At 64.5% G+C, this 57,671-nt stretch carries 53 protein-coding genes and 1 pseudogene (1 of these 54 running past the window's edge); 6 read left to right on the top strand and 48 right to left on the bottom strand.

The features are described from left to right. The 6 genes in view from dxs to accB are tightly spaced (at most 24 nt apart) and all read right to left on the bottom strand, a layout consistent with a single transcriptional unit that may run on beyond the window. A protein-coding gene (gene dxs, locus B5F40_RS11755; protein ID WP_087194471.1) for a 1-deoxy-D-xylulose-5-phosphate synthase crosses the window boundary here: on the bottom strand, positions 1-342 show its beginning. 1,539 nt of this gene lie to the left of the window's left edge; only the first 342 of its 1,881 coding nucleotides appear in the window; its start codon is at positions 340-342; its stop codon lies off the left edge, out of view. Positions 343-359: 17 nt separating this feature from the next. After that, positions 360-650: an exodeoxyribonuclease VII small subunit gene (gene xseB / locus B5F40_RS11750; protein ID WP_087194470.1), complete on the bottom strand. Its 291-nt coding sequence runs from the start codon at positions 648-650 to the stop codon at positions 360-362. After that, positions 640-1,242 carry a transcription antitermination factor NusB gene (gene nusB, locus B5F40_RS11745; RefSeq protein ID WP_239443034.1) on the bottom strand — a complete coding sequence of 201 codons (603 nt, stop codon included), beginning with the start codon at positions 1,240-1,242 and terminating at the stop codon, positions 640-642. The genes xseB and nusB overlap by 11 nt, the downstream gene beginning before the upstream one ends. A gap of 24 nt (positions 1,243-1,266) precedes the next feature. Next, complete coding sequence (locus B5F40_RS11740; protein WP_087194469.1) at positions 1,267-1,614, bottom strand: Asp23/Gls24 family envelope stress response protein; 348 nt, start codon at positions 1,612-1,614, stop codon at positions 1,267-1,269. Continuing rightward, complete coding sequence (accC, locus tag B5F40_RS11735) at positions 1,611-2,963, bottom strand: acetyl-CoA carboxylase biotin carboxylase subunit (RefSeq protein ID WP_087194468.1); 1,353 nt, start codon at positions 2,961-2,963, stop codon at positions 1,611-1,613. Before accC ends, B5F40_RS11740 begins: the two co-directional genes overlap by 4 nt. Then, the gene (accB, locus tag B5F40_RS11730; protein WP_087194467.1) at positions 2,956-4,854 is read right to left on the bottom strand and encodes an acetyl-CoA carboxylase biotin carboxyl carrier protein; all 1,899 of its coding nucleotides are present in this window, start codon (positions 4,852-4,854) and stop codon (positions 2,956-2,958) included. Before accB ends, accC begins: the two co-directional genes overlap by 8 nt. Before the next feature lie 868 nt (positions 4,855-5,722). Between accB and B5F40_RS11725 the strand changes: the two genes are divergently transcribed. Further along, positions 5,723-6,031: a helix-turn-helix domain-containing protein gene (locus B5F40_RS11725; RefSeq protein ID WP_162610968.1), complete on the top strand. Its 309-nt coding sequence runs from the start codon at positions 5,723-5,725 to the stop codon at positions 6,029-6,031. A 312-nt stretch (positions 6,032-6,343) separates the two neighbouring features. On the opposite strand, the gene efp is transcribed toward B5F40_RS11725, so the two are convergent. The 32 genes and pseudogenes from efp to B5F40_RS11560 form a co-directional block, all read right to left on the bottom strand. After that, positions 6,344-6,904 (bottom strand): elongation factor P, encoded by a 561-nt coding sequence (gene efp / locus B5F40_RS11720; RefSeq protein WP_087194465.1) that lies wholly within the window; start codon positions 6,902-6,904, stop codon positions 6,344-6,346. A gap of 695 nt (positions 6,905-7,599) precedes the next feature. Next, positions 7,600-8,892 (bottom strand): M24 family metallopeptidase, encoded by a 1,293-nt coding sequence (locus B5F40_RS11710; protein ID WP_087194463.1) that lies wholly within the window; start codon positions 8,890-8,892, stop codon positions 7,600-7,602. After that, on the bottom strand, positions 8,873-9,301 hold the full coding sequence (gene aroQ / locus B5F40_RS11705) for a type II 3-dehydroquinate dehydratase (RefSeq protein ID WP_087194462.1): 429 nt from the start codon (positions 9,299-9,301) through the stop codon (positions 8,873-8,875). The genes B5F40_RS11710 and aroQ overlap by 20 nt, the downstream gene beginning before the upstream one ends. 9 nt (positions 9,302-9,310) lie before the next feature. After that, positions 9,311-10,423 carry a 3-dehydroquinate synthase gene (gene aroB / locus B5F40_RS11700; protein WP_087194461.1) on the bottom strand — a complete coding sequence of 371 codons (1,113 nt, stop codon included), beginning with the start codon at positions 10,421-10,423 and terminating at the stop codon, positions 9,311-9,313. Further along, entirely contained in the window at positions 10,405-11,067 is a 663-nt protein-coding gene (locus B5F40_RS11695; protein ID WP_239443033.1) for a shikimate kinase, read from the bottom strand. Before B5F40_RS11695 ends, aroB begins: the two co-directional genes overlap by 19 nt. A gap of 63 nt (positions 11,068-11,130) precedes the next feature. Next, positions 11,131-12,303 carry a chorismate synthase gene (aroC, locus tag B5F40_RS11690; RefSeq protein WP_087194460.1) on the bottom strand — a complete coding sequence of 391 codons (1,173 nt, stop codon included), beginning with the start codon at positions 12,301-12,303 and terminating at the stop codon, positions 11,131-11,133. A gap of 123 nt (positions 12,304-12,426) precedes the next feature. Further along, positions 12,427-13,353 (bottom strand): shikimate dehydrogenase family protein, encoded by a 927-nt coding sequence (locus tag B5F40_RS11685; RefSeq protein ID WP_087194459.1) that lies wholly within the window; start codon positions 13,351-13,353, stop codon positions 12,427-12,429. A 23-nt stretch (positions 13,354-13,376) separates the two neighbouring features. After that, on the bottom strand, positions 13,377-13,949 hold the full coding sequence (locus B5F40_RS11680; RefSeq protein ID WP_087194458.1) for a YqeG family HAD IIIA-type phosphatase: 573 nt from the start codon (positions 13,947-13,949) through the stop codon (positions 13,377-13,379). Positions 13,950-13,964: 15 nt separating this feature from the next. Further along, the gene (gene mltG, locus B5F40_RS11675; protein ID WP_087194457.1) at positions 13,965-15,116 is read right to left on the bottom strand and encodes an endolytic transglycosylase MltG; all 1,152 of its coding nucleotides are present in this window, start codon (positions 15,114-15,116) and stop codon (positions 13,965-13,967) included. A gap of 9 nt (positions 15,117-15,125) precedes the next feature. After that, entirely contained in the window at positions 15,126-15,548 is a 423-nt protein-coding gene (ruvX, locus tag B5F40_RS11670) for a Holliday junction resolvase RuvX (protein WP_087194456.1), read from the bottom strand. Positions 15,549-15,796: 248 nt separating this feature from the next. After that, complete coding sequence (gene alaS / locus B5F40_RS11665) at positions 15,797-18,433, bottom strand: alanine--tRNA ligase (RefSeq protein ID WP_087194455.1); 2,637 nt, start codon at positions 18,431-18,433, stop codon at positions 15,797-15,799. Positions 18,434-18,536: 103 nt separating this feature from the next. Then, entirely contained in the window at positions 18,537-19,826 is a 1,290-nt protein-coding gene (locus B5F40_RS11660; protein ID WP_087194454.1) for an AI-2E family transporter, read from the bottom strand. 12 nt (positions 19,827-19,838) lie between these two features. Then, a complete protein-coding gene (locus B5F40_RS11655; RefSeq protein WP_239443032.1) occupies positions 19,839-20,510 on the bottom strand; it encodes a DUF948 domain-containing protein in 672 nt (223 codons plus the stop codon). 470 nt (positions 20,511-20,980) lie between these two features. Further along, a pseudogene (locus tag B5F40_RS11650) lies at positions 20,981-22,294 on the bottom strand (replication-associated recombination protein A); the annotation flags it as partial. A gap of 201 nt (positions 22,295-22,495) precedes the next feature. Continuing rightward, a complete protein-coding gene (locus B5F40_RS11645; protein WP_129589883.1) occupies positions 22,496-22,696 on the bottom strand; it encodes a hypothetical protein in 201 nt (66 codons plus the stop codon). 1,270 nt (positions 22,697-23,966) lie between these two features. After that, positions 23,967-25,355, bottom strand: a complete 1,389-nt coding sequence (locus tag B5F40_RS11640) for a sensor histidine kinase (RefSeq protein ID WP_087194452.1) — start codon at positions 25,353-25,355, stop codon at positions 23,967-23,969. Between the two features lie 14 nt (positions 25,356-25,369). Beyond that, the gene (locus tag B5F40_RS11635; protein WP_087194451.1) at positions 25,370-26,059 is read right to left on the bottom strand and encodes a response regulator transcription factor; all 690 of its coding nucleotides are present in this window, start codon (positions 26,057-26,059) and stop codon (positions 25,370-25,372) included. A 141-nt stretch (positions 26,060-26,200) separates the two neighbouring features. After that, positions 26,201-26,911 carry a response regulator transcription factor gene (locus B5F40_RS11630; RefSeq protein ID WP_239443031.1) on the bottom strand — a complete coding sequence of 237 codons (711 nt, stop codon included), beginning with the start codon at positions 26,909-26,911 and terminating at the stop codon, positions 26,201-26,203. Continuing rightward, on the bottom strand, positions 26,911-27,609 hold the full coding sequence (locus B5F40_RS11625; protein ID WP_087194450.1) for a phosphate signaling complex PhoU family protein: 699 nt from the start codon (positions 27,607-27,609) through the stop codon (positions 26,911-26,913). Before B5F40_RS11625 ends, B5F40_RS11630 begins: the two co-directional genes overlap by 1 nt. Then, positions 27,609-28,349, bottom strand: a complete 741-nt coding sequence (pstB, locus tag B5F40_RS11620) for a phosphate ABC transporter ATP-binding protein PstB (protein WP_087194449.1) — start codon at positions 28,347-28,349, stop codon at positions 27,609-27,611. Before pstB ends, B5F40_RS11625 begins: the two co-directional genes overlap by 1 nt. Then, positions 28,349-29,101 (bottom strand): phosphate ABC transporter ATP-binding protein, encoded by a 753-nt coding sequence (locus B5F40_RS11615; RefSeq protein WP_087194448.1) that lies wholly within the window; start codon positions 29,099-29,101, stop codon positions 28,349-28,351. The genes pstB and B5F40_RS11615 overlap by 1 nt, the downstream gene beginning before the upstream one ends. Further along, positions 29,098-30,066: a phosphate ABC transporter permease PstA gene (gene pstA, locus B5F40_RS11610; RefSeq protein ID WP_087194447.1), complete on the bottom strand. Its 969-nt coding sequence runs from the start codon at positions 30,064-30,066 to the stop codon at positions 29,098-29,100. The genes B5F40_RS11615 and pstA overlap by 4 nt, the downstream gene beginning before the upstream one ends. Beyond that, entirely contained in the window at positions 30,059-30,979 is a 921-nt protein-coding gene (gene pstC, locus B5F40_RS11605; RefSeq protein WP_087194446.1) for a phosphate ABC transporter permease subunit PstC, read from the bottom strand. Before pstC ends, pstA begins: the two co-directional genes overlap by 8 nt. 22 nt (positions 30,980-31,001) lie before the next feature. After that, positions 31,002-31,946, bottom strand: coding sequence for a phosphate ABC transporter substrate-binding protein PstS family protein (locus tag B5F40_RS11600; RefSeq protein ID WP_087194485.1), 945 nt, complete (start codon positions 31,944-31,946; stop codon positions 31,002-31,004). 702 nt (positions 31,947-32,648) lie between these two features. Beyond that, on the bottom strand, positions 32,649-33,713 hold the full coding sequence (locus B5F40_RS11595; protein ID WP_204217396.1) for a DUF2804 domain-containing protein: 1,065 nt from the start codon (positions 33,711-33,713) through the stop codon (positions 32,649-32,651). Then, on the bottom strand, positions 33,710-34,681 hold the full coding sequence (locus tag B5F40_RS11590; RefSeq protein WP_087194444.1) for a mechanosensitive ion channel family protein: 972 nt from the start codon (positions 34,679-34,681) through the stop codon (positions 33,710-33,712). The genes B5F40_RS11595 and B5F40_RS11590 overlap by 4 nt, the downstream gene beginning before the upstream one ends. 52 nt (positions 34,682-34,733) lie before the next feature. Then, positions 34,734-35,279, bottom strand: a complete 546-nt coding sequence (nrdG, locus tag B5F40_RS11585) for an anaerobic ribonucleoside-triphosphate reductase activating protein (protein ID WP_087194443.1) — start codon at positions 35,277-35,279, stop codon at positions 34,734-34,736. Beyond that, a complete protein-coding gene (locus B5F40_RS11580; protein WP_087194442.1) occupies positions 35,276-36,091 on the bottom strand; it encodes an endonuclease in 816 nt (271 codons plus the stop codon). Before B5F40_RS11580 ends, nrdG begins: the two co-directional genes overlap by 4 nt. Before the next feature lie 5 nt (positions 36,092-36,096). Further along, complete coding sequence (locus B5F40_RS11575; RefSeq protein WP_204217395.1) at positions 36,097-37,389, bottom strand: DNA cytosine methyltransferase; 1,293 nt, start codon at positions 37,387-37,389, stop codon at positions 36,097-36,099. Between the two features lie 169 nt (positions 37,390-37,558). Continuing rightward, a complete protein-coding gene (locus B5F40_RS11570) occupies positions 37,559-39,886 on the bottom strand; it encodes an anaerobic ribonucleoside triphosphate reductase (RefSeq protein WP_087194441.1) in 2,328 nt (775 codons plus the stop codon). Between the two features lie 955 nt (positions 39,887-40,841). Then, a complete protein-coding gene (locus B5F40_RS11565) occupies positions 40,842-41,120 on the bottom strand; it encodes a hypothetical protein (RefSeq protein WP_446718597.1) in 279 nt (92 codons plus the stop codon). Next, positions 41,117-42,019, bottom strand: coding sequence for a homocysteine S-methyltransferase family protein (locus B5F40_RS11560; RefSeq protein WP_087194439.1), 903 nt, complete (start codon positions 42,017-42,019; stop codon positions 41,117-41,119). The genes B5F40_RS11565 and B5F40_RS11560 overlap by 4 nt, the downstream gene beginning before the upstream one ends. Positions 42,020-42,984: 965 nt before the next feature. Between B5F40_RS11560 and B5F40_RS16975 the strand changes: the two genes are divergently transcribed. Together B5F40_RS16975 and B5F40_RS11555 are read left to right on the top strand one after the other, a co-directional pair. Beyond that, entirely contained in the window at positions 42,985-43,137 is a 153-nt protein-coding gene (locus B5F40_RS16975; protein WP_140396496.1) for an FAD-binding protein, read from the top strand. Between the two features lie 104 nt (positions 43,138-43,241). Beyond that, positions 43,242-43,445 carry a hypothetical protein gene (locus tag B5F40_RS11555; protein ID WP_087194438.1) on the top strand — a complete coding sequence of 68 codons (204 nt, stop codon included), beginning with the start codon at positions 43,242-43,244 and terminating at the stop codon, positions 43,443-43,445. A 461-nt stretch (positions 43,446-43,906) separates the two neighbouring features. Here the strand turns inward: B5F40_RS11555 and B5F40_RS11550 are convergent, their stop codons facing one another. The 10 genes from B5F40_RS11550 to B5F40_RS11505 form a co-directional block, all read right to left on the bottom strand. Beyond that, complete coding sequence (locus B5F40_RS11550; RefSeq protein ID WP_087194437.1) at positions 43,907-44,104, bottom strand: hypothetical protein; 198 nt, start codon at positions 44,102-44,104, stop codon at positions 43,907-43,909. A 133-nt stretch (positions 44,105-44,237) separates the two neighbouring features. Continuing rightward, entirely contained in the window at positions 44,238-45,053 is an 816-nt protein-coding gene (locus B5F40_RS11545; RefSeq protein ID WP_087194436.1) for a UTP--glucose-1-phosphate uridylyltransferase, read from the bottom strand. A 227-nt stretch (positions 45,054-45,280) separates the two neighbouring features. Beyond that, positions 45,281-45,466 carry a hypothetical protein gene (locus B5F40_RS11540; protein ID WP_087194435.1) on the bottom strand — a complete coding sequence of 62 codons (186 nt, stop codon included), beginning with the start codon at positions 45,464-45,466 and terminating at the stop codon, positions 45,281-45,283. Between the two features lie 184 nt (positions 45,467-45,650). After that, positions 45,651-46,418 carry a cytochrome c biogenesis protein gene (locus B5F40_RS11535; protein ID WP_087194434.1) on the bottom strand — a complete coding sequence of 256 codons (768 nt, stop codon included), beginning with the start codon at positions 46,416-46,418 and terminating at the stop codon, positions 45,651-45,653. 198 nt (positions 46,419-46,616) lie between these two features. Continuing rightward, on the bottom strand, positions 46,617-47,369 hold the full coding sequence (locus tag B5F40_RS11530) for a heme exporter protein CcmB (RefSeq protein WP_204217393.1): 753 nt from the start codon (positions 47,367-47,369) through the stop codon (positions 46,617-46,619). A gap of 1 nt (position 47,370) precedes the next feature. After that, positions 47,371-48,072, bottom strand: coding sequence for an ABC transporter ATP-binding protein (locus B5F40_RS11525; protein ID WP_446718598.1), 702 nt, complete (start codon positions 48,070-48,072; stop codon positions 47,371-47,373). Between the two features lie 30 nt (positions 48,073-48,102). Next, the gene (locus B5F40_RS11520) at positions 48,103-50,475 is read right to left on the bottom strand and encodes a heme lyase CcmF/NrfE family subunit (protein WP_087194432.1); all 2,373 of its coding nucleotides are present in this window, start codon (positions 50,473-50,475) and stop codon (positions 48,103-48,105) included. Between the two features lie 75 nt (positions 50,476-50,550). Further along, a complete protein-coding gene (locus B5F40_RS11515; protein ID WP_087194431.1) occupies positions 50,551-51,216 on the bottom strand; it encodes a cytochrome c maturation protein CcmE domain-containing protein in 666 nt (221 codons plus the stop codon). A gap of 272 nt (positions 51,217-51,488) precedes the next feature. Continuing rightward, positions 51,489-52,193 (bottom strand): cytochrome c-type protein Cgr1, encoded by a 705-nt coding sequence (gene cgr1 / locus B5F40_RS11510; RefSeq protein ID WP_087194430.1) that lies wholly within the window; start codon positions 52,191-52,193, stop codon positions 51,489-51,491. 447 nt (positions 52,194-52,640) lie between these two features. Further along, positions 52,641-53,975, bottom strand: coding sequence for an ammonia-forming cytochrome c nitrite reductase subunit c552 (locus B5F40_RS11505; RefSeq protein ID WP_087194429.1), 1,335 nt, complete (start codon positions 53,973-53,975; stop codon positions 52,641-52,643). 1,470 nt (positions 53,976-55,445) lie between these two features. Between B5F40_RS11505 and B5F40_RS11500 the strand changes: the two genes are divergently transcribed. From B5F40_RS11500 to B5F40_RS11490, 3 genes are read left to right on the top strand one after another with little or no spacing between them, the layout of a single operon-like run. Then, on the top strand, positions 55,446-55,883 hold the full coding sequence (locus tag B5F40_RS11500; RefSeq protein ID WP_087194428.1) for a hypothetical protein: 438 nt from the start codon (positions 55,446-55,448) through the stop codon (positions 55,881-55,883). Next, positions 55,865-56,686, top strand: a complete 822-nt coding sequence (locus tag B5F40_RS11495) for a ParA family protein (RefSeq protein ID WP_087194427.1) — start codon at positions 55,865-55,867, stop codon at positions 56,684-56,686. The genes B5F40_RS11500 and B5F40_RS11495 overlap by 19 nt, the downstream gene beginning before the upstream one ends. Further along, complete coding sequence (locus B5F40_RS11490) at positions 56,640-57,581, top strand: ParB/RepB/Spo0J family partition protein (protein ID WP_087194426.1); 942 nt, start codon at positions 56,640-56,642, stop codon at positions 57,579-57,581. Before B5F40_RS11495 ends, B5F40_RS11490 begins: the two co-directional genes overlap by 47 nt. Positions 57,582-57,671 lie beyond the last annotated feature (90 nt).

The raw sequence follows: 57,671 nt of genomic DNA, 5'->3' as shown, positions 1-57,671 counted from the left end.
ATGCACGTCGTAGGGACTCTCGTCTGGTTTCGTAAAACCGGACAGCCCGCCGTAGGAGCGCAGCGTTTTGAACTCGTCCAAACGTCCGGTGACCAGCTTGTGCGCATACGCTTGATGCCCCACATCGAACACGAGCTTATCGTGGGGGCAGTTGAGCATGCTGTGCGCAGCGAGGATGATCTCCACCGCGCCGAGGGAGGAAGCCACATGGCCGCCCGTCTCGGACGTTACCGTGATGATATCTTCGCGGATCTCGCGAGCGAGTATCGACAGCTCCTCATTCGTGAGCACCTTGAGATCGGCAGGGGACGACACCATATCGAGAATGCGTTGATCGTTCATGCTCGTGCCTTTCAGAATCAGGCCGTCGTCGGCTCGTTGGAAGCCGGATCGCCGTCGCCCGCATCGTCAACCGATCCCTCGTCGGCAGCGACGCCGTCTAGCGCCTCCGCCTCCTCCTCGCGATCCGCCTCGTTTTGCGCTTCGATGCCTTCCTCAAGCAGATCGCTCGCCCGCAAACCAAGCGAGACGGCCTCTTCGTACAGAGCAAGCGCGTCGTCAAGCGGAAGATCATCGTCGTTCACAGCGTCAACGATCTCGTCAAGACGAGACTTCACCGCCTCGAAGCTGTCGTACTCCTCAAGCGCCATGGAAGCGCCCTCCCTCCAGCGAGCCGTCCGCCAAAGCGGGCGCCCCGAGAACGCCGCGCCCTTCCGACGGGCTTTCGCAACGGCCCTCCGAAACCTCTTCCCGACACGTTCCATCCTGGGCGTCCCGAGCGCACGCAACACCCTCGTCGCATGCGGAGGCAACCGAGGGAACGGCTTCCTCCAGGCGCTTTGCGATGCGGCCGAGCACGCCGTTCACGAACCGGGGCGATTCATCCTCGCCGCCGAAATCTTTCGCCAGCTCCACCGCCTCGTTGATGGCGACCGACGTGGGCACATCGTCCACGTACATCATCTCGTAGGCCGCCAAGCGCAAGATGGAGCGGTCGATGACGGGCATGCGCGCGAGCGACCAGTTCTCGGATGTGGCCGACAGATGACCGTCAATGGCGCAACGATGCGCCTCCACGCCGCGAACGAGCGTAAGCGCGTACTCCGGCAGCGGCCCATCCTCGGCGAGGCGCATCGGCCCCTCGGCGATGGCCGCAGCCGATTCGTCGGTTATCTCGCTCGTGTAGAGCACCTGGAGCGCCTCGCGACGGGCGCGCGTTCGTTCGTGTCGTTTCGCAGCCATGAATGTCTTTCTGTCCTCTGTGGTCTAGCGGGCGAACTGGATCCCATCGACGTACACGTCGACGGCACCGACCGACGCGCCCACCTGGCTTGCCACCGCATCGGCGACGGCCTCGCGCACGTTGGCGGCAAGATCGGGCAGCGGGTAGCCGTAGCACACCTCGATGCGCACCGACACGTGCAACTTCTCCTCTTCGTCGAGCGAGATGTCGATGCCCTGCGTGACGGGTTTGCTGGCGAACACCGAGCGCAATCCGCTCGCGGCGGAGGGTCCCACCGAAGCAACGCCCTCAACCTCGCCCACGGCGATTGATACGATCGTTTCGACGACGCCCGGCGCAAGCGCCATGCCGTCAACGTTCAAATCGGTCATAGCACATCTCCCATCTGGGTCTCGATGAAGTCCGTCGTCGCATCGCCGGCGCAGAACACAGCGTTGTCAAGCACACGGCGATGGAACGGGATGGTGGTCTCGATGCCCTCGATCACGAACTCGTCGAGCGCACGACGGCCGCGTGCGAGCGCTTCGTCGCGATCCTGCCCGTGCACGATGAGCTTAGCCACGAGCGAGTCATAGTAAGGCGAGATGCGCGAACCGGTGCGCACGTAGCTCTCCACGCGCACGCCCGGCCCCGCAGGAGGCTCGAAGCGCGTGACAGTGCCGGGACACGGACGGAAACCATGGGCCGGATCCTCCGCGTTGATGCGGAACTCGATCGCGTGGCCTGCAGGCGAAAACGGCGCGCGGGCAGCGCAGCTCATAGGCTCGCCAGCCGCGATGCGCAGTTGCTCCTTGATGATGTCGGTGCCGGTGATCTCCTCGGTGACGGGATGCTCCACCTGCACACGCGTGTTCATCTCCATGAAGTAGAAGCTACCGCGCTCGTCGAGCAAAAACTCGATGGTGCCTGCGTTGCGGTAGTCCACGGCGCGCACCGCCTTGATGGCCGCCACGCCCATCGCCCGGCGCAGCTCGTCGTCGAGCGCCGGCGAGGGCGCCTCCTCGATGAGTTTTTGATGTCGGCGCTGCACCGAGCAGTCGCGCTCGCACAGCGCGATGTGGTTACCGAAATCGTCGGCGAGAACCTGCACCTCCACATGACGTGGACGGAGCACGAGCTTCTCCAGGTACACGCCGTCGTTGCCGAACGCGGCGCCCGCCTCGGTGCGGGCCGCCTGGTACTGGGCCTCGAGGTCGGCCGGGTCGTGCACCTCGCGCATGCCCTTGCCGCCGCCTCCTGCCGTTGCCTTTATGAGCACGGGGTAGCCGACGCTATCGGCAAACGCCTTGGCCTCGGCGGCCGTGTCGATGCATCCGTCGGAGCCGGGCACCGTAGGCACGCCGCAGCCTTTCATCGTCTCGCGCGCGGCCGATTTGTCGCCCATACGCTCGATGCATTCCGCAGAGGGGCCGATGAACACGAGACCGTTGTCCGCGCACGCGCGCGCGAAGTCGGCGTTCTCGGCAAGGAAACCGTAACCGGGATGAATGGCCTCGGCGCCGGTGTTCTTCGCCGCCGCGATGATGTTGGCCATCACGAGGTAGCTCTTGTTCGCCTGAGCAGGGCCGATGCATACGGCCTCGTCGGCGTAGCGCACGGGATAGGTGTCCGCGTCTTCGGTGGAGTGCACCGCCACCGTCTTCACGCCCAGCTCCTTGCAGGCTCGCATGACGCGCAGCGCCACCTCGCCGCGGTTCGCGATGAGTATCTTGTTAAACATTAGCCTTCTCCGCAGCAGGATCGGCCGCGCCATGCGGCTCGATGTAGAACAGCACCGTGCCAAACTCCACCGGCGTGGCGTCCTCGAGGCACACCTCGCGCACCGTGCCCATTTCCTCGGCCGTGATCTCGTTCATAAGCTTCATGGCCTCCACGATGCAGAGCGTCTGCTTGGCGGCAACCTCATCTCCCACCTGGACAAACGGCGGCTCGCCGGGAGCGGGGGACGTGTAGAACGTGCCAACCATTGGCGCGGTGACCGCATACCAGTTCGAGGGGCGCTCCACGCCGTCGCTCGCCGCGTCCGCAGCTGCGCTGGCCGGCGCAGCGGGAGCCGGCGCCACGGCGGCCACAGGAGCGGCCGCCGCGACCGCCTCGGCGCCCGCAACGCCCGGCATGCGCACGGCGATGCGCGTGCCCTCCTCCTCGACTACGATCTCGCCGACGCCGCTCTCCTCGGCGACGCGAACCAGCTCGCGAATCTGATTGATGTCCACGTAATCGTCCTCCTTGGTATGGCTCGACTCCTGCTCCATGAGGAAGTCGACCTTCTCCGATGTACGGTGCTTGCTCAAATACGTACGCGCCTCGTTCGGGAACAGGGCGTACATGAGCACGTCCTCCTCGCTCTTCGCGAGGTCGCCGATCTCCTCCTCAACCTGCGCATACGTGGTAGTGACCAGAGACCCGGGCGCCACGTCGGGCGGCAACATCTCCGAATTGCCCACCACCTTCGCCACGATGTCCTTGTCCATGCGGCCCGGAGCCTTGCCGTAGTAGCCGCAGATATAGTCCTTCATCTCCTTGGACACCACGCCCCAGCGCTTGCCGGTGAGCACGTTGAACACGGCTTGCGTGCCCACGATCTGCGACATCGGCGTGACGAGCGGCGGGTAGCCCACTTCGGCGCGAACCTTGGGGATCTCCCTCATCACCTCGGGCAGGCGGTCGCTCGCGTTTTGCACCTCGAGCTGCGAGAGCAGATTCGACATCATGCCGCCTGGCACCTGATGGGAGTACACCTGCATATGGATGAGCGAGGACACGCCGCGCTTGTAGTGCCCGCGCTTGCGCACTTCCTCCCAATACTCGGCGATCTCGAACAGGAGATCGAGATCGAGGCCCGTGTCGTAACGGCTCTCCTGCAGGGCGGCCACGATCATCTCCACCGCCGGATGCGAGTTGCCGAAGGCCAGAGGCGCATGGGCCGTGTCGGCGATGGCCGCGCCGGCCTCGGCGGCCTTGAGGATGTTGGCAGGCGCCATGCCGCCGACGTAATGGCAGTGAATGTGCAGCGGCAAACCGATCTCGGCGTTGAAGGCTTTCACCATGCGCTCGGTGCGGTAGGGCGTGAGCATGCCGGCCATGTCTTTGATGCAGATGGAGTCCGCACCGAGATCCTTGAGCTTCTGACCGTAGTCAAGATAGCTGTCCAGCGTGTGCACCGGCGACATCGTATAGGAGATGGCGCCCTCGAAATGCCCGCCGCACTCGTTGATGGCCTCGGCGTTGTCCACGACGTTGCGAATGTCGTTGAGGGCATCGAACACACGGAACACATGGATGCCGTTCCGCTTGGCAGCCTTGATGAAACGATGGCATATCTCGCGAGAGTAATGCTTGTAGCCCACCAGGTTCTGTCCGCGCGAGAGCATGGCGAGCGGCGTGTTCGGCGTCTGGGCCTTGATAGATCGAAGCCGCTCCCACGGATTCTCGTCGAGGAAACGCATGCACGTATCGAACGTCGCGCCACCCCACGCCTCGATAGCCCAGTATCCAACGCGGTCCATCTTCGGCAGAATCGGCAGCATGTCGCCGATCGGCATGCGCGTGGCCCAGAGGCTTTGCTGGCCGTCACGGATGGTGGTATCCATGATCTGAAGCCTTGGCATGAACTCACACCCCCTTCGGTTTGCAGTTAGTCAAAGATCGAAGCACAAATTATAGAGTAAGGGGAGGCCCTCCGGATGCCCTTCGAGAAAAATCACCGGTAAGGAACAGAATACGGGAGACGGGAGGCGCGAGCACGCCCGAGCAGAAGGCGCAAGGACCAAGGAAGCGCGAAAGGGGCTCGCCCTGCTTTTTTCGAACCTCGCGCACAGCACCGCACTCCGGCAAACGATCCCGTTCGCCCCTGCCCCTCTTTCGCACCCGCGCAGGAAGAAGGGAGCGATCTCGCCGCGAACGTCCGGAAAGGCAGGAGAGCCAACCGACAAACGCCGGTGCGCGATTTGGTCGGCGAAAACGCCTTTTGGAGCTCTCAGTCAGCAGAAAGCTTCGACACCGTGCCGGACGGCTCGCGGACACGAGCGCCGCTCGACAGCCGCGAAAGGAACATGGCCCTGTCGCGCAGTCGGGGGGCGAGAATGGGAAGGGACGCGTTCCGCTCTCGGCAGAGCAGCTGGATCGCACGCCGAGATTCACTCCAACCGCACGCCTCGGAAGGGCGGGTCCTCGGACTCGTCGGCAGCCCGAAACCGCCCGCCCAAAAGCGCAGGGCGGTGAAAGCCTCGACGGCGATCCCGCGCCCCTCTCCATCCAAAACGAGCGCCCGAACCGCCAAACCGCCGACCAGAACGCAGGGTAATGGAAGCGGAGGAGCTCCGAGAAAGCCCGCTCGCCGCAATTCGCATCGGAAACCGACGGAAGGGGTTGCCTCGAAGAGCGCAAAGCCGCCACAAGACGATCCGCACAATGAAATCCTTCCATTTGTAATCAATGGATTACAAAGAGGTGTATCAACGCGGTTACGCTTACCACATGGGACAGACAAAGAAAAAACGCAAGACGATCAAAGACCCACTCGGCCGGGGCCTCGTGGACGAGTTCGCCCAAAACCTGCGCGCGGCGCGCAAGAGCCAGCACCTCACTCAGGACCGGTTGGGCTACATGTTGAACACCCGGTATTCGAGGATCAGCGATTTCGAGCGCTCGAAGGCCGACCCGCGGCTATCCCACATCGCCGAACTCGCACGAGCGCTCGACATCAGTCCTGGAGAGCTTGTCGATTTGTGCGCATTCCACCCAAGGGACTATCCCCTCCCGCCCGACGGCCATGCGCGACCCTGAGCGCGACGGAAAGACGGGGATGCCGTCGCACGACCACATGTGATCGGCGAAGGCACGGTTGCCGAAGCGCTTTGGTCGCGACGACGCCCCCCCCACCCGCCACGCCGCCCCATTCAGGCACGGGCGTACGGGGGGATGGTCGGCACACCTCCCCAACGGCCGGCCATCCCCTCCTTTTTCACGAGCATGGCGCGAGCCGCTCTCACGAGCTTCGAGCCCGGCCCCGCTTCCACGAAGCGCCGCCTTCGCCTCAAACGACGAGCGGCGCCCCGGTCGGGACGCCGCTCGCTCCTCAGCGATTCTTAAAGCGCATCACACGCGCTTGATGAAGCGACCGTCGCGCGTGTCGATCTGCAAGACGTCGCCGATCTCGACGAACGTGGGAACCTGCAGCTCGACGCCCGTCTCAAGGGTTGCGGGCTTGGTGGTGTTGGTGGCCGTGTCGCCCTTGAAGCCCGGCTCGGTGTGAGCAACCTCGAGTTCCACGAACATCTGCGGCTCGATGCTGATGAGCTCTTCGCCGGCATACAGAAGCGTGGCCTCGTCGTTCTCCTTGAGCCACTTCGCAGCATCGCCCACCATCTCGGCCGAGATGGCCAGCTGCTCGAAAGTGTCGTTGTCCATGAAGTTGAAATCCGCACCGTCGTTGTAGAGGTACTGCATCTTCTTCGTCTCAAGGCGCACGGTGTCGAACTTCGTGCCGGAGTTGAAGGTGTAGTCCACCACGCGGCCCGTCTTGATGTCCTTGAGCTTCGTGCGGACGAACGCGCCGCCCTTGCCGGGCTTGACGTGCTGGAATTCGACGATCGTGCAGAGCTTGCCGTTGTACTCGATGCACATACCGTTCTTGAAGTCGGCGGTAGAGATGGCCATGCTAGGTAATCCTTTCGTTCACGAGCCCATCCGCTGCGCGGCGCAGAACCCGATCGGCGTTCAAACTGTTTCATTATACCCTTGAAAGCGCTTTCGACCAGTTCAGCGCAAGCCTTACCAGAAAAAAACCAGGGTAGAGGCTGACGAGAACGCGACAAGGCGGGCGGACGCCCCCGCTCAAGCCATCCGCCACTCCCCCGTTTCTCGCCGGGTCGACCCCGCGCGTCCGACCCGGCGTCTCGCGTCGGCCCCGCCCCCCCCGTTTCGCAGGGCCCTCGCATCGTTGCGAGGACCCTGCACTGCCTCCGCGAATCGTACCGAACGGCGTTGAAGCCGACGAGGAGAAACGGTTGCGAACGAGAACAGCGGGCTGGCGTGACGACGCGGAGGCGTATAGTCAGAACTCGCCCGCGCACGGCCTCCCCGCCGCCGAGGCCCGAGAAAGAACCGGAAGAAAACGGCTCGCGTCGGCAGCGGCCCGACGCCCCCGTCGCACGCCCGAACGGCGGCGGCCCCGGCCCGCCGCCTCGCCCGCCCACCGCGCGCTCGTCGAGCGAACGCGCGAATCCTCGCCGGCCGCGAAGCGCGCGTCGCCTTCGTCGCCCCGCGATCCGATCACGCCGCGCTTCCCGCATGGGCCGTCGCCAACGCGGGTGCAAGCAAGCTCGCCGCCACTCGCTCGTCCAGAGGCGCCCTTACAGCACCACCATGTCGTGCGTGGAGCGGGTGAAAACCTCGAAGCCGCCCTCGACGACGACGCCGAAGTCCTCCAGGCGCATGCCGAATTCGCCGGGAAGGTACACGCCAGGCTCGACCGTCACCACGTTGCCGACCGCAAGCGGCTCGTCGTTGCGCGGCGAGAGGTTGGGCTCCTCGTGAATGTCGATGCCGACGCCATGGCCGAGACTGTGGCCCATCGCGCCGCCGAAGCCGTGCTCGGCCAGCACGGCTTCGGCCAATTCGTGAGCCTCCTTGCCGGTGACGCCGGGCCTCAGCTGGGCCTCCACTCGCTCGTTCGCGGCGCGGATCGCCTCGTAGGCCGCGCGCATCCGCTCGCTGGGCTCGCCGAGGAATACCGTGCGGGTCATGTCCGAGCAGTAGCCGTGCGCCCGCGCACCGAAATCCAGCACGACGCACTGGCCCGCCTCGAGCTTCGTGTCGCCGGGCACGGCATGGGGGCTGGCCGCATTCGCGCCGGAAGCCACGATGGAGGGAAACGCAAGACCGTCGGCACCGCGACGACGCATGAAGTCTTCGAGCTCGATTTGCACCTCCCGCTCGGAGAGGCCGGGACGCATGAAAGCGACGATATGGGAGAACGCCGCATCCGTGATAGCTTGGGCCGCGCGCAAACGCGCGATCTCGGACGGCTCCTTGACGGCGCGCAGCCGGCGAACGAAACCGGATGTCTCGCGCAGCTCGCAACGAGCGCCGTCGTCCGCGAACGCAGCCTCGAGGCGACGGTACTCGGCAAGCGCGATGGAATCTTCGATGCCGAGCGCCCAGCGCTGCAGCGTCTCCTTGGCAGAAGGAGCGCAGGCTCCAAAAAGCGCTGTCGCAGCGAACGCGGCGTGTGCGCATCGGGAGCTGTCCACCACCACGACGCTCTCGCGCGCTGCGGCGGCTCGGGCCGCTTCGGCGTAACGCGAGTCGGTGTGAAGCGCAGCACCGTCCGACGTGACGAGCAGCGCATGCGCATCCTCTTCGTCGAAAACCCCGTCGAATGCGGTGAGCCAGGCGATGTTCGACGTGTCACGTACGAGAAAGGCGTCGATGCCGTCATCCGCGCATGCAACGCGCAAGCGACCAAGACGGGAAGCGGCGATCGAAGAGACGTCTCCTCGAACCGACTGCAAGAACTCCGAATGATCGGAACCGTCAACCGACGCATGGGGAACTGCGCTGCCGGGCCGCACCGGGTGGAGGATCGAAGGATCTTTCGGATCGCCGGGAAGCGAGGGAACAGGGCTAGAGTGCGAGCAAGACATCGACGGCCTCCTTGTAGCCCTCCTTGCCCTTGCCCTTAATCTGGGCGACGCACACCGGGGCGATGACGGACACGCGACGGAACTCCTCACGTGCATCGATGTCGGACAGATGGACCTCCACCGTAGGCACGTCGATGGACGCTACGGCGTCGCGCAGCGCGTAAGAGTAGTGCGTGTGCGCGCCCGGGTTGTACACGATGCCGTCGTAGACGCCGCGCGCCGCGTGCAGCCGGTCGATGAGCGCGCCTTCGTGGTTCGACTGGAAGCAGTCCACCTCCGCGCCGCGCTCGGCGGCGTATGCGCGCACCTCGCGCTCGATGTCGGCAAGCGTCACCGTGCCGTACACATCGGGCTCGCGCACGCCGAGCAGGTTGAGGTTGGGTCCGTTCATCAGCAGTATCTTCATCATGGCCGCACCCTACCCCTTCGAGCGCGCCCACGCGCCCATATGCGCGAGCAGCGTGTCGTCGTCCACGTCTACAACCTGCCAATCGCCCACGTCGCGCGGCAGCACGAAGCGCACCTGCCCGCGACGGACCTTCTTGTCGCGCTTCATGGCGGCAAGCATCGCCTCCGGCTCGGCCGACCAGGAAAGCGCTGGAAGCCCGAGCGCGTCGAGCAGCGCATCCTGCGCCTCCACCAGATCGAGCGGCGTGTCCACGAGCGCCGCGCCCAGCCGCGCGGCGAACCGCATGCCCTCGGCCACGGCTGCGCCGTGCGAGAACGTGCCGTAACCCGCGAGCGCCTCCACCGCATGGCCGAGCGTATGGCCGTAGTTCAGACACTCGCGCACACCTTTGCTCTCGGTCTTGTCGGCAGCCACCACGTCGGCCTTGAACACCACCGATCGCGCGATGGCCTCGGACACCACGGCCTCGTCGCGCGCGGCGAGAGCATCCGCCGCGTCGACCAGCCAAAAGAAGAACTCGTCTGAGTCGATGACGGACGCCTTCGCGATCTCGGCGCATCCACACGCCCACTCGCGCCCGTCGAGCGTGGAGAGCGTCGCGGTGTCGGCGCACACGTAAGCCGGCTGCTTGAACGCCCCCACGAGGTTCTTGCCAGCCGCGAGGTTCACGCCGGTCTTGCCGCCCACCGACGAGTCCACCATGGACAGAAGCGTCGTGGGCACCTGCACCACCGGCACGCCGCGCATGTAGGCGGACGCGACGAACCCGGCCAGGTCGCCCACCACGCCGCCACCGAGCGCCACCACGACGCAGTCGCGTCCGAGGGAAAGCTGCGCCATCGCGTCCCACACCTCGGCGGCCACCGTCACCGACTTCGCATCCTCGCCCGCGCACACGACGATATCGCTTGCGCGGAAGCCCCCTTCGGCGAGCGACGCCTTCGCAGCGTCCCGGTAAAGCGGCGCGACATTCGCATCCGTCACGACGAGCGCGCGCTCAGTCAGCTCGAACGTCGGCATGCGGCGCAGATGCGCCCCGAGACGCGCGAGCACGCCGGCGCCGATGCGCACGTCGTAGGCATCTTCGCCGGGAATGTTGACGACTACCCTCGTTGCAGGCACAGAACGCCCTCCTTCTCGAGAATGCGCCGAACTTCGCGAGCTACCTGGGCGACCGACTTACCTGCTGTATCCACCGAAGCGTCGGCCACTTCCTCGTACAGGGGCAGGCGTCCGTCGATGGTCTTGCGCGCCGTCTCCAAATCGCGGAACAACGGACGCGACGAGACGTCTTTGACGCGCGCGTACGCCTGTTCAGCCGTCACCTTCAGATACACCGCGAAGCCCGATCGTTTGAGGATCTCGCGGTTCTCCGGCTTGAGCACCACGCCACCGCCGCACGAGATGAGCAAAGGGTCTCGTTGCGAGAAATCTCGCAGAACCTCTGTCTCCATAGCGCGAAAGCCCTCTTCGCCAGCCTCCGAGAATATCTGGTTGATGGTCTTGCCCTCTCGCCGCTCCACATACGCATCGAGATCGACCGACGCAACACCGCAAGCACGCGCCAGCTTGCGCGCAGTGGAAGTCTTGCCCGCCACCATAAAGCCGACGAAGAACACGGGGGTCGCAAGCTCGTACCGCGGGCGCTCAGAGCGCTCGAGCACAGGCGCGCTGATAACCGAGGCGGGCTCCTCGGGAGCCACCACCGACAGCGTCGGCTCCGAAAGAACCGCCTCTTCGCTTGTAGGCTCGCTCGCTTCGCTCACGTTCGCTCCTCTCCTCGCCGCTTTTGGCGCAGTTTCGCTGCGCCGATCCGCCTTGCCATCGTCTTAGCGCGCCATCGTCTTGAGCCGCTGGCGATACGCGCGCAGCGCGGCTTTGATATCGGCCATAGCGTCGCGCCCAAACTTCTCCAGGTACGCTTCGGCCAGCTGGAACGCCACCTCGCTCTCGGCCACGACGGCACAAGCGGGCACAGCGCAAGTGTCGCTGCGCTCTTTGGAGGCATCCTCCGTCTCGAGCGTGTCGAGGTTCACCGTCGGAAGCGGCGTCATGAGCGTGGGGATGGGCTTCATGGCCACCGTCGCAACGAGGGGCATGCCCGTGGTCATACCGCCCTCGAGGCCCCCTGCGTTGTTGGACGCGCGCACGAATCCGGCTTTAGGATCGAGCTCGATGGGGTCGTGCACCTGGGAACCGGGACGGCGGGCCGCCGCGAAGCCCAAGCCGAACTCGACGCCCTTGACGGCGGGAATGGAAAACAACGCGCCGCCGATGCGCGAGGTGAGGCGGTCGCCCGCCGTGGCGTAGCCCCCCACGCCCGGCACGAGGCCCGTTGCCACGACGCGAAACGTCCCCCCCAGGCTCTCTCCCGCCTCCTTAGCACGGTCGATAGCCGCCTTCATGGCCTTGGTGGCCTTCTCGTCAGGACAGCGCACCTCGCTCGTTTCGATGGAGAGCGGCTTGTAGTCGGGAGCACGCATGAGAGGATCGCTCTCCTCGAAGCTCGCTTCGCCGATGGAGGTCACGTAGGAGAACACCTCCACGCCGAGGTCGGCAAGGAATTCGCGCGCGACGCCGGCAGCCGCCACGCGCGCCGCCGTCTCGCGTGCGCTCGCGCGCTCGAGGATCGTGCGGCAATCGTCGGTGTCGGTTTTGAGCGCGCCCACAAGGTCGGCATGTCCGGGACGAGGGGTGACCTCGCGCTTGAGGTCTGCTGGGGGCTCACCGAACGGAGCCATACGCTCCGCCCAGTTCTCCCAATCGCGGTTGCGCACCACGAGCGCCACCGGCGCGCCGGTTGTGCGCCCGAAGCGCACGCCGGACACAACTTGCACCTCGTCACGCTCGATCTTTTGCCGACCTCCCCGCCCGTAGCCGGACTGCCTCCGTGCAAGATCAGCGTTGATCTGGGATTCCGATATTTTGAGACCCGCCGGCACGCCCTCCACGATAGCCGTGAGGCAGGGACCATGGCTTTCGCCCGCTGTGAGGTATCGCATAGCTTTATCGCTTTCCGCGCTTCCGAATGACGTTCGCCTTGTATTGTACCCCAAACCGCGGGAAGACCCTTGTCGTAGGTTGCGCGAAATCGGCTTGCGCCCGTCGGCTTCCGGGAGTCACCCTCACGCTACGTCAAACCCTGCCGCCCCGGCCATGAGGGAGAACAGCTCGTCTTGCGTGACTGAAAGCTCCGCCTCGGCCAGATCGCACACGATGCCCACCGTGGCGACCGCCTGTCCCACAAGCATGCCCGCTCCATCGAAGGCCGTGCAGCCCGCCTCACGCGCACCGCGCATAAGAGCCGTCTCGCCGTGACCGTACACCGCGTCGAGCACCGTTTGGCCAGGATGCAAAAGACCCGTGTCGAACGGTGCGAGATCGCCCTCATGCATGCCGAGCGGAGTCGCATTCACCACAAGGTCGGCCGATCCAAGCGCCTTCGACGAGGTCGCATAACTGCCGAACTTGAACGCCGGCCTTTCGTATGCAGCGCGGAAGCTGCGATGATGGGGCAGCGCGGCCGGCAGATCGATGGTGGCGTTCGCAAGAAGACCGAAGCGTTCAACATAGCCTTCGAGCACCCCACGCGTCCGCTCCTTGTCGCGACCGACGAGCAGACACACGTCCGCACCCGCCACCGCGCTCGCATGCAGGATGGACAGCGCCGTGGGGCCCGTGCCGCACACGGCCACACGTTTGCCTGCAAAGCCGAACCCTACGCGCTCAAGGTACGCCACGCAGCCTTGACCATCAGTGTTGTAGCCGATGAGCGCCCCTTTCTTGCGCACGAGAAGATTCGCCCCCCGGGAGAGCTTCGCCGTGGCGGCCGTATGCGTTGCCGCCTCGAACGCAAGAGGCTTGTAGGGCGTGGTGACGTTCGCCGAAAGGAAGTCCTCTGCGGCCAGAAACGAGCGCGCCTCCTCCTCGGTGCCGAGGTCGGCCAAACCGTAGCGCCATGGAAGGCCAAGGCGCTCGTACGCAGCGTTGTACATCGCCGGAGACTTCGAGTGTGCGACGGGATGCCCCAGCAGGAAAAGACGTTCGCCCATGTTGATACCTCCGTTCTCGCGATTCAACGTGCTTCGGCGTCATCGCAATCCGCCAGAACGCCCGCGGTCTCCATCGGCTGCGCCGCCGACGGGGCCCCTGCGCCTTCCGGCTGGCGGCCCGCCATGACAACGCGCTCGAAGTTGCGCAGCAGCAGCGTATGGGGCAGATCCTGCTCTACAAGCGGCGCGAGAAGGTACGCCTTCATGCCGAGGAAGTGCGCACCCAAGACGTCGGTGACCAGCTGATCACCCACCACCACCGTTTCCGAGCGTTTCGCATCGATCTTGCCAAGCGCCATCAGAAACGCCGGCGGCAGGGGCTTTACCGCCTTCGCCACGATGGGCAGCGACAGCCGGTTGGCCAACCGATAGACGCTCTCGTGCCAATTGTTCGACACGAGGCAAAACGCGATGCCCGCATCCCGCGCCCGGGCGAGCCACACGCCCACGTCCCGCGGCACCTCGTGCGTGTCGCGCGTGAGGATGGTGTTGTCCACGTCCAGAAGGACGTTGCGAAAGCCCCGCTCGATCAGATCGCGGTCGATGTCGATGCGCGACAGGCGCGCGAAGTAACGATCGGGCTCGAGAAACGCCATAATGGAAACCGCCGCCTACGAGAACGTGCTCTGATGCTCTTCGTGCGTCTCGCTGAAGTAGTAGTTCTCCCCTTCAAAGTAGAAGAAGTAGTAGCGCCCGAGGGCGTCGGCGTCGGGAGCGCACACGGCCTCGAGAGAGCCGAGGCTCGGCGAGCAGATGGGCGTGGGCGGCAATCCCGGATTGCTGTAGGTGCTGTACGGCGTGTCGGCGTGAACCTCGTCGGCCGAGGGGTCGTGCCCCACTTCGTAGGCCGTCGTCGCGTCGCTTTGCAGGTAGCCGTAGCTCGGATAGTCATCGGTTGCCAAACGGTTGTAGAACACGGCCGCAACCTGCGCGCGGATCAGCTCGTCCCCGCTCGCCTCCTTCTCCACGATGGAGGCGAGGTTCACGGCGTCGTAGATGCTGAGCCCCTGGCCTTCGGCATACGACCAATCGAGGGATGCCGTCTCGGCCTGGAATTGGTCGAGCATCGCGCGGATCACGGAATCGGCCGTGGCGTCGTCGGCGATGTCGTAGGTTTTGGGGAACAAAAAGCCCTCGAGGCTGTTCGACCCCGCGCTTTCGAGGAAGGCGTAGTCGCCCGCGTAGGCGCTCGCGTCGGAAGCGGCTGCGGTGAAATCCTCGGCCGAGATGCGGCCCTCGGTGTGGTCTGCCACCGCTTGGGCGATGTCGGCGAGCTTGTAGCCTTCGGGGATGGTGAGCGCGTTCGTCTCCGGACCGGCCTGGAGCGCGCGGATGATGCCGTCGAGGCCCGTGCCGCCCGCAAACGTGTAGGTGCCGGGCTTGAGCTGGCTGTCCACACCCAGGTCGTTCACGCGGCGCGTGAATTCCGACGCGCTGGCCACGAGGCGCTTCTCGACGAGCTGCTGGCCGATGGCCTGCGCGCCCGCCTCTTCGGCCACCTCGACCGTGGCCTCCTCGCCCTCGCCAAGCAGCTCGACCGCCGGACCGGAGCAGCTGTTGAACAGCGTGACCCCGCCCCACGCAAGGCCGCCGAGCACCACGACGAGAAGCACGATGGACACGATGATGGGAGCTTTGCTCTGCTTCGGACGGATGTAGCTCGTGTCGTACGTGCGGAACTGGCGCTCGCCGCGCGCATGAGCGGAGCGCGCCGCATGGTTCGGCCGCTGCGAATACGTGACCTGCTTTCTCCGTGAGGGCATAGGCTTCCTTCATTCCTCCCGCTCGCGGCGCGCGTCGAGCCACGCCTGCAAAAACAAACTCGCGGCTATCATATCGATTTTGCCCCGCATCTCCCTTTCGCTCAGGCCCTTTTCACGCAAACTCCGTTTGGCCTCCCGCGAGCTCAAACGCTCGTCCGCAAACTCGCACGGAAGGCCGCAGGCAGCGGATATCTTCTGCGCCACCGCCCGTATGCGCGCGGCTTGAGGGCCCTCCTCGCCCGCCATCGTGTACGGCAAGCCGCATAGCAAAAGCTCCGGCTCCCAATCCTCCAGCACACGTCGAAACGGCTTCGCGTTGCCAAGCACCTCCGAGGCTGGCAGCACGCACACCGGCGAGGCCACCCGCTCCCCCGGATCGCTCACCGCGATGCCCACGCGCGCCTGTCCTATGTCGAGCGCGAGAATGCGCATTCCTACTTTATCTCCCTCACTTTTCCGTCAAACATCAGCGAGAGGCGCCGATGCGCCCCGCATCGCCCCGTTCCGCGGCTGGCGAACAAGCCAGTGGCTTGTTCGCTCCCCCACCATGCGCCCGAGCGGGCGCGCCCCGCGCAGCTCGCCTGCGCGGGGCGCGCAAGGGTAAGCGGAAAAGGGGCGAGGCGGGGCGCATCGGAGCCTCGCAGCGTCGACCGGTCCGCCGTTCGGCAGAACGGCGGAACTTATAGCAGCATCTCCCGCGCCGCGTCGAGCGCGGCGTCGATGCCTGCGGCGTCCTTGCCGCCGGCCTGCGCCATCGCGGGCTTGCCGCCGCCGCCGCCCTTCACGCAAGGCGCGATGGCCTTGATGACGGCACCCGCGTCGAACCCGGCCTCCACGGCCTCCGGCGCGCCGGCGGCCAAAAGCACCGGCTTGTCGTCCTTCTGCGCCGCGAGCACCGCCGCGCCGGGTGCGCCGAGGCGCGCGCGCAGGACATCCCACGCGTTGCGCATCTGCCCCGCGTCGGCCTCGCCCATGCGCCCGATGACGACGGGATAGCCCGCCTTCGCCGTGACGGCACCCGCCAGAAGCGCCTCCATGCCGTCGCCCGCAGCCACCTGCGCGCTGCGCTTGCTCTTGGCCTGCAGATCCTTGTACGCCTTCAGGTTCGCCGCCGCGCGGTCGGCCACCTCCAGCGGGCGGCACTTCAGCGTCGCAGCCGCCGCCTTCAACTCGGCCTCGCGGCTGTTCACGTACTCCAGCGCGCCGTAGCTCGTCACCGCCTCGATGCGGCGCAGGTTCGCGCCCACGCTCGATTCGCTCACGATCTTCGCGAAGCCGATCTCGGCCGTGTTGCCCACATGGCAGCCGCCGCACAGCTCGCGCGAGAAGTCGCCCGCCTCCACCACGCGCACCACGTCGCCGTACTTCTCGCCGAACAGCGCCGTCACGCCCGCTTCGCGCGCGGCGTCAAGCGATGTCTCGTAGATGGCGGTGGGAACGGCCTTCATGATGTGCTTGTTCGCCACGCGCTCCACCTCGGCCAACTGCTCGGGGCTCACGGCCTCGAAGTGCGTGAAGTCGAAGCGCAGCCGGTCGGGCCCCACGTAGCTGCCCGCCTGCTTCACGTGGTCGCCCAGCACCTGGCGCAGCGCCGCGTGCAGGATATGCGTGGCCGTGTGGTTGCGCGTGATGCGCGCGCGGCGCTCGGCGTCCACCGTCGCCGTCACCGCATCGCCCACGGAAAGCGCGCCTTCCGTCATCGCCACCTTGTGCGCCACAAGGCCCTTCTCGGGCGCCTGGGTGTCGCGCACTTCGGCGACGGCCCCAGCGGAGCGCAGCGTGCCGGTGTCGCCCACCTCGCCGCCCATCTCGGCATAGAACGGCGTCGCGTCCAAAACGACCTCGCCCGTCTCGCCTGCGGAAAGCGTCTGCACGCGCGCGCCGTCCTTCACGATGGCCGTCACGCGCGCCTCGGCTTCCAACTTGTCGTAGCCCACGAACGCCGTGGGGCCCAGCTCCTCCAAAAGCTCGGCGTGCACGCCGCCGTAGGTGCTCCACGCGGCCTCGGCGTCCTTCGTGTTCGCAGCGCGGGCGCGCTCGCGCTGCTCGTCCATACAGCGCGCGAAGCCGTCCATATCCACCGCGATGCCGCGCTCCTCGCACAGCTCGCGGGTCACCTCCACGGGGAAGCCGTACGTGTCGTGCAGCGCGAACGCCTGCTCGCCGGACAGCGTGGTGCCGGAAAGGGCGGCCAGCGCCTCGTCCAGAAACGCGCGGCCCTGCCGCAGCGTGGCGCCGAAGCGCTCCTCCTCGGACAGGATCACGCGACGCGCCAGCTCGCGGTTCTCCACGATCTCGGGATACACATGCCCCATGAGGCGCACGATCTCGTCCACGTAGTCGTTGAGGAACGGCTTGTCGAGGCCCAGCAGGTGCCCCTTCATCACGGCGCGGCGCAGCAGGCGGCGCAGCACGTAGCCGCGGCCCTCGTTCGACGGTAGGATGCCGTCGGCGATCATGAACGTCACCGCACGGCTGTGGTCGGCCATGATGCGCAGGGACAGGTCGGCATCCTTGTCGGCGCCGTACTCCACGCCGGCAAGGCGCTCGCCCACCGCCACGAGGCTGCGCAGCACGTCCGTCTCGTAGTTCGACTGCACGCCCTGCAGGATGGCCGCGATGCGCTCGAGGCCCATGCCGGTGTCGATGTTCTTCTTCGGCAGGGGCTTGAGCGTGCCGTCCTCCTGCCCGTCGTACTGGGTGAACACGCAGTTCCAGTATTCGAGGAAGCGGTCGCAGTCGCAGCCCGGCGCGCAGTCGGGGCTGCCGCAGCCGAACTCGGGACCCTGGTCGTAGTACAACTCCGAGCAGGGGCCGCACGGACCGGTGGGGCCGGCGCGCCAGAAGTTGTCATCCTCGCCGAGGCGCGAGATGTGGCTGTCGGGCACGCCGAGCTTCTTCCAGATCTCGATCGTCTCGTCGTCGTCCTCGAACACGGTGAAGTACAGCCGCTCGGCCGGAAGCCCCAGCACCTCGGTGGAGAACTCGTACGCCCACGCGCACATCTCCTCCTTGAAGTACTCGCCGAAGCTGAAGTTGCCGAGCATTTCGAAGAAGCTTAAGTGGCGGCCCGTCGTGCCGATGATGTCGATGTCGTTCGTGCGCACGCACTTCTGCACCGTGGTGGTGCCGATGTAGGGCGCCTCGAGGTGCTTCTGCTGCAGGAAGTAGGGCTTGAACTGCACCATGCCCGCGCTCGTGAGCAGAAGCGACGGGTCGTCGGGAATGAGGGAGGACGAGGGCATGCGCTTGCAGCCCTTCTCCTCGAAGAAGCTCAGGTACTTCTCGCGGATCTCCGCACTGGTCATATATTCCATGTTCGCTTTCTTTCCGTCTCCTCGGGGGCCGCCGCGCGACCCGCTGTTCCCTCTGTTGGCACCGCCCATCGCTCACGCTATGGCACGAGCGCCCGCAGCGCCCTTAGCGCCCTCGACGATGACGCGCCTTCTCGTCGGCCTCGGCCCGACGCTGCCCGACGCGTTCGAAGGCGGCCGAGATGTCGGGGTGCGGCGACGTCGCGTCGGCGATGGGGTCGACCTTGTCACCCGCGGACGGAGTTCCCTGGAAGAACACTCCGTCTTGGCTCACGAGCTGCCGGCCCGTGCGCTTCTCGAAATAATACACGAAAACGGCCTTCGCGACGGCGACAGCCGGAATGGATGCGAGCATGCCCACAAGCGAGCCCATGAAGCCGTTCATCGCACCGCCGATGGCCGACCCCGCCATCAAGGCGATAAGAGTGAGCGCAGGATGCACGTCCACCGAGCTCGCCATGATCTTCGGCGAAACGAACGTGTAGACCACCTGCTGGATGGCGATGGTGCCGAGAAGCGCGATCACAGCGACCCAAGGGCTTACGAACACGCCCACAATGGCCGCAAGCGCGCCGCCGAGCCACGGGCCCACGATGGGGACGATGTTGAGCAGTCCGGCGATGCCGCCGAGCGCCGCGTAGTTCGGCACGCCGACGAGGGCGAACAGCACGCCGCAGCCGACGCCGATGATGGCGCACTGCAAAAGCGTGCCCTTGATGTAGCCGCCCATCACACGCGTGAACGTGACGTGGAGCATTTCCAAGTCGTCAGCCCGCTTCGGGCCGACGAGGCGCTTGCATTCGGGGCCGAGCGCGGGCAGCTCCATGAGCATCCAAAACGCCACGACGAGCGCGAAGCCGATGGCCACGAAGCTGTTCACCACGCCCGCGCCGATGGCCACAACGCCCGTGGTGCCGTCGCGCACGAACGACGAGGCCCAATCCCCCAGCGCCTTGAGGGCTTGGGAAAGGTACTCCTGCACCGTGCTGTTCGACAGCACGTCGGCATAGCGCGCGTAGAGGTCGTTGCCCCAGCCGACGATGGTTTGCACGTAGCCGGGGATGCTCTCGATGAGGTTCGTGAACTGATCTCCCACGCCGAACACCGGAGAGAACAGCAGCAGCCCGACGAGCGCGAGCACGGCGAACATGAGGACGTAGGCGAGGGCGGTGCCCACCACGCGCGGAACCCCGAGCTTCTCGAGCTTGTTCACGGGGCCGCGCAAGCAGAACACGATGACGACCGTCCAGATGACGATGCCCACCGGCACGCTGAGGATGTTGAAGAGGTACACGAGGACGCCGGTGAGCAAGATGGCGCCCACGATGGTCCAAACGGTCAGAAAGCCGCGTTTCGCCCTCTCGGTTCTGTCGGATTCGGATCGGGTGCTCTCCACGAAAACGCCCCGCTAAGCCGAAGGGGTCGTGCCGCCGTACGTGAAATAGCCCGGAGCAGAGGCGTCAGTGGCCGGAGCTTCCTCGGGAGCGTCGGACGCGGCGTCGGGCGCGGACACGTCCTCAGGGGCGCGCGCGGGAGTGGGAGCGGAGGCGGGCTTGGAGGGGGCTTCCTCTGCGCGTGCGGGCGCAGGGCGATCGTCGGAGGATCCTTCGCTGTCTGCCGCCTCGTCGCGCTCGGCCCTCGCCTGACCCAAGGCGACGGACTCGTCGCTGGCGCGGCGCTGCTTGAAGGCGTTGCGCACACGCGACGTCACGCTGTTCACCAGCTCCAGAGGGGCGCTCGTCACCGAATCGACGGCCTCGACGGTCGACGACACGGAATCGGTGATCCCACCCACGTCCTCGAGGATCTGATCGACCCGCATGATCTCGAGGTTTGCGGCGTCCACCGTAAGCGACACGCGGTCGACGAGCGGATCGACCTTCGACGCTGCGGGTTCGAGCGAAGCCGTGATGCGCTCGACGCTGGCCAGCGTCGGCTCCACCCGCTTCTGCAGGTCGTCCACCGTCTTGCGGGCCTTGCGCACCGTCATGACAAGCTCGATGGCAAGCCAGACCAAAGCCACGCCGACGACGACGTACACCACCGGCAATGCCACGCCGAGAACTTCGCTGATATCCATTGCGCCTCCTGTATCCCGAAACAATCACTATAGCACGACCACGTTTTGATTCTATAGGGGTCGACGTTCGTTTTCACCCTGCTTCCACAGGAGTTTGAAATCGGTTACCTTCCTTGCGACATGGGGTTTTCACGATCCCCTTCCGCTTTGCCGCCGGAGGCGGGCTCGCCGTCCGCGGGGCGGCAGGATGTCGCATGCGCGCGCCGGCGCCCCACCGCCTTGTCGCCATCGCGTCCAGGCGCGGATGCCGCCCCGCTCGTGCTCGAGCCCGACGCCGCATCTGCAACCTCGCGCGGGCGCGCGGACACCGGCGCATCAGCCCGGCGTCCCGCCGCCTCGTCGCGCGCCGGCACGTTCGCGGCCTTCGACGTTCGCGGGCCCGACGCCGCGCTCGCCATCCCGCGCGGCTTCGCATCCGATGCTGGCGCCCCGTTCGAATGTGCGCGCCCCGTCCGGGCACCCGCCGTCGCCGCCATGTCGGCGCGATCACGGGCCGCCGCGTCGGCTCGGTAGGCCTCCCAACCGCGCTCGCTGGGATGGTAGAAGCAGCCGCGCTCCAAGCCCTCGGGCAAATAGCGCTGCTCCACCCAGCCGCCGGGGTAGCTGTGAGGGTACTTGTACTTCCCATAGTTCTCCGAGCCGGGGCGGTGCCGATCACGCAGATGGTCGGGCACCTTGCGCGCAGGGCCGTGGCGCACCTCGGCCAGCGCGGCGTCGATGCCGGCCTCCGCCGCGTTGCTCTTCGGCGCGAGCGCGAGGTAGATGGCGGCCTGCGCGAGATTGATGCGGCATTCGGGATAGCCGATGACCTCGGCCGACTTGAACGCCGCCTCGGCCACGAGCAGCGCTTGCGGGTCGGCGTTGCCGATGTCCTCCGACGCGGCGATGAACATGCGCCGCGCGATGAACTTCGGGTCCTCGCCCCCGTCGATCATGCGGGCCAGCCAGTACAGCGCCGCATCCGGGTCGCTGCCGCGCATCGATTTGATGAACGCCGATATCACGTCGTAGTGCATATCCTTGTTCTTGTCGTAGGGCAGGTTGCGGTGCGGCGTGGCGGCGCGCACGGCCTCCTCGGATACGCGCGCGGGCTTCGAGCGCGTGCCGGGCTCGACCATGCCGGCCGCCAATTCCAACGTGGTGAGCGCGCCGCGACCGTCGCCCCCGGCCAGAAGCACGATGGCGTCGCGCGCCTTGTCGTCGAGCGCATAGCGGCCGTCCAGCCCGCGCGCGTCGTCAAGCGCACGATCGATGAGAAGCGAGACGTCCGCATCCGAGAGCCCGTGCAGCTCCACCACGCGCGAGCGGCTGATGAGAGCCGAGTTCACCTCGAAGAACGGATTCTCCGTCGTGGCGCCCACCAGCACGAGCACGCGATCCTCCACCGCATGCAAAAGCGCGTCCTGCTGACTGCGGTTGAAGCGGTGGATCTCGTCGACGAACAGGATGGTGCGCAGCCCGAACCCCGTCAGGCGCTTTTCGGCCGCGTCGATCTCACGCCGCAGGTCGGACACCGTGCCGCCGATAGCCGACACCTCCACGAACGCGGCTTTCGTGCTTTCGGCGATGACGTGCGCGAGCGAGGTCTTCCCCGTGCCCGCCGGACCGAACAAGATGACCGAGCTCAACCGGTCCTGCTCGATGGCGGCGCGCAGCCAGCTACCGGGGCCGACCGCCTCCTTTTGGCCGACGACCTCCTCGAGCGAGCGCGGACGCATCCGCACGGCGAGCGGCGCCACCTCCGACTTCCGCTCGTTCTCCATGTCTGTGAACAACGTATCCATGAGCGGTATGGTATCATGCGAACGCTTGTTTGCCTATACGGGGTTTGTGGAAATCACTCAATGGTTTCGGAAACAATTCCAGAATCCAGAAGGGACTCGCTTGCCAAGGGCCACGCCAAAGAGAGCCGCTGTCGTCCAACCTGCGATGGGGAAACGGATGGATATGGCATCCGTTCCTTGTCACGCACTCGTTCCCCTGCGTCAGAGAAAGACCAGTATGATCACGCCCAGAATCGAGAGCGCAAAGCTCATGAGAGCCGTCAGGGCGACTATGATCATCCTCCGTCCGTCTCCTTTTTCGTGCGCAGCCCTCATGTCCTCGCCCATCTTCTTCACTTCCTTTGAATCTGGTACGTCAAACAAAAAAGACAACACGTCGAAAAGACGGATCACCCTTCCCACCTCTTTCCGATCCACGATCCCGAAACGAACGCTGAAGAGGCCCTGTTGCGAGGAGGCCCCTCGGTCAGAGTAGCACACATTGAGGAGGACGCTTCGCCTTCGCGGCGAACCATTCAATAAAGCAGATGTCAAGTCTTTATTTTGCGATGCCGGCCCCTATACTCGAAGATAGGTTCCGCCCTCGAAGCCATACTTTGCGATGGACCGATGCTAGAACATGAGGGAGCCCAAGAGAGCGAGCGGAATGGAGATTCGCATCCGTTGATGCGAAAGCCAGGAAACGAGCTGCGGGCACCCACCTTTTGAGGTGGGTTCATCCTCCTGGCCGGGGGCGGAACTTTTTTGGGCGTCTTCGACTCTTTTCCTTCGCCGAAGACGCATCCCCGCAGCGCCCGCGCCCTCCTAGGTCGTCTTTTGAGCGCCATCCGCACCGCCTCAAGCCCGTCAACCCGCTTCCGACCCCGCCGCGTGACAGTATCCCCGTCCTTTTGTCACGCTCTTTCGTCGCGTTTTTGTCACGCCGCGGGTCGCCGTGCAGGATTTCGGTCCGAAAATGGCCACGGAACCGAGTTCTGGCACGAAAAGACGGGGTTCGGGAGCCTCTTCGGAGGGCGCTCCCGGCAAAAGGCCAGGTCGCGAGTTCCGGACGCGCGCCCGAGGGGGCCGATCCGTGCCAGAACGCGGTTCCGTGGCCATTTTCGGGCCTTTTTCGCGCATGCGGACACCGCCCTGTCCGGCTCGCCCGACCCGCCGTCGCGCCCGCCTCAACCCCGAGGCGAGCCTCCCCGCATGTGGCATCATCCCCGTCCTCTTGTCACTTTCCTCTTGTCACTTTCCGACGATATCCCCGCCCTTTCGCCACACCCTTTCCCCACGCTTTTGCCACTCCTTGCCACTCAGAGTCGTGTCCTTCGCTTGGCCCGCAATCCCCATGGCGAACCTTTTCCCCGACGTCTTCTCGACGGTCGCGCCGTAGAGCGAAGCACCCGCTTCGCTCATCTGAGAAAGACGCTGAGCCGATGGTGGTTTCGCCGCTGACGGAGGCCGTTTGACGCAGAATTCACCAGATTGCTGCCAGGAGCGAAGAGTTTGCAAGGCTTTTCGCTCCCAGAACCGCGTCGATCACCGCGATCAACCAACGAACTGGAAAAACGCTGCGGGGCACGCAGGAAAGCGCACCCTGAGCGCCCATCCCATCGGCAGCAACTTTTACGAGAAAAACCAGTCCGTCGGCGCGGCAGCACCCCCCCGCTCGCCACCCCGCCGCCCGTCAGTCGGCCAGCGGGAAGCGCAGCACGAAGGTGGTTCCCTCGCCGAGGGCGCTCTTCACCTCGATGGTCCCGCGATGATGGAGCACCGCGTGCTTGACGATGGCAAGCCCGAGGCCCGTGCCGCCCGTTTCCTTCGAACGGCTTTTGTCCACGCGGAAGAAGCGCTCGAACACCTTGTCGTGCAGCTCCTCGGGGATGCCGGGGCCCGTGTCGCTCACCGTCACCGTCGCCCGCCCCGCCGCCGCGTCGGCCCGCACGCGCATGACGACGCTGCCGCCTTCGTGATTGTAGCGGATGCCGTTCTCGATGAGGTTGTACAGCATCTCCTCCGCAAGCGTCTCGCTGCCGGCGATGCGCGCCGAAGCGCCCTCGATACGCACCCCGACGCCCTGGCCATCCGCGAAGCTGGCCAGACGGCCCGCCACGCGCTGCGCCACGTCGTACAGGTCGACGGGCGCGGCCCCCTCGCTCTCGAACGCGGTTTCGTCGAGCTTCGAGAGCGTCAGCACGTCGTTGATGAGCGAGCGCATGGCCTGGGCCTCGTCGTAGATGAGCGCGGCGAATTTCTGACGGTCGGCGGGCTGCACCATGTCGTTTTTCATCAGCTCGGCGTATCCGCTGATCACCTGCAGGGGTGTCTTCATCTCGTGGCTCACGTTGCTCGAGAAGTCGCGCCGCATGTTCTCGGCCTCGGCCAGCTCGGCGTTTTGCTGCTTCAGCTGGCGCTGCTGCTCGTCGATGCGGATGAGCAGCGGGTCCATCTCCTCGTAGATCTCGTTGTCGAGGGGGTTGGCGAAGTCGAGCGCGTCGATGGGCCTCATGATGCGGCGCGTGAGCGCCTTCGAAAGGACGAACACGAGCGCCACGGCCGCCACGAGCGCCACGAGCACGGGCACGAGCATGTCGCCGAGAAACGACAGCAACGAATGGCGCGTCTCGGACAGGCGCACGATGGAACCGTCGTCCAGCTTCACGGCCGCGTACAAGGTGTCAGTATCGAGCGTGTCGGAATGGCGCATGGTGACGGCTTCGCCGGACACGGCGGCTTCCTGCACTTCAGGGCGATCGGCGTGGTTGCCAAGGGTGCCCGCATCGGCGGCGCTGTCGAACAGCACCGTGCCGTCGGCGGCGATGAGCGTGTAGCGCGTCGTGCCCGAGAACTGCTCTTCGAGCGCGGGTGCGTTGTCGGACGAGGGCGTAGCGTTCAAGTAGCGCGCCGCGTCCTGGGCGCTGGCCGCCAGCTCGGCTTCGGCGTCGCGCTCGTAGGACAGGTAGTAAATGGTGGTCATCGCCACGGAAAACGCCACGATGACGCCGAGCGTGAACGCGAGCACGCTCGTGAATATCTTGCCGGAGAGGCTCTTCACCTTGAAATGGGTGGGGCTCACGAGACGCCCCCCTCTCAGGCGGGGCTCTTGACGCAGTAACCCACGCCACGCACCGTCTGGATGAGCGCATCGGCCCCATCGGACGCGGCGGCAAGTTTCTGGCGCAGCGTCTGCACGTGCACGTCCACCGTGCGCGTCTCGCCCACGTAGGTGACGCCCCACACGTCCTCGAGCAGTTGGCGGCGCGAGAGCACGCGCCCCTCGTTTTGCATGAGGGCGCGCAGAAGGTCGAACTCCTTGAGCGTGAGCGCGACGGGCTGGCCGTCCACGCTCACCGTGTGGGCCGACGCCGTCAGCACGACCGAACCGCAGGAAAGCTCGTCGCGTGCGGCGGCAGGCGCGCCCGCGCGGCGCAGAAGCGCGTTCACGCGGCTGACCAGCTCCATCATGCCGAAGGGCTTGGCCAGGTAGTCGTCGGCACCGGCATCGAGGCCGCACACGGTGTCGAACTCGGTGCCCTTGGCCGTGAGCATCATGACCGGCAAGCGCTTCGTCGCCGGATCGTCACGCAGGACGTGAAGTATCTCGAGCCCGTCCACCTCGGGCAGCATGATGTCGAGCAGCACGAGCTCGGGCAGCCGTTCCTTGCACGCGGCGAAGAACTCCTCTGCCGCCGGGAATCCCTGCGCCTCGAACCCGGCCTGACGCAGCGCGTACACCGTCAGGTCGCGGATGTTGGTGTCGTCTTCAACGTAGTAGATCATGAAGGTTCCTTCGTTTCGCCGAACAGGAAGACAGGCCGCCGCTGCGAGGCGCCGCCGCGCGCGAGACGCGCCTGGCCGCGCGGCGGGACGATCCCGAACGCCGCGGCGCTCCTCGCCGTCGCATTCGCCGCCCGCACGCCCTTACTCCTTCCGCAATCGGTAGCCCACGCCGCGCACCGTCTCCAGCAATCCGGCGTGATCGCCCAGCTTCTGGCGCAGGGTCAGCACGTGCGTGTCGACCGTCCTGCTGCCCCCGCCGAAGTCCCACCCCCACACGTGCTGCAGAAGCGTCTCGCGCGTGAACACCACGTCGGGGTTCTGCATGAAGTGCACGAGCAGGTCGAACTCGCGCGCCGTCAAATCGAGCGGCGCGCCGTCGCACGTCGCCTCGCGGCGGTCGAGCGACACCGAGAGCGGCCCGACCTCAAGCGCTCGCTCCACCTGGCGCGCCGACCACTCCGGCGCGCGCCGCAACAGCGCGCGCGTGCGGCTGACCAGCTCCATCATGCCGTAGGGCTTGGTCATGTACTCGTCGGCCCCGTTGTCCAGCGCGGTCACGATGTCAAGCTCGGTGCTCTTCGCCGTCACCATCATCACCGGCACGCGGGACATCCCCGGCGTCTGCCTGATGCGCCGCAGCATGTCCAAGCCGTCCACGCCGGGCAGCATGATGTCGAGTATGACTACGTCGGGAAGACGGCGGGCGCACGCCGCGCGGAACTCCGCGTCGTCGGCGACGCCCTCCACCTCGATGCCCGCGCGCGACAGCGCGTACACGGCGAGCTCGCGAATGTTGTTGTCGTCCTCAACGTAGTAGACCACGCGCGTCCGACCTCCGAATCCCTCCGTCATCAGCTCGGGAAGGCTTCGTTCGCGCCTTCCCCGTCGTGCGCCTTGTAGTATACCTCATGGTGCCCGGTCACGCGGAACAGCGCCCATCCGGCGATGCGCTGCGCGTCGTCGCCGATGCGTTCGAAGTACTTGGCCACCATGAGCAGTTCCGGCAGGTGCTCGGGGTCGGACGTGGTCGTGCGGATCATCTCGACGATGACGTCCTGGGAGCGCTTGTACAGCTCGTCCACCTCGTTGTCCAGGGCGAACACGCGCCGCGCCGCCTCTTCGTCGGCGTCCTTGAACGCGCCCACCGCCAAGGCCACCATGTCGGCCGTCTTCTCGCAGGAGGCGGCGAGGTTCTCTCCCACCCGCGCGACGATCTCACCGGGAACGCTCTGAGATAGAAACGCGATGTCGCGCGTCATCGACCCGATGTGCGACAGGTCGGACACGATGCGGAACACACCGGACACGAACCGCAGATCGCCCGCCACCAGCGGCTGCTGAAGCAGCAGCGCGTCCAAGCAACCGCTCTCGATGGCGTGCTGCAGCCGCCGCTCGGCCTTGCGTCCCTGCAGCACGCCCTCGGCCGAACCCTCGTCTCCGGCGAGCGCCAGACCTGCGGCGCGGATGTCGGCCACCACGTGGTCGCCAAGCCGCTGGACGTGCGCCTCGAGGTCGTCGAGCTGCTTGATGTACTTGCTTCGAGATTGCATTAGCCAAACCTCCCTGTCAGGTATTCTTGGGTGCGCTGCTCGCGCGGGTCGGAGAACAGGCGCTTGGTGGGGCCCTCCTCCACCAATTCCCCCAGGTAGAAGAACGCGGTGCGATCCGCCACGCGCGTCGCCTGCTGCATGTTGTGGGTGACCACCACCACGGTGCGCTCGCGCGCGAGGGAGAGCATGAGCTCCTCCACCAGCCCCGTGGAGATGGGGTCGAGGGCGCTCGTGGGCTCGTCCATCAGCAAAACCTGCGGATCCACCGCCAGGGCGCGCGCGATGCACAGGCGCTGCTGCTGGCCGCCGGATATCCCCAGACCGCTTTGGTCGAGCTTGTCCTTCACCTCGTCGAACAGGCCCGCGTCGCGTAGGCTGCACTCCACGATCTCGTCGCCCTCGGCCTTCGAGATGCGGCGCATGCGCCGCGGCCCGTACAGGATGTTGTCGCGAATGCTCAGGGGGAACGGGTTGGGGTGCTGGAACACCATGCCCACGGCCACGCGCAGCTCGTTCGGGTCGGAGGCGAACACGTCGCGCCCGTCGATGGCGATCGAGCCCTCGTGGCGCACGCCCCCCACGAAGTCGCACATGCGGTTCATCGCACGCAAAAGCGTGGACTTGCCGCAACCCGAAGGGCCGATGAACGCAGTCACTTGGTTCTTCGGCACCTCGAGCGTGATGCCCTTGAGCGCTTGGAAGTCGCCGTACCACAGTTTGAAGTTCTCTACCGAAATCATCAGCCGAACCTCCCCGTCAGGTAGTCGGCGAGGCGCGCGTCGCGCGGCGCCGAGAAGATCTGCTTGGTGTCGCCCGTCTCCACCATGTCGCCCAGGTAGAAGAACGCGGTGCGGTCGGACACGCGCGCGGCCTGCTCCATGTTGTGCGTCACGATGATCGCGCAGATGCCGCGCTCGGCGATCGCGCGGATCGTTTCCTCGATGGTGTAGGTGGAGATGGGGTCGAGCGCCGAGCACGGCTCGTCGAACAGCACCACGTCAGGGCGCATGGCGAGCGTGCGCGCGATGCACAGGCGCTGCTGCTGGCCGCCGGACAGGGCGCACGCGCTCTTGTCGAGCTTGTCCTTCACCTCATCCCACAAAGCGCCCGCCCGCAGCGATTCCTCCACGAGCGCGTCCTCCTGCTCCCTGCCGGCCACAAGGCCATGGCGCTTGGGCGCGAACAGGATGTTCTCGCGGATGGACTTGCGAAACGGCGTGGGCTGCTGGAACACCATGCCGATGGATTTGCGCAGCTCGAACAGGTTCTCCTTCGCCGTGTTGACGTCGCGCCCGTGGTAGAGGATGCTCCCGCCCACGCAGCATCCGGGGATCTCGCGGTTCATGAGGTTCAAACAGCGCAGGAAGGTGGACTTGCCGCAGCCCGAAGGCCCGATGAGCGCGGTCACCTGGCCCGCCTGGAATTCGAGCGAGGTGGCGTGCAGGGCTTCGACGCCGCCGTAGGAGACGGTCAGGTCGCGTGTCTCGATCATTCGCTCGTCATCCTCCTTTCGAGAAGCTTGCCCACCAAGCGGGCCAGCAGGTTGAAGGCCAAGATGCACACGAGCAGCACGGCGGCGGTGCCGTTGGACACGGCCTCGAGGTCGGGCACCACGCCCTCGCTGTTGATCTTCCAGATGTGCACGGCCAGCGTCTCGGCCGGACGGAACACGTTCCACGGACACGCGGGGCTCGACAGGTCGAAGTTCGTGAAGTCGAGCATGGGCGCCGACTGCCCTGCCGTGAAGATGAGGGCCGCCGCCTCGCCGAACACGCGGCCCGCGGACAGCACGATGCCGGTGACGATGGCGGGCATGGCCACGGGCAGAAGCACGTGGATGGTCGTCTCCCACCGGGTCAGGCCCATGGCCAGCGCCGCGTCGCGCTGCGTGCGCGGCACGTTCTCGAGCGCCTGCTGGATCACGCGCACGAGGATGGGCACGTTGAACATGGTGAGCGCCACCGCGCCCGCGATGATGGAGAAGCCCCATCCCAGATACAGCACGAAGAACAGAAACCCGAACAGGCCCACCACGATGGACGGCAGAGACGACAACGTCTCGATGAGGGTCTTCGCGATAGCGGTGGCCCGGTTGTCCGGCGCGTACTCGGCCAAAAAGATCGCCGCGCCCAGCGAGATGGGCACCGAGATGAGAAGCGTCAGCACGAGCAGGTAGAACGAGTTGAACAGCTGCGGGCCGATGCCGCCGCCCTCTTTGAACTGCTGGGGCTTGCCCGTCAGAAAGCCGAGGTCGAACAGCTTGCCCGCGCCCGACGCCAGCACGTACACCACGATGGCGGCCAAGATGAGCAGCACGAACCCCACGATGAGCGTCAGAACGACGGTGGCCGCCTTGTCCTGCGCGTTGATGCGGCGCACATGGGCCGCCATGTCGAACCCGCGCGCAGCGGATGCCGAGGCGGGCGCGGGCGCGGCGTTGCCGCTTCCCTTAGCCATGCTTTCTCGCCCCCTTTCGCCCGATGAGGTGGATGATGAGGATGAACACGAGCGACATCGCCATCAGCAGAAGCGCGAGCGACCAGAGCACGTCGTTGTAGACCGTCCCCATGGCCTCGTTGCCCATGCCCATGGTGAGCACCGACGTGAGCGTGGACGCCGGCGTGAACAGCGACGAGGGGATCTGGGCGGCGTTGCCGATGACCATCTGCACCGCCAGCGCCTCGCCGAAGGCGCGCGTCATCCCCAGGATGACCGCGGTCATGAGCGAGGGCAGGGCGCTTCGCAGCACCACGTTCCACACCGTCTGCCAGCGCGTGCAGCCGAGCGCGTAGGAACCCTCGCGATACTCGTTGGGCACGGCGGCCAGAGCGTCGATGGAAAGCGAGGTGACTGTGGGCAGAATCATCACGGCCAGCACGATGGAGCTTGAGAAGATGCCGTAGCCGGTGATGTTCTGCCCGAGCATGCCGCCCACATCGCGCGTCCACGCCACGATGACCGTGAGGCCGATCAGGCCGTACACGACCGACGGGATGCCCACCAAAAGCTCGATGAGCGGCTGGAACACCCGTCTGCCGAATCCGGGCGCCACCTCCACCACGAAGATGGCCGACCCGACGGCGATGGGCAGGGCCACCAGCGTGGAGAGGATGGTCACCGAGAACGACCCGACGATCATGGGCAAGGCCCCGACGGTGGGCATGCCGTTCGCGTCGTCCTGGTGCGGGTTCCACGTGGTGCCCGTGAGGAAATCGAAGAGGTTGATGCCGTCGACCGCGAACGTGGAAATGCCACGCTGCGCGACCATGGCGACGAGCGTCACGACGAGGAGCGCCACGAGCGCGATGCATGCGCCCGTGACGCCCTTGCCGACAAGCTCGACGCGGCGCTTTGGCACGTGCTTCGCCATCGCTGCGCGTCTCCTTTCGCTGCTAGAGGGTGGTGACGTTTCCGTCCGCGTCCTTCTCCACCTTCATGCCGGACACGGGGATGTAGCCCTGCGCTTCCACGAGCGAGGACTGCACTTCGTCGCTCATCATGTAGTCGATGAACGCCTGCGTGGCCTCGTCGGGCTCGGCGACGGTGTACATGTGCTCGTAGGCCCAGATGGTCCAGGAGTTGTCCTCCACGTTCTCGGGCGCGGGGTCCACGCCGTCCACCTTGAGCGCCTTGAAGGAGTCATCATAGTAGGAGAACGCCACGTAGGAGATGGCACCCGGGGTGGTGGACACCATCTTGGTGACGGTGCCGGAGGAATCCTGCTCCTGCGGCGTGAAGTCAGACGGAGCCTCCTCGCCGGCGAGCACCGCAGCCTCGAACGTGGCGCGCGTGCCGGAGCCGGAGGCGCGGTTGATGACGACGATGTCCTCGTCGTTGCCGCCCACCTCTTTCCAGTTGGTGATCTTGCCGGTGAAGATGCCCTTGAGGTCCTCGAGCGAGATGTCGTCGATGGTCACGTCGCTGTTCACAATGGGACCCATGCCCACGACGCACACGCGGTTGTCCTTGATCTTGTCGAGGTCGGAGGCGTTCTCGAGCTTCGTCTCGGCGAACACGTCGGAGTTGCCGATCTGCACGGCGCCCTGGGCGATCTGCGTGATGCCCTGGCCCGAGCCGCCGCCCTGCACCGTGATCTGCACGCCGGCATTCTCGGCCATGAACTGCTCGGCCGCCGCCTCGCACAGAGGCTGAAGCGCCGTGGAGCCCACCGCCGTCACCGTGCCGGAGAGCGCAGCGCCCGCGGAGCCGGATGCGGCATCGCCGCTGTTGCCGCTGCCGCTACTGCCGCAGCCGACCAGGCCGAGGCCGGCGAACGCCATGGCCGCGCCCGCGGCGGCGCCGATGAAGCTGCGACGGCTGATGAGTTGACCTTGCATGAGCATCTCCCTTCGAAAGGGGCGGGACCGTCCGCCCGTTCGTTCGTCTTGCATCCTGTGCGCGGACGATCATACGCGCCGACGGGCGCGGTGTGCGGACGGGCACGCATGCCTGACCGAAGCATGACAAGGCTTTACCGTCCCCTTACAGAGAGCCTTGCGAACCGTTTACAATGCGCGCACCGGAAAACGGGAAGGGAAGCGCCTCCGGGAAGGCGGGCGGGAAGCGCCGCATGAGAGCGCAGACCGGAGAGGCGTCGCACGCAAAAAGAGAAGCAGGGCTATGGAGGCCCGAGGCTGCCCCTTGTCCGCGCGAAGGCACGCACGGGATCGCAGGCTCTCGCCCCTTCGCACCCCCGCAGGAGCAAGCGGATGCAGGGCCGTCGCGCGCCTTGCACCTGCGAGGAGCGCGCACATGCACGAGAAGCCCCCGTTTTTGGCCACGAAACCGCGTTTTGGCACGAGACGGCACGACTGCAAGGGACACCGAAAACGCTGAACAGGCGTTTTGCCGACGGAAACGCCGCACCGACAACGCGAAAGAAGGGTTTTCGTGCCAGAACTCGGTTTCGTGGCCAAAAACAACCGATTCGCGCGCACGGAGAAGAGGGGCCTGCTGCGCTCTTGCCGTCCAAACTCGGAAAGCCGCCACCACCCGCCAGCCCCGCCCTTCCCGCAAACGCCGGCAGATACCGATCTCAGTCAGCGCGCGGCGCGCGCAACCTCGGCAAAGCCGAGAAGGGCCTCCACCGAGAAGCGCTCGCCGTCGTCGAGCGCGACCGAGCCGTCGAAGCGCCCGAACGCCTGGCTCCGGTCGACGCCGAGCGGATCGAAGCCCGCATGGCCGGCGCAATCGAGCAGCGGCGTGAACACAAGGTCGAGGCGTCCGTCGGCATCGCCCAGACGCCACGGCTGCATGAGTTGATAGCGGTCGGACAGCCGCCTCGCACGCGCGCCCCCCGTCTTCTCTGTAATGGCGAAATCGACGGGGGAAAGCCTGTGCGCCGCGCCGTCGACGAACGCCGCGCTCTCGGAAACTGCCGACGCGCCGCCGGAATCGCATGCTAAGCTCAGTCCGAAGCGACGGCCCTCCTGCCACCCCTGGACAGCGGCCCAGCGCCAATCGCCCCAGCGCGACCACGCGCCGCGACCCCAGTCCAGCGTCCCAAACGAGTTATCGGGGCAGAACCCGTGCACAAGCAGCCCCTTTTTCAAACTGCCCCGCACCCGCATGGCGAGGGTCTTTCGGCTGTAGCGAAACGCGAGGGAATCCTCCCCCGTCAAGGTGCTGACCACGACCGAATCGCGAGGCTCCTCGTCGAGCACGGCCTCGAAGGCCAGATCGTCGTTGCCGTCGAAGCTCGCGAAGCGAACCTTGAGGCGGCGAAAGCCGTCGCCCACCTCGAACAGAAACGACGCGCGTCCGCTCTCGAACGAGGTCGCACCCGCATCCGAAGAGGCGGGAAGCCCGAAGCGCCCGAGGGGAAACGGCACGACCACGCTCGCCGTATGCGACGCGGCTTGGGAGAAGTCGACCACCGACGCCGACGCGAACCCGACATGACCCAGGTCGGCCACCGACAGGATGACGGCGAATTCGTCGTCGTGCACCAGGTACCGGTCCCATTCCCTGATCCAGCGTTTCGGCACCTTGAGACGGTTGCGCTCGTACGCGCGCACCGGCGATGTCGCCCAGCCGCTCTCCGCCAACGATCCGTCGAGCCGGTGCAGAGGACCCGGCGTCAGACGCGCCTCGAAGCCGCTCACCGACCCTCTCCCTTCATCGCGCGCAGCGCATGCGCAACGCGGTTGCGCACGTTCGACCTCCCGCCCGCTCGTCGGGATGCGGATTTCGCCTTGGGCTTGGAGCGCGCGACGTCGTGCTGCTGCTCCCCTTCGCCCTTCTCGCGCTCGGTCGCCTCATGCGCGGCCTCGTCCAGCACGCGCTCGGCAAGCGGGACGCCGCCCGCCCGCGTAAGCGGCGCGATGGCCCGCAGGACCGCGTCGCCCGCCCGGGAACCCGTGCGGCTGTCGGCCACCGTGAATGCAAGCGAGGCCTGAAAGCCCGCGTCTCCGATACCCGTGAACGTAAGCGCCGGCTGCTTCGTCAGCTTCGAGCAGGTGGAGGCCGCCTCGGCGGCGGATCTCTCGATGGCGGCAGCCACCTCGTCAAGGCGCTCGCCGTCGGTGACCACCACGATGGGCAGCTTCACCTGATTGGTGGGCGGCAGATGCACGAGCGCGGTTTTGTTGATGATGGAGTTGGGTATGATCACCTCTTCGCCCGCGCTGTTGCGAATGGAGGTGTGCCGCCACGTGACGTCCTTCACCACGCCCGACGACGAGCCCACCTCGATGTTGTCGCCCGGTTTGACGATGCGCATGAGCGAGACCTGCAACCCGCCGATCAGGTTCGATATGGTGTCCTGAAAGCCCAGCGAGACGGCGATGCCGCCGATGCCCAGCGCGGTGATGGCGGCGCTCACGTTCACGTTGAAGCACGTGGACAGCATGATGCAGACGCCGAGGAACCAGACGGCGCCGCGGACGATGTTCACGAAGATGGAGCTTGACGGAAGGTCTTTCCCTTCGTTGAAATGCAGAAGCCGGCGCATGAAGCGCCGCGCGATCCGCGCGCACACAGCCGTCGCCGCGAGTATGACGACCGCCGTGATGGCCGTGGCGATCCAGTCGCTGCGGGCGAATCCTTCGATTATGCGCGAAAGCTGTTCCATGACGTTATCCTACCATGCCGTCCGCGCCGCCGACAAACGCGGACGCGGGACCTCACCACGAGGGTGGCTTTTCCGGGAAGTATTCGCGAGTTTCCCACAAAACCACGCGTCCGAGCGCCCGGCTGGCGGGAACGTCAATCAACCGTTGGTTACGAGAGCCGCGCCATTGCAGGTCGTGGGAATGGAGCGCTTGGACGAAGGGGCCGTCCACCAGCACGTCGGTGGCGTCGAGCAGCGCGCGGGCCGCCTCGTCGGGCACGCCGGCCTCCAGCTGTTCGTAGCGGTAGCCCGAGTACGTCCACACGTTCAAGCCGAGCGCGCGGCACCGGCGCGCCAACTGCGCGCACGCGGCGGCCTGCTCAAACGGCTCGCCGCCCGATATCGTCACGCCCTGCGCCAGCTTGTTCGCCGCGATATCGGCCACCACGTCGTCGATGGCTCTCACCGCGCCGCCCGTAGCCGGTTGGCTCTCGGGGTTGTGGCAACCAGGGCAGCCGTGCGTGCAGCCCTGCACGAACACGGCGTAGCGAAGCCCGGGTCCGTCCACGATGGAGTCCGGAACCGTGCCGTAAAGGCGTATGGTGGCGGGAGCGGTCATAACTCGAATATCTCTGTGGAATTCCTAGCTGCATTTTTGTACAAATCACGATCCTCTTGCGTTATATCGCCATGAGGAACGAGTTTATAATGCGCTTCTCGGACAACCCTGATGCATCCGTCTTGGCGAGCAAGCTCGAATAAAGCGATCACACCATCTTCCATAAATTGAACAGCAAGAGCACGGGCAACCATATCCGGCCACTTCTCCTTGCAGACAGCCAGATCTTGCTCAGGCTGAGTTACCCCGATCTCGTCAGTATGGCCCTTGGCCTGAACGGGGATGATGTACTGCTGGCCATGCCGGTCAACCGCTACGTACACTTCATCAATCTCAACCTGTCCTATTCCTTCAGCCGTAGTTCGCAAATGGTTTTGCAGCGAGTAGGCAGCAACTCCTAGAAAGATGTCAACCAGCTTGTTGTAACGGACAAGCGCCAGCAAAGCCTGCTCGTCACCTTGCGCGGCCGCAGATATGATCTCCGGAGTCGAGTCTGGCACCTTTGTGACAATCATGGTTTCGTTGGGAACAATACGAACCTTTTTCACCAGCTCGAAAGCATACCTCGCCTTGCCTGCACCACGTATTACCCATTCTCGGCCCTCAGGCGCGCAACGAGAGACAGATTCGGGCATCAGGCATCGAAACCGAATAGAGTAGATAACATCACCGAGGTTTTTTGGCGTTTCAAAACCGAGCGCACGAGATGCATCCTCTAGCTCATTCCTTTGAAAAGGAACGCTCATCATCCCCTCTGAGTAATGTTTATGAAAAATCCAATCGATTATCTGCTCGTAACGATTCACAACCAACCCCCCTACCTTGATCGAGCGGGAATTACTTTCTCCTCGATTTCGAAATACTTCTCCGCCTCGCTTTGAGAAAAGGAGAGCAGGGACTTGTCTCCCGTGCGAACGGTTTCCGCTCTCACAGGCGTCAAATTTGCCGCCTTCATAACTGACGAGGCAACCGCTCTTCCCAAAAAGACAGGCACGCTATTCCCAACTTCCCTAAACCCGTTCCACTTTGTAACATGGAATCGAAACCAGTCGGGATACCCATGCAAACGAGCTGCCTCTCTCACCGTGATCACCCTCGGATACAGAGGATGAATAGGACGGGGCGCTGTGTAAGCACCTCGATCAGAAGCCGTCCCCGCGCGTAACGTGTTCGAGATGCCATCAGGATGCAATCGCAGAAACCTGCTGACAGACTCCGTCGTGCCCGGCAGCGTAGCCTTGAACCTCTCGATAGAAGTTTGACTATGATTCGTTCTTCTCGAAGAGGATAGCAGGGTATCAGCGCACACCCTTGGCGATGCGTAATTGTCTGCATCAGACAACACGTCCCTCAAGCGCTTGGCATAAGCCGAAGGCTCGCCGTAGCGCACCGTCACTTCATCGCTATCTAGCAGCTCTTCATAGTTGTCAGCATTGGGGATATCGAAAAGAGCCTCCGAAACACTGGGACCCAGCGGAAGCTCACCCACAACAGAAGACCCATCGATTCTTCGAGCGGTAACTATTGGAGGAGGGTATGCAGCAGGAGTCGCATCTTTGCGCATTCCAATCAAAAACAGTCTGCGCCTCGACTGGGGGACACCGTATTCCGAAGCCTGAAGGACTCGAGGAGAAAGCACGGAATAGCCCGCTTTTTCCAGACGGGCCACTACGCCATCGAGCAAAGCCCTGTGTTTCCCCACGACAAGGCCCGCAACGTTTTCCATAACGCAATAGCACGGCCTGAGCTCCGCCACGACCCTTGCAAACTCCAATAGAAGCTCGTTCCTGGGATCCTCAACATTGCGCTTGCCCATCAACGAAATACCCTGGCAAGGAGGACCGCCGAACACGACGAGAATCTCCGAGCTTCCTATTCGGGAGTTTTCCCTGATCTCGTCCCCCGTCATAGTCCGAACATCACGACAAAACATCGTAGTTTGAGGAAAATTATAAGAATGTACGGCAGCGTGGACGGGGTCGAACTCAACGGAAGCGGCAACGTCAAAACCGGCTTCCTCGAAGCCGAGCGAAAGGCCGCCTGAACCGGCAAAGAGGTCTACAGCGAAAGGCCTCTGATTCGCATTGCGTTGTTGCACGGTATCAGCCACAAATTCTCCTAACGAGGCCTGCGTAACCAATCCAAAAGCAAGTATAACGAATTATCGTTCCGACTTGCACTTGGACCAGAACGTCAGAATACCGGGATTGCCCATCCTCGCCAGAGCGAAGGATGGGCAATCCCTGCCCCTGAATATCTTTCACAATCTCCCCGGCAAGCTACATCCCGTGCTTCACCCGATCCGCCTCCTCGGCGCGTTTGGCGTCGTTGAAACGGTCGAGGGTGCCCACGAGGTAGCCGGTGATGCGGCGGATGCGCTCGAAAGCCACGCCGTGCTCCTCCTCGGTGCGGCCGCACTTGGGGCACACGTCGCCGATGATGCCGTTGTAGCCGCACACGGGGTCGCGGTCCACCGGATGGTTCACCGAGCCGTAGCCGATGCCGCTGTCCTTCATGTGACGGATGACGGCCTCGAACGCCTCGAGGTTCTCAGTCGGATCGCCGTCGAGCTCCACATAGGAGATATGGCCCGCGTTCGTAAGCGCATGATAGGGCGCTTCGATCTCGATCTTCTCGAACGCGCTGATGTCGTAGTACACCGGCACGTGGAAGCCATTCGTGTAGTAATCGCGGTCGGTGATGCCGGGCAGCGTTCCGTAACGCGCGCGATCCAAACGCACGAAGCGGCCGGACAGGCCCTCGGCCGGCGTGGCGATCAGGCCGTAGTTCATACGACGCTCCTGCGACAGCTTGTCTAGGTACGAACGCATGTGTCCCACGATCTCGAGACCGAGGTTCTGAGACGCCTTCGACTCGCCGTGATGCTTGCCGGTGAGCGCCACGAGCGTCTCCGCCAGCCCGATGAACCCCACGGACAGCGTGCCGTGCTTGAGCACCTCACGCTGCTCGTCGCCGGGAGCCAGCTTCTCCGAATCGATCCACACGCCCTGGCCCATCAAAAACGGCGCGTTGTACACCTTTTTGCGCGCTTGGATCTCGAAGCGCTCGTCGAGCTGCCCCACAACGAGCGCCAACTTCGCATCGAGCAGGTCGAAGAACAAATCGAGGTCGCCCTTCGCACGAATGGCGAGACGCGGCAGGTTGATGGATGTGAACGACAAGTTGCCGCGACCGGGCGTGACCTCACGGTCGGGATCGAACACGTTGCCCATGACGCGCGTGCGGCAGCCCATGTAGGCGATCTCCGTCTCGGGCGTGCCTTTGTAATACTGCGCGTTGAACGGCGCGTCGAGGAAGCTGAAGTTGGGGAACAGCCTCTTGGCCGAGCAGTGCATGGCAAGTTTGAACAGGTCGTAGTTCGGATCCCCGGGATTGTAGTTCACTCCCTCCTTCACGCGGAAGATCTGCACGGGGAAGATGGGCGTCTCACCCGAGCCGAGGCCCTCCTCGGTGGCCAGCAGCATGTTCCTCACCACCATGCGGCCCTCGGGGCTCGTGTCCATGCCGTAGTTGACCGAGCTGAACGGCGTTTGCGCGCCCGCACGGGAATGCATGGTGTTGAGGTTGTGCACGAGGGCCTCCATGGCCTGGAACGTGGCACGGTCGGTGTCGGCGAAGGCGTTCTTCGCGGCATAGGCGAGCGCCTTGTCGGCAGCACGCTCGTCCACACCCGCCCCGACGAGCGCGGCTCGCACGTCGGCTTCGAAGCCCTCGTCCATCTCGAGACCGGCCCACATGCCCGTCCGCCCTTCGACGCCAGCGAGAACGTCCTGCGCGAACGAACGCGCATCGTCCACCGCGCCGTCCGCCAAAAGGTCGAGCGCCTCGGCCAGGTGCTTTTTGTAGAGGCGACGGTAGGTCTTCTTCACGCCGTCGGCCAGACCGTAGTCGAAATCGCAGATGGCCTGTCCGCCATGCTGGTCGTTCTGATTGCTCTGGATGGCGATGCAGGCAAGCGCGGCGTAGCTGGCAATGTCGTTGGGCTCGCGCAGCACGCCGTGGCCCGTCGAGAAACCTCCCTTGAAGAGCTTCTTCAGCTCGATCTGACAGCACGTGGTGGTGAGCGTGTAGAAGTCCATGTCATGAATATGGATATCGCCCTCGCGATGCGCTCGCGCGAACTTCGGCTCGATGACGCACATCTCGTAGAACTGCTTGGCCGACTCGGAGCCGTACTTGAGCATGGTGCCCATGGCGGTGTCGGCATCGATGTTGGCGTTCTCGCGCTTCATGTCAGAGTCGGCGGCCTTGGAGAACGTGATGTCCTTGAGCGTCTGGATGAGGCGGCTGTTCACGTCGCGGGCGCGGCTGCGCTCGGCGCGATAGAGGATGTAGGACTTGGCCGTTTGGACGAACCCCTCCTCAATGAGCGTCTCCTCCACCAGATCCTGCACGCCCTCCACCGTGGGCACGCCCTCGATGGCCCCGCTCTCCAGCTTGTCGACCACCTTCTGCGCGATCTCGTCGGCAGCCGCGCGATCCTGCATCGCGCCGCACGCTTGGAACGCGCGCTCCACCGCCTCGGCGATCTTGTCCTGCCTGAACTCCGCCCTGCGACCGTCGCGCTTGATGATGGTGGTGACCATGCTGAAGCTCCCTCTTCTTTGCCGTTTTCCCGATGATGCTGTTTTATGCGTGCGAACTGTGGATACGCTGCGGCCAAAACCACTCTTTCCACCGGTTTTCACCCTAATTTCCACTATATATTGTGGTTTTTGGCGATTGCAGCGTTGATATATAGTAGCGGGCCGTCAGCCCGAAAACAAGGCTCAAAAGCGCCGCGCGAAGGATTCGCCCGCAAACCCGCAGGGCGCGCACCAAAACTTCACAGGACGGAAGCGTAAGCGAGGCGGAGAGCATGACGCGGACGCGGATGGGCGGGCGCGGGAGGACGGGCCGAGCCGGTAGAACGAAAGGGACGGCGGCTCGAGAACGACGCGGACACGAAACATGCGAAGAGAGAAAGCGAACGAGGGATCCGAGCAAGGGCACAACGGCGGAGCGGATGCACGCTGCGCTCCTTCGCAAACCCAGAGCGAAGGCGCAAGAGGGCGCAAGGCGGCGGACGAGAGCGAACGGACCCTGCCAGAAAGGCCGGCGACAGCCCGGGAAGGTGTCAAGATGGCGAGGCGGATGTCGAGCCGTCGCCCGAATTTTCCCCACATGATCGAAAATGAAGAGACGGCCCGAACACCGGAGAACTCCCATGGCTCCCTTCGACAGAAACCCACCCTGCGGAGACGACGCGGAAGCGAGCAGGTCGAATCGTCCGCAACCTCCATGCCGCATCCCAGCAGAAGCCGGCCCACCGCGCACAGCCTCCTCCCCTTTTTTGCAAAGGCCCGTCGAAAGCCGCCGCGTCCAGGGCAACGGCAGGTGCGAACCGCGCAGCGGGCAAGGAAAAGGACCGACCCTCCGGGGAAGATCGACGCGAACACGACGTCGCGCATCGCTCAGGAAAGTCACCGACTGCCGACCCGGTTCTGCGGTCCCGGACCTCGCGCAAACCCTCAGAAACCGCGACGGCGGTGTCGCGCGGACTCACTCCACCGTTCCGTACACTTGGCCCCAAGCATGGCCGCCGATGGAAGAGTTCAGCTGATCGCACAGCCGCTGGCGAGTGTAAGAGCCGGGCGGAAGGAGGTTGACGACCTCCATGAGGTCGCAGGGCAGGTCGGCGGCCTCGGCGGCCACCACCACCTCGAGACGCCGAACGGCGTCTTTCGGTCCCTTGTCGGCGTAAACGGCATCAACAACGTCCTGCAGCGCGCCGTAATGGGGACTGCGCACCGCGTTCGTGTTCGAGCGGAGAGCCATCATCGCACCTCCGCGCCGAGACGCACGACATCCTCGCCCTCGCTCGCCGCCACGAGCGCCCCGGTGTACGCAGGCGTCGCATCGCCTGCAGCGCGGAGGAACTGCACACCCGCCGCACGCAGCCGAGCGCCCGCCTCCACGAGCACGTCGGGGCAGTAGTAGGGGTTGGCGACCGTGGCGGCTCCTTGCCGAGGATCGCGCTTTCCCACCACAAGCTGCGCGAGCACAGGCAGCCCGCCCGCGCCCGCAGCGCGGCGCGCAAGCGACTCGGCCGCGCCGAGCGGCGCGGACGTGGCGAATCCGACCACCGACGCCCCGTAGTCCATCATGACTCCGAGCGCGTCCTCGAACGGCCTGCCGCCAGACACGAGCCCTTCGCCGTCCACATCCACCGACGCGAACACCGGCATGTCGCTCACCTGGCGCACGCCCATGAGCGCGCACTTGAGATCGACAGGGCGGGAGAACCCGTTGAGAAAGAACGCGTCGAAGGACAGGCCCGCGAACGCACGGGCAGCTCGGGCGTACTGGTCGCGGCTCTCATTGAGCGACGCCTTGCTGGTGGGATCGAGCGGCAGCCCGCATGGACCGATCTCCGCGAGCACATGCTGGGGCCGAAGCTCCGAGGCTGCGGCGAGCGCAGCACGCGCCACCTCTTCCGCACGGCGCTCCATGCCGTGATGCGCAAGGCGCGCCGGCGTGATACCCTCCGTGCACGCGACAAGGCACTGCGCGCCGGCCGCTTGGCACAGTCGCAGGGCGTCGCGCACGGCCTCCGGCTCGACGAGGCACGCGTACTCGAGGTCGCGCTCAATGTCGAAACCCTGTCGGGCAAGTACGGGGATCACGGGGCTGGAAAGCACGAGCATGTCTTTGTGAAAGCGCAAGGCGATATCGGGCATGGGAAATCCTTTCGTCAGTCTCGCATGATACCAAAACCCGCCGCCGCGCGGGCGCGCGAACCAAGCGCGCGACACCACCTAATCGACAGCCCCCCGAACGAAGTCCTTCGCAATGCGGCCCCGCACGTCCGCCCCCCACCCCATCGCAGAAAGCACGTTCGCAAGCCAATCCACCCCGCAACGCCGCGGACGGACAAAGGGCGCGGAAAAGGGAGGGGTCGAGAGAGGGGCGGGAAACCGATCAGCAAGGATGAGAGCGAAACGCACGTCGCCCCTCCCGATTCCAAAATCGCACCTCGACAGCCTTACCAACAAGCGCGACCTGCCCATTCATTGAACTCCCAACGTCGTTACACAAGACGAACACGACCTGATCACATGTTTTTCAAGGGTTACTTCTATAATTGACCTCGCAAACGAAAGATTCCCCTCCTTTCAGTTTGTACTGCTTTCCCCTAAAAAGCAGTAGCGGTGCTGAAGCACCGCATCATCCCCTCCTTGTGGCCCGGTGGAGCTCCCCTCTCCCCGGGCCGATCTTTTTCCTCCTTTCAGCGACCGCACCGGCTCTGGCAAACCTCGGGCTTGCCGCGCTTAACGAGACCGATGCCAAAACGACGAAGCGCGCGGACGCGCAACCTGTCCCCCTCCAGTCGGCAAACCGCCTCGCAAGCTCCGAATCACAGGCACTCACATCATCAATGCGATTGCCGTCCAGCCCTTTTCGCCCATAGTCGCGCACAACGGCCCGCCCAAGCGGCGGAAAAGAGCGATTCGAGGAGGAGTTCGCCATGGAGCAAACGGTATCGAGGAGGAAGCTTTTGTCGGAAGCGGGCGTGATCGCGGCAGGACCGGGCGCCTTCAGCATCCACTGATGCGCGCCGTCGGGCAATGCCGAGCCGCAGAAGGACACGGGAAACCGGGACGAGGAGGCCGACGTCCTTGCTCTCGGCGCCTGAGGCGCAGGCCTGACCGCAGCCATCGTCGCAGCGCGCGGCGGCACAGCAGCCACCGTGCTCGAAGCGGCATCGCCGGCCGGCGGCAATACCATCAACTCGTCGGGAGTCATCAAAGCAGCAGGAACCGAAGGGCGGAAGGGCAAAAGGCGCTCGCAAGCATAAGCGACGACACGCCCGAAAAGCACGCGAAGCACTGCGGCGAAGGACAGCTCGACGAAGAGCTCGCGCGCTTCGCGTGCGAGCAAGCGCCGTCCGGCAGCGAACTCATGAAGGAGCTCGGCCTCACTTACGAGGCGGTGCACGGCAACGGAGTCGTGCCCAACGTCGATTCCAGCGTCATCGCGCCGCGCATCCACCTCGGCGGCACCGACGAAAACGACCTCGTGTACGGACAGGCCCATGTTGCCGCACTGCTCAAAGCGGCCGAGGAGGCGGGCGCGGCCTTCGTGTACGACACCGCAGCGAAATAGCGCGTCCAAAACGACCGGGGCGTGGTGACCGGCGTGTCGCGGACGACAAGAAGCGCTATCGGGGCGGGAAAGCCGTTATTGGCCACCTGCAGCTAGATCGCACGCCTCGCACCGCCACAAGCCCTCCCAAGGTTCCGCATCTTGCAACGGCAGCCCATCTTCCCACCCGAAAAAGCTGCGCATCCCGCGGAATCGCCATCGCTTTCGGAACGCCCCGGCCCGTGCATCCCGACCGGAGCCATGGCGCGGCACGAGCGATAGCCGGGAAAGGCTTTCCGCGACGAAGAGATGCCTTTTTTTCGAATGCGTCGACCCTGCCGAAAAATGTGCATATGCACAACAAGAAGCAAAATGATCATTGTTGCAATTTCGCCCAACCAGAATGCTGGCAGCAAATCCGCCCATATGAGCATTGAAATTCATGCGTCAATCGCCTTTAGTGACCCCAATTCACAAAACGATCACGCGTGCCACATATCATTTTCAACCTCAGCTTTTATAATGGCTTCAGCAAACGAAAGGTTCCCCTCCTTTTCAGTTTGCATCTGCTTTTCCCCTAAAGCAGAGCCGGTGCCTTCAAGGCACCGCACCATCCCCTCCTTGTGGCCCGGTGGAGCTCCCCTCTCCCCGGGCCGATCTTTTCTCGAACCCCTCTGCATCCCCGCGCTCCTTCTGCAAGCCTTCGATCCTTCGGCATGTCGCCATTGTCACACGCCCGCGGCGGCGCAGCGCCCAAAGGCGCAGCGCCGAGACCCGCAGAGCTCAGGCATCCGGATCCTCCGAAAAGCCGGGTTAGCGCTCGGAAAGACGGCGGAACAAGATATTGTTCGTCTCAAGCCAGCTTTCCACGGTGCCGGTGTCGAAGCCGTCGGCGGGGTCGATGACGAGCGCGTACATCTCCTCCTCGCGCAGCACGGCGTCGAGCGCGTCGGTGAGCTGGATCTCGCCGCCCACGCCGGGCTGCACGTCGGCCAGAAGCTCCATCACGCGTGGCGAGAGCAGGTAGCGACCGAACACGGCCAGGTTCGAAGGCGCGTCCTCGAGCGCCGGCTTCTCCACGAGCGCGTCCACCTTCCACACGTCGTCGGCCACGGCTGCGCCCGCGATGACGCCGAAGCGGCTCACCTGGTCGTCCGGCACCGGCATCACGGCGATCACGCTCGCGCCGCCGTGCGCGTCGGACACCTCCTGCATGCGGGGCAGCATCTTGTTGTCGGGCACCAGCACGTCGCCCAGAAGCACGTAGAACGGCTCGTCGCCGGTCTTCTCGGCCGCGCAGCGCACGGCATGCCCCAGGCCCAGCGCCTCGTCCTGGTACACGTAGCTCACGTTGTAGGCGCCCACCTTCTCCACGAGGTCGGCGTAGCGGTCCTTGCCGCGGGCGCGCAGCGTGGCCACGAGCTCCGGGTTCGGCGAGAAGTGCTCCTCGATGGCCTTCTTCTCGCGGCTGTTGATGATGACCACCTCGTCGGCGGCCGACGCCAAGCCCTCCTCCACCACGTACTGGATGGCTGGACGATCCACCACGAGCAGCATCTCCTTGGGCTGGGCCTTCGTGGCGGGCAGGAAGCGCGTGCCGAGGCCGGCTGCGGGAATGAGAGCCTTCATGCAAGGAACCCTTTCTTCTCGAACAACAGAAGAGGCGCCGCGATCCTGCGGCGCCTCGTGAAAATCGCTGCGACTATTGTAGCACGAACGTCATGAACGGCAGCGTTCCATGCGCTTGCCGTAACGGAACCCTCGGTTCGACGCTCGATCCAGAGCAGGAAGCGCCCCCCCCCCGCCCGGCCTATCAGCCAATAAGAGCGCGCAACGTTGGGAGGCGAAGGAGGGGGCTATTTGACCTGCTGTTCGGCTAGCGCCTCCTCCAGCACGGCCATCTGCTTCTCGGCCTTCTTGAAGCCCATCATGATGATGAGCGCGTACACCAAGATGGCAACCCACATGAGCGCATACGCGCCGATGATGAACGGCATGGACGGAGCCACGGTGCTGTAAATCTCAACGAGAACCGGATTCATGGTTTGCTCTCCTTCTTGTCTCATAGGTCGAACATATACGTCAACGAGACGCCTCGCAGTGCCTCGAATCGCCGTGTTGCGCGGCCGAACGCGCTCTGCACGTGAGGAAAAGCGCAAAAGCGGCGAGGCGGAGCGCTGCGAGGCGCCGCGGCGTCGAGCCGTTCGGCAGAACGGCGGAAACCGATCAGTCCTCCAGCTGCTCCTTCAGAGCCTCCACGCGCTCCGCCAGGCGCACCTGGCGGAAGCGGAGGCGGTAGAGCGCGAAGCCCACCATCGCGATGCCAGCCAGGCAGAACATGAGCGTGATGCCCATGTCGCCTGACATGCCGCCCTCGCGCACCACCACCGGGTGGATACTCGACGGAATGAGGCGCGTCACCATAAAGCAGATGGGCACGTCGACGAGCGCGATGATGGCGAGCACGGCCCCGTAGGTGGCGCGGCGCTCGGGCTCGTCGATGGCGTTGCGCAGGATGAAGTACGCGATGATGATGAGCATGAGGATGAGGTACGTTGTCAGGCGCGGATCCCACGTCCACCACACGCCCCACTCGAACCTCGTCCACAAATCGCCCGTGATCATCGTGCAGACCACGAACAAAAGGGCCACTTCCATCGCAATCTTCGAGCAAGTGTCGAAGCGGCGATTCTTCGTCATAAGAAAGCGAACCGCATAATAGCCCGCAAAGCCAAGCGCCGCGAACGACGTGATGGCCACCGGCATGTGGAAGTAGAAGATCTTCTGCGACAGCAGCAGCACGTTCGTGACCATCTGCCCGCCGATCATCTCGACGCCGTTCACCGCGGCGCCGTTCACGGGAGAGGCCCACAGAAACGCCAGCAGGAAGCCGATCGTCGACAGCACGATGCCCGCCACGAGCACCGCCGGCGCGATCCGGTCGGGCCACTGCCCCGCCTCCGGAAGCTTGGGCGTCTTCTTCGTTTCGGTCATGAACACCCCTTCTCTCTACTCGTCCAGTTATTTCAGCCCCCGCCTTCTCGACGGGGAAAGCATCGAGGTTCCAGGCCGCCGCGCTTCCCGACCGCGTCCGCCTTGCCCTGCGGAAGCGAACCAAGGAGCGGCAAGGCGAAACGCAACGGAGCGCCCGCGGCGCTGCAAGGCTCCGGTGACCGACAGGCCACTGCAACGCTATGCGCTGATCACGAAATCATACAGCACCCATGAAACCAAGATCATGATCACGTCGTAGCCGCCCGCGAGCGCCAGCGACGTCAGCATCACGTCCGCGTACCCCTCCGCCCCCACAATGGCCGCGGTCGTGGCGGACACGCAGGCGTACAGCAGCGGGAAGATCAGCGGGATGAACAGCACGGCCAGCATGACGTCCTTGCCGCGCGTGTTGATGGTGATGGTGGAGAGCAGCGTGCCGATGCCCGCCACGCCCACGGTGCCCACGAGCAGCGGCACCACGAGCAGCCAGAAGCTCTCCGAGGGCGTGGTGGTGGTCAGGAAGAAGAAGTAGAACAGCGGCACGGCCACCACTTCCACCACCAGCAGGAACAGCAGGTTCGACGTCGCCTTCGCCAGGAACACCACCGAGCGGTCCATCGGCACGAGCAGGATGCCCTCGAGGCAGCCCTGCTCCTTCTCGTGCGCGAACGAGCGGTTGAGGCCCAGGAGCGACGTGAACACGATGAGCGCCCACAGCAGGCCGCCCGACATCTGCAGGATGTCGGTGGTCTGCGAGGTCTGCGCGAGCGCCGCGCCGTAGACGATGATCACCAAGAGGGCGTAGATGCCCATGGAGGTGAGCATCTCCTTCGTGCGGAACTCCTGCTCCAGGTCTTTGCGCAAAAGCGTCTTGTACTGCTGGAACGTGGAGGGCTTCATGAGCGCCACGCCGCCCGCCGTGCGCACGGTCGCGCCCTTCTCGGCCGCCATCTTAAGCCACCCCCATGCCGACGGTCGAGCGGTACAGGGCCGCGAACTCGTCGAAGTCGAAAGCGTCCTTCTGGTCGAACGCCACCACGCGGCCGCGCGCCAGCACGAGCGCGTGCGTGCACATGGCGAAGCCCTTCTGCAGGTCGTGGCTCACCATGACGAACGCGCGGCCCTCGCGCTGCCGCTCGATGAGCTCATCGAATATCTCCACCGCATGCGGGTCGAGGCCCGAGTACGGCTCGTCCAGAAACACGACGTCAGGATCGTGGATGAGCGCGCGGGCGATGGAGAGGCGCTGCGTCATGCCGCGCGAGAACGTGCGCACCACGTCGAGGCGGCGATGTTTCAGCTCCACCGCCTCCAACAGCTCCATGACGCGCGCCTCGGGGTCGACCACCCCGTAGAGGCGCGCGTAGATCATGAGGTTCTGCTCGGCCGTGAGGTCCGGGTAGAGCATCGAGTTGTGCGAGATGAGCCCGATATGGTCGCGCGCTCGGTCGGGCTCCTCCTTCAGGTCCACGCCCATGAGCGTGGCTTTGCCGGACGTGGCGCGCGACAGCGTGGACAGCACGCGCAGAAGCGTGGTCTTCCCCGCCCCGTTCGGACCGAAGATGGACAGGAACGCCCCTTGCGGCACCTCGATGGTCACGTTGTCGACAGCCTTGCGGTTGCCGAACACCTTCGAGAGCTTCTTCGTCCTGATCGCAGGCTCAACCGCAGCTTCCATGGCGCATTACGCCTCTTCCCTCTTCTTCTCGTCGGCCTTCGACGCAGCCGCAGCCGGCGCCGAACCCAGGGCGACGTCGACGGCGCCTTTGACGGCAGCCTCAACCACGCCGTCGGCCGTCACCACATCGACGACGGTTTCGAAAACCACGCTCGAATCCTCGCCCTTCGCCGTCGAAGCCCCACGTGACAGACCGCCCTCGGAAGGCTCCTCGTCCAGCTTGCGCTTCGCACCGCGCCGTCCGAACGTCGACACCACGACGCCAGCCATGAGCAGGAAGAATCCCGCCCACACGAACGAGATGAGCGGGTTCACCCTCACGTCCATGGAGAAGTCGCCCTCGGTGTTCACGCCGCGATACACCACGAAAAGATCCTCAGTCGGGAAGGAGATGACGCTGGCCACGAGCTTCTGCTGCTGCGTGGACTGAACCAACTGCACGGTCGGCTCCACCGTACCGAGCGGCTGCCCATCCTTCTGCACGTCGAAGCGGACGGTGTAGAGGATGTCGTCACCGTTGTCCTGGGGCTTCACGGAGTTTCCGGCATAGGAGAGCGTGAAGTCCTGGATGGCGAAGGATTCCGCGACCGTGTCCGTCTCCTCGTCGTAATCGATGTAGCCCACGCGCTCGGTCACGTACATGGACGACCCGATGAGGCCCACGAGGATGACCGCCATGCCGAGGTGCGCCACGAAGCCGCCGAACGTGGACGCTCGATTCACGAGCATGCCCCATGCGGCCGCAAACGCGTTGCCGCCATGGCCCTTCCGGTAGCCGCGGATAGCGCGGCCAAGGACGAACAACGAGTTGAAGAACAGCAAGCTCGCCACGAGGAAGCCCACAACCGCGAGCCCGTTGTAATACCACGACGGATTGAGGACGCCCAGCATATCGGAAGCCGATTGGTCGCCCGAAACCGCAAGGCCGCTGTAATACTCGAGATTGGCATTGTAGCTGGGTAGGAGGTACATCGCGAAGTACACCATGAGCATCGCAAAGAGCACGAGCGCGCAGGCGCCGGGGATGCGAGCCCGCTTCCAGAACTGCTTGCCCTCGGTCTTGCTCCACGAAAGAAGCGGGCACACGGCCAGGATGGCCAGGTACACCACGCCGAGCGGACGCGCGATGGCATCGTAAGTGCCGGTGGAGACGGTCTGCCCGCCCAACGGCAACCACGAGGGCAGCGCCGACGCCACCGTGAGATACGTCAAAAGCAGCGTGAACACCACCATGATGACGTTGTTGAAGTAGTAAGCGGCGTCCTTCGACACCATGCTCTCCACATCGTCTGAGCCTGTGGCGACCGGGCCGAAGCTTCTCCAGCGCACGGCAAGGCCCACGATGCCGGCCAGCACCGATACGCCGATCAGGCCGCCGAACAGCACGAGCGACACGTTGTCGCCCTCGAAGGCGTGCACGGACTGCACGAGGCCCGAACGCGAGATGAACGTGCCCACGATGACGAACGCGAACGTGAGGCACGCGCACATGACCGACCAGCGCTTGAACGCGCCGCGCTGGCGGTACACGGTGAAGCTGTGGATGAGCGCCACGCCCACGAGCCATGACAGCAGGCTCGCGTTCTCGACGGGATCCCAGCCCCAGTAGCCGCCCCAGCCGAGCACCACGTAGGCCCACACGGCACCGAGGCCGATGCCGACGCCCAAGAACAGCCAAGAGAACAGCGCATAGCGCTGCGAGCGCACCACCCACTCTTTGGAAGAGTCGTTCACGATGAGCGCCGCGATGGCGTAGGCGAACGGGATGGTGAGACCGGCGTAACCCACGAACAACGTGGGAGGATGGATGGCCATGGCCCAATGCTCGAGCAGCGTGTTCATGCCAAACGTCGACGCGGCGGCAGTTAGGTTGCCCGAAGCGTCGAAGTACTTGGCCGCGGTGGCCGTGAACGGCATGTTGCTCTCGGAGAACAAGAGGACGCACACGAACGCTGCGAGCACGACCTGCGACACAAGAAGCGCCATGGAATCAAGGCGTTTGGTGCCTTTGAGGTTGCGCGCGGCAACCACGGCGTTGAAGGCGGCGATGAGCCACGCCCAGAACAGGAGCGAGCCCTGCCGCCCCGCCCACAAGCCGGCGAGCTTGTAAAGCCAGGCAAGATCGCCCGAGGCGTCGCTGTGGTAGTCGAGGACGTACTCGATGGTCATGTTGCCGGTCATGAAGCAGTACACGAGAATGCCGCAGCACGCCGTGAGGCCCGCGAAAGACAGGAACACAGCGACGTGCCCCGCCCACGTGAGCGTTTCGCCGAGATCGCGCTTGCGCTTGCGCATAAGCGCGCCCGCGACGAGGCACACGACGGACACTGCGACGCCCGCAAAGGCGACGAGCAGTCCGATCAGTCCGAATGTTGACATGCGCTCTATCCTTTCAGACGGCGGCGGGCACGGGCCCGCCGCCTGTCACGTTACCATGCAAGAGGCGCGCGGAGCTTATCCTTCGAGGGCCAAATCGGTTGCCGCAAACTTACCCTGCTCGTCGAGCGAGCCGGTCAGCACGAGGCCCGCGCCGTCGGACACCCCCTCGGGAATCGCCCCGTCGTAGAGCACGGAAAGCTCGTCCCCGCTCTCGGGGTCGACGAGAACGAGACGCTCATCCGAGTCCACCGCAGCGAGCGTGCCGGCCTTCACCTGACCGGCTACCTTGACGGGCTTGCCCGCGACCTCTTCCCCGTACTCGAGCAGCCGCGCGATCGTGAGGGCCTCGGAGGCGTTCTCGTACTTCGACGGGCACTTCGTGACGAGTTCGCTGGCATGGAGCACGCCGTCTTCGCCGATCTTGCCCGTGCAGATGGCCGTCACGTCGTTGCCGAACGTGGCGGACACACCCCCGTCGTAGCGCACCTTGAGCTCCTGAGAGGGATCGCCCTCGGGATCGAAGATCGAGAAAGTCAGCACATCGTCGTTCGTTTGAAACGAATTCTCGACGACGTTGCCGGTCACCTGTATTCTCTGATCAGCAAAGCCGCCGGTCGCAGCATCCGCCACCGTCACCGCCTTCGCCGAACCGGATCCGGCCACGACAGCCAGGACAACGATCAGCACGATGACGATGACTCCGGTCACCACGCCCATGCGCCGCTTCGTTTTCGCGTTCACGTTCGCCTCCTCGAGTGATTCTCTCGCGGTCATTTTCACGTACCGCAAAGTTCCGAAGAACGCAATGGCGCGGAATTCAAAGATTCACCACGGAGCCGCATCGCATCGACCGCGCCGTGCGTCGAAATCGCGGCGCATGCCCCGTTGAGGTCATTTCGTTCTTCGAGTCTTTGACAAGGGAGCCCGTCCAAGCGCTCACGCGCTTGAGGCGGGCTCCCTCTCGCTATTCGGTTCTCCGTCCGCCGTCAGACGGAAAAGTCGCGCCGTGCGGCCTACGCGCCCTGAAGCTTGTTGGCCTCGGCGCTCGTCAGCCAGCCGGCGGGCAGCTTGCTCTCGGTGTGGCACTGCGTGCAGTAGTCCACGGAGGCGCGGTGCGCCTTGTGGCACTCGCTGCAGTCGATCTCGCCGTGCTGCGACACGTGCGGATTGTAATCCATGTCCTCGGTCATGCCCGCGAGATCGTCGCGCGTCATGTTATGGCAGGCCTCGTTCAGGCAGAACTGCTCGCCCTCGAGCCCGCGCGCCTCGGTCAGCTGGTCGAGGTCGCGCTCCTCGAGCGGGTACACGTAGCTGCCCGTGATCCAGTTGGCGCCCTCGCTGATCTGCTCGCCGAGGGACGGGACGTGGCAGCCCATGCAGGTCGTGCCCTCCTGGGCGCGGTGCGTGGCGGCCATCATGCTGGACGCGTCGGCAACCTCGTTGCCCCACTTGTCGACGGACGGCTGGCCCGGCTCCGCCTCGTAGGTGGGCAGGTACGGATCCATCGGCGTATGGCAGATGGCGTTGCAGAAGCTCGGCTGCTCATGCCAAACCCAGAAGCCGGCACCGGCTGCAATCAAGACGACCACCACGACGCCCACGACGATCGGCCACTTCTTCATTCCCGTTTTCTTGGGAGCGGCTTCCTCGGTCATGGGAGCATCGTTGTTGGCGGCTGCCTCGGTGGCGGCTTCCACTTTGGTCTCCTCTTCGCTCATGCTCTCTTAACCTCCTCTCTTCTTCTCTCAGGCTTGCATCTCCGTTCGCTTCCGTAAATCGAGCGCCGTCGAATCGGCCCCAAACGGAAACACAAGCACTTTACCACATGCATCCTAGCGTTCAAGCGACAAAAAACCTATCACCCATTTGGGGGGAATTAGCCCGAAACACCCCCGTTTTTCGTGTGAATCGGCTTTTTCGACCCTCTTTCTCGCTTGGAGGGCAAAGGGAACCGAAGGCTTAACGAAGGGGCCGCCCTTTCGCGCACACCGACGAAACCGCGTTGCGAAAAGAGGCGGTGGACGCCGAGCGCAAACGCAGCGTCGCCGGGGAAGGGCGCGCCCGTCGCGAAGCGCGGGCGGGGCGCGGGGAGTAAGCACCCGCGCCCCGCCCGCAGCCCTCTGAACCGAAAATGCTCCAGGCGCATGCGCCAATTCAGGCAGCAGCTACGCAAGCAGTGCGAGCCCTTCGTCGACCGCGGCCTCGGCCTTGTCGAGCGTCTCGCGGGTCAGCACGGAGTTGTGCGCGCCCTCGCTGTTCTCCACCATCACGAAATCCCAGTAGAACTGGGCGTTGCGCTGCAGAGTCCACAGGCTCTGAAGCTCCTCGGAGGCTGCTGGAACCTCGCCACCCGCCTCTTTGGCGGCCTTGATGGCGGAGATCTCGTCGGCGTAGCGTTCGGAAACCTGTTTGATCAGCTGCTCGATCTTCTCGCTGATCGACGTCACGCGCTCCTCTTCCTCCGCCTGAATGTCCTTCACCTTCTTCTCGAGGTCGTCATGGCACGAGCTGCAATCGCTCTCGACGAGCTGTTGGTTCTCAAGCGGGCTCGTCCAGTTATGCGAGGTGTACTCGCCGTCCTCGCCCTCGGTGACACCCATATGGCAATCGGCGCAGCTGTAACCCTGCTTCGCCATGGGGGCCTTATCGCCGCCGTACATCGTCTCGAACTCGGTGTGCTGTACCTTGATCATCGGGGCGAGCGTATCAGCATGCTCCCAATCCTTGTACCCGCGCTCGTCGTAGTACGCCAGAATGGCGTCGGGAGTCATCTCGTCGGCACCCTCGTAGGGATTGGTGGTGACCTTCGTGTCGGGATCGAAGTAGTATTCGTTGTGGCATTGCCCGCACACCTGCGAGTCCATGGGGATCTCGCTCGCCTCGCCGTAATCGCTCCCGAGCGACTTCACGAAGTACTGTCCGGTCACGCTCAGCGACTGAGGCTCGTTCTCGTGGCAGTTGTAGCAGCTGATCGGCTCGGTGAACTCACCGATCATATCGTTGAACTTCTCGGCGTACACCCCGTCGCCCTCGCTGCCGACCTTCGCCGTGAACTGGGGCGTCTTGCAGGTGATGCAGTTCGCCATCTGCTCTTTCTTCGTGGTGCGCGGTGATTCCTTCACGCTTTGGAGCGCATAGACGTGGCTGGACGCCTCGTCGTATCCCAGCGCGAACGCGTAGCCTTTGTACATCGTGTTCAAGGCGGGGTACAGCTCTAGGTAATCATGCTTGCCCGAATCGGGCGAATTCGCCTCGTTCTCCATGTAAGAGTTGTACTGGTAAGGATAGACGTCCTTCCACGCTTCGGCGGTGACCACGCCGTACTCGTCCGCTTCGGGCGTTCCCTCCTGCTGCGGAAGCTTGGCGCTGCTTGTCGCGCCCGCATCGTCGCCCGCATCGGTCGCAGACTGCGGCGCGCATGCGGCGAGACCTGCAACCAGGCCGAACGCGCACAGCGAGGCGCCCCAGAGCACAGCCTTGTTTCTCTTGACCTTCGTCATGAGCCCTCCTCCTTTCGTCTGGCGGTCACTCCTCCATGAAATATACACGGCCCTTTCCGTCGAGACGGCGACCTTGGCGAGCGTCAGGGAATTCCCCGATCAAGCAAGGGGAAAATCCTAGTCGGGCGTCCCGCATGGGGCCCCTCGCCCATTGCCGGCTCGCCACGCGTCTTGCAGAGCCTCCCTCGTCTCCGCGACGGGAATAGGCTCTGCCGAAGCGGTCGGAACCTCGCGATCAGCAGCGCAGCATGAGGGGCTGATCAGGCCGAAATCAGCATCTGAGAGGCCGAAGTGGTCCGGAAGGGCTGCAGCCGCCTGCGATCTCGGCACGCGCCGAAAAGCACGGTCGCCTGCGCATGCGCGAGAGCCGACCCACGCGACCCCCCCCCCGTGAAGAGCGCTGCAGGAAAAGGGGCTTTTCCGATTCGCCCGCCACGCCCTCGCGCGTAGGAAGCCGCTCGACATGCGGACTTGGCGATCCTTTCTTTCCAAACGTGCTGCTCGGTCTTTCTTCTATCGCCCGCACCGATCACGCGCCTTCCGCGTCCACGCAAAGCGATCCTCGATCGAGATACGCACGATCAGCGAACGATTTCAGGGGCAGGAAAAGAAGGGGCGGAAGATGCGAGGCCTCCGAGCAGTCCTAACGCGCCCATCGCGACAACGAAGCCGTTTGCTGATCGCGAATATCCCTCGAAGAACAGGGCGAGGCAGACGCACAGGAGCGGCCAAGCGAATCCGAACGGCCCTCTGAGCCGATCATCCACCAGCACGAAGAGACGCGCTTACGGAAATCGCAGCATGCAAAAAGGCCGGAGGCTGATCCTCCGGCCCTCAAGATTCCGTGGTGGAGATGATGGGATTCGAACCCACGACCCCCACGTTGCGAACGTGATGCTCTCCCAGCATGAATGTTTACGATAGAAAATGCCTTCTTTCGAAGAAAACATTGAGTCTACCAGCGGTTATACGAAGAGGCTTACTTATCGTATATGTATATTGCGCTTGCAAGATTTTGACGAATTTCACTGTAATTCACTGCGTTATGCCTTTTGCTGTGCATTGCGACAACGGTTCGACCCAACACCGTTCGCTTGTCTTCAAGTTTCTTATCGGGCAAAGCTCGTTTCGGAGTCTCGTTTTCTGCATACATAAGGGGCGGGTAGCTTATCCGCCCCGATGCCGTCGCAAGAGAGCGGTACGTGCATCCTTGCGGATTAGCAAAAACTAGAACCAAAAATGATCTGGATAAAACGCAACGGCTCAGCGTGCCTGTTCTTTGCGACAGCTAAACGAAACGGATCTAGATGAGGCAAGCGCGCATTAGTCCAGACCAAGCAATCTCGTGCCGATTATTCGAAACACGCTCTTCTGACCACCCGATAACGATTTGTGCGTCGTATCGGCAAAGCGTGAAGTCCGAGCCCAGAGCACGAAAAGCAGGTGCGCGACCGAGAGAGGAGAGCAGACGTGGAGAAATTGCAGCCAGAGGACAAGGTCAGAAAAATAACCGAGGCGTTCATCAAATCAAGGGGCATGAGCGTCGTATTGCCAGACATCAGCGACCTGGGAAGCGGCATTGCGGACATCGCAGCCAAAGACGGCGAATGCCTCGTGCTCGTCCGCATCGAGGCGAGGTTCGGCTACGATCCCGCCCCTCCTCCGCCTTTCTCGCTGAACAGGCGAAGGGTATTCGAGGTCGTGTCGCTGCTCGAATCGAACGAGAACCTCCCCGCCTTCTCGAAGGTGAGGCTCGATCTGGCGGTGCCCAGAATCGTCCCCGGCAACAGGGCTCTTATGATGTACGTGCACGACCATCTGGAGATGCAGGACGAGCCCCTTCCCTCCAGGCAAGCGCCGAAGCTGCACCGCGGAAAGGGGAAGAAGCCGTGCGAACCAGAACGATAGCGATAGCGAACCAAAAGGGCGGCACCGGGAAGAGCACGACAGCGGCAAGCCTAGGCATAGCACTCTCCATGCGCGGGAAGAGGGTGCTGCTCGTCGACGCGGATCCTCAAGGCGATCTGACGACCTCGCTTGGATGGGACCCCGACAGGCTCGAAACTACCCTCTCCACGCACCTGGAGAAATCCATGCTCGACGAGCCCTTCCCCCCGCTCGAAGGGGTTCTCCGGCATAAGGAGGGCGTAGACCTCATGCCCGCGAACATCGACCTGTCGGCGGCGGACATGGCGCTCGTCAACGCCATGAGCAGAGAGCACGCGCTTAAGACCTGGCTCGACGAGGCGAAGAGGGGCTACGACTATGTGCTGATCGACTGCCCGCCTTCCCTCGGGATGATGACGGTGAACGCCCTCACTGCTGCCGACGGGGTGCTCATACCCGTGCAGGCGCAGTTCCTGCCTGCAAAAGGAATGACGCAGCTCATAAAGACCATAGGACGCGTCAGGCGCCGCATCAACCCAAACCTTGCCATCGAAGGCGTTCTCATCACCCTCGTTGATGCCAGGACGAACCTTGCACGCCGCACCGAGGAGAACATCCGAGCCGAATACGGCGGGGCGATCAAGGTCTTCGAGTCGACCGTCCCCATGGCGACCCGCGCCGCGGAGGCACCCGCATTCGGCGAGAGCGTGTTTTCCGTCGACCGCTCGGGAAAAGTCGCCGCAGCGTACGCGGCGCTCGCAAAGGAGGTGATTGCCGATGCCCCGCGCGAGAGAGATACCCTTCAATCTGCCGTCTGTAGATGAGCTGTTCACCGACCAGGAAGAAAGGGACGATGCCCTGCGGGAGAAGGTGACGGACATTCCCCTTTCCCTGATCGACCCCTTTCCGGACCATCCCTTCCACGTCAGAGACGATGACGACATGGCCGACCTCGTCGCCAGCGTCGCCTCGGTCGGAATCCTCACCCCGCTGACGGTTCGCCCGAAGGAGGACGGTCGTTACGAGCTGGTGAGCGGGCACAGGAGAAAGCGCGCCGCAGAGCGCGCCGGGCTTTCCGAGGTGCCTGCGGTGGTCAGGCAGATGACCCGCGACGAGGCAATAGTGGCGATGGTCGATGCCAACATGCAGCGCGAGCGGATCCTGCCGAGCGAAAAGGCGTTCTCGTACAAGATGAAGCTCGAGGCTCTGAAGCGGCAGGGGCATCGCACGGACCTGACTTGTGTTCCATCGGAACACAAGTTGCGCGGAACCAAGGCGCGGGACCTCGTGGCGAGGGAGTCGGGGGAGAGCGCGAGTCAGATTCGCCGCTACATCCGCCTGACCGAGCTGCTTCCCGAGCTGCTCGATATGGTTGACGAAGGGTCGATCGGCATGAGGCCCGCCGTGGAAATCAGCTATCTCTCCAAGCCGGAGCAGCTTTCCCTTTACCGAGCCATTGAGGAGCAGGTGAGCACTCCGTCTCATGCGCAGGCGATCAGAATGAGGCGCTGCGCGGAGGAGGGCGCCCTCACTCCCGCCCTCATTCGGTCCATCATGGAGGAGAGCAAGCCCAACCAGACCGCGCATTTCCGAATGCCCAGAAGCAAGATAGCGCGCTTCTTCAAGCCTGACGCATCGCGCGAGACGATCGAGGAGCGGATTGTGAGGGGGTTGGAGCTGCTGGAAAGGCAGGAAAGGAAACGCGGCCTTGACCGATGAAATCGCAGATTCAGGGGGCTCCCCGGCCGCCTCCCGGCGGCAGTGCGCCCTGGGTTCCCCCCTCCCCACACCAGTCTCTTAAACACAACT

The sequence above is a fragment of the Gordonibacter sp. An230 genome (assembly GCF_002159915.1).
Classification (GTDB): Bacteria; Actinomycetota; Coriobacteriia; order Coriobacteriales; family Eggerthellaceae; genus Rubneribacter.
Note: the sequence above shows the minus strand (reverse complement) of the source record. Positions and strands in the feature narration are given on the sequence as shown.

Excerpts from the sequence above, each read along its gene's own strand:
- B5F40_RS11680 (WP_087194458.1), bottom strand. The coding sequence starts at position 13,949 with ATGGCGTTTCTCGAGCCCGATCGTTACTTCGCGCGCCTGTCGCGCATC.
- B5F40_RS11545 (WP_087194436.1), bottom strand. The coding sequence starts at position 45,053 with ATGAAGGCTCTCATTCCCGCAGCCGGCCTCGGCACGCGCTTCCTGCCC.
- B5F40_RS11530 (WP_204217393.1), bottom strand. The coding sequence starts at position 47,369 with ATGGCGGCCGAGAAGGGCGCGACCGTGCGCACGGCGGGCGGCGTGGCG.
- accC (WP_087194468.1), bottom strand. The coding sequence starts at position 2,963 with ATGTTTAACAAGATACTCATCGCGAACCGCGGCGAGGTGGCGCTGCGC.
- B5F40_RS11560 (WP_087194439.1), bottom strand. The coding sequence starts at position 42,019 with ATGCCCGATATCGCCTTGCGCTTTCACAAAGACATGCTCGTGCTTTCC.
- B5F40_RS11520 (WP_087194432.1), bottom strand. The coding sequence starts at position 50,475 with ATGTCAACATTCGGACTGATCGGACTGCTCGTCGCCTTTGCGGGCGTC.
- B5F40_RS11625 (WP_087194450.1), bottom strand. The coding sequence starts at position 27,609 with ATGCAATCTCGAAGCAAGTACATCAAGCAGCTCGACGACCTCGAGGCG.
- aroQ (WP_087194462.1), bottom strand. The coding sequence starts at position 9,301 with ATGATGAAGATACTGCTGATGAACGGACCCAACCTCAACCTGCTCGGC.
- pstC (WP_087194446.1), bottom strand. The coding sequence starts at position 30,979 with ATGGCGAAGCACGTGCCAAAGCGCCGCGTCGAGCTTGTCGGCAAGGGC.
- B5F40_RS11540 (WP_087194435.1), bottom strand. The coding sequence starts at position 45,466 with ATGAATCCGGTTCTCGTTGAGATTTACAGCACCGTGGCTCCGTCCATG.
- B5F40_RS11505 (WP_087194429.1), bottom strand. The coding sequence starts at position 53,975 with ATGACGAAGGTCAAGAGAAACAAGGCTGTGCTCTGGGGCGCCTCGCTG.
- B5F40_RS11740 (WP_087194469.1), bottom strand. The coding sequence starts at position 1,614 with ATGACCGATTTGAACGTTGACGGCATGGCGCTTGCGCCGGGCGTCGTC.
- B5F40_RS11550 (WP_087194437.1), bottom strand. The coding sequence starts at position 44,104 with ATGCAGAGGGGTTCGAGAAAAGATCGGCCCGGGGAGAGGGGAGCTCCA.
- B5F40_RS11655 (WP_239443032.1), bottom strand. The coding sequence starts at position 20,510 with ATGGATATCAGCGAAGTTCTCGGCGTGGCATTGCCGGTGGTGTACGTC.
- cgr1 (WP_087194430.1), bottom strand. The coding sequence starts at position 52,193 with ATGAGCGAAGAGGAGACCAAAGTGGAAGCCGCCACCGAGGCAGCCGCC.
- pstB (WP_087194449.1), bottom strand. The coding sequence starts at position 28,349 with ATGATTTCGGTAGAGAACTTCAAACTGTGGTACGGCGACTTCCAAGCG.
- alaS (WP_087194455.1), bottom strand. The coding sequence starts at position 18,433 with ATGGAATATATGACCAGTGCGGAGATCCGCGAGAAGTACCTGAGCTTC.
- B5F40_RS11570 (WP_087194441.1), bottom strand. The coding sequence starts at position 39,886 with ATGGTCACCACCATCATCAAGCGCGACGGTCGCAGGGCGGAGTTCAGG.
- mltG (WP_087194457.1), bottom strand. The coding sequence starts at position 15,116 with ATGCCCTCACGGAGAAAGCAGGTCACGTATTCGCAGCGGCCGAACCAT.
- B5F40_RS11710 (WP_087194463.1), bottom strand. The coding sequence starts at position 8,892 with ATGTCTTGCTCGCACTCTAGCCCTGTTCCCTCGCTTCCCGGCGATCCG.
- B5F40_RS11685 (WP_087194459.1), bottom strand. The coding sequence starts at position 13,353 with ATGGGCGAACGTCTTTTCCTGCTGGGGCATCCCGTCGCACACTCGAAG.
- efp (WP_087194465.1), bottom strand. The coding sequence starts at position 6,904 with ATGGCCATCTCTACCGCCGACTTCAAGAACGGTATGTGCATCGAGTAC.
- accB (WP_087194467.1), bottom strand. The coding sequence starts at position 4,854 with ATGCCAAGGCTTCAGATCATGGATACCACCATCCGTGACGGCCAGCAA.
- B5F40_RS11615 (WP_087194448.1), bottom strand. The coding sequence starts at position 29,101 with ATGATCGAGACACGCGACCTGACCGTCTCCTACGGCGGCGTCGAAGCC.
- B5F40_RS11590 (WP_087194444.1), bottom strand. The coding sequence starts at position 34,681 with ATGGAACAGCTTTCGCGCATAATCGAAGGATTCGCCCGCAGCGACTGG.
- B5F40_RS11635 (WP_087194451.1), bottom strand. The coding sequence starts at position 26,059 with ATGATCTACTACGTTGAAGACGACACCAACATCCGCGACCTGACGGTG.
- pstA (WP_087194447.1), bottom strand. The coding sequence starts at position 30,066 with ATGGCTAAGGGAAGCGGCAACGCCGCGCCCGCGCCCGCCTCGGCATCC.
- B5F40_RS11565 (WP_446718597.1), bottom strand. The coding sequence starts at position 41,120 with ATGATGGCTCTCCGCTCGAACACGAACGCGGTGCGCAGTCCCCATTAC.
- B5F40_RS11630 (WP_239443031.1), bottom strand. The coding sequence starts at position 26,911 with ATGACGGAGGGATTCGGAGGTCGGACGCGCGTGGTCTACTACGTTGAG.
- B5F40_RS11600 (WP_087194485.1), bottom strand. The coding sequence starts at position 31,946 with ATGCAAGGTCAACTCATCAGCCGTCGCAGCTTCATCGGCGCCGCCGCG.
- ruvX (WP_087194456.1), bottom strand. The coding sequence starts at position 15,548 with ATGCGCATTCTCGCGCTCGACATAGGACAGGCGCGCGTGGGCATCGCG.
- B5F40_RS11725 (WP_162610968.1), top strand. The coding sequence starts at position 5,723 with ATGGGACAGACAAAGAAAAAACGCAAGACGATCAAAGACCCACTCGGC.
- xseB (WP_087194470.1), bottom strand. The coding sequence starts at position 650 with ATGGCGCTTGAGGAGTACGACAGCTTCGAGGCGGTGAAGTCTCGTCTT.
- aroC (WP_087194460.1), bottom strand. The coding sequence starts at position 12,303 with ATGCGATACCTCACAGCGGGCGAAAGCCATGGTCCCTGCCTCACGGCT.
- B5F40_RS11490 (WP_087194426.1), top strand. The coding sequence starts at position 56,640 with ATGCCCCGCGCGAGAGAGATACCCTTCAATCTGCCGTCTGTAGATGAG.
- nusB (WP_239443034.1), bottom strand. The coding sequence starts at position 1,242 with ATGGCTGCGAAACGACACGAACGAACGCGCGCCCGTCGCGAGGCGCTC.
- B5F40_RS11535 (WP_087194434.1), bottom strand. The coding sequence starts at position 46,418 with ATGACCGAAACGAAGAAGACGCCCAAGCTTCCGGAGGCGGGGCAGTGG.
- nrdG (WP_087194443.1), bottom strand. The coding sequence starts at position 35,279 with ATGACCGCTCCCGCCACCATACGCCTTTACGGCACGGTTCCGGACTCC.
- B5F40_RS11555 (WP_087194438.1), top strand. The coding sequence starts at position 43,242 with ATGAAGGAGCTCGGCCTCACTTACGAGGCGGTGCACGGCAACGGAGTC.